Raw genomic sequence first — 57,550 nt, 5'->3', positions numbered from 1 at the left:
CCATGGCGCTCAAGGCACGCCAGTCGCTCCTGGGCCGGGTGGAGGAGCTGTATGCCGGGCAGCGGTCCCGCTTCGACGCGGCGCTGCAGGAGGTCGCCGTCCCGGAGGACGCCCTGGCCGAGCTGGAGTCGGCGGCCGCAGCCGTGGAGGGCGCCCGGTGAGCCGCCGTCGCGGGGAGCCTGCACTGGACATCCCGCAGCGCTCGGCGCGGCTGGCCACCGCGCTGGACGTGGGCGGGGAGCAGCTGGAGCCGGGGAGCGCCGGTGCCGCCCGGGAGGTGCTGGGCCGGGTCGACGAGCGGTGGGCCATCGCCGGGGGCCGGACCGTGGTCGCGCTGGCGGGCGCGACCGGTTCGGGCAAGTCGAGCCTGTTCAACGCCCTCGTAGGGGAGGACGTCTCAGCCATCAGCCCGCGGCGGCCGACGACCGCGGAGTCCGCTGCGGCCGTCTGGGGCGAGGAGGATGCCGGCGAGCTGCTGGACTGGCTCGGCATCTCCCACCGGCACCACGTGGCCCCTGGTGAGGCCACCGAGGGGCTCGACGGGCTCGTGCTCGTGGACCTGCCCGACGTCGACTCCCGCGAGCTGCGGCACCGGGTCGAGGCCGACCGCATCCTGGAGCGCGCCGACGTCTTCGTCTGGGTCGCCGACCCGCAGAAGTATGCCGATGCCCGCTTGCACGACGACTACCTGCGACCCCTGCGCCACCACGACGCCGTCATGCTCGTGGTGCTCAACCAGGTGGACCGGATCCGCGAGCAGGGCGGGGTCGAGCAGGTCGCCGCCGACCTGCGGCGGCTGGTGCAGGCCGACGGCGCCGGCGACCACGAGGTCATCACGACGTCCGCGCGCACCCAGCACGGAGTGGGGGAGCTGGCCTCGCGCATCGGCGCCGTGGTCGGGGCCCGCAACGCCGCGGAGGCCCGCCTCGCCGCCGACCTGCGCGCCTCGGCGTCCCGGGTGCTCTCCGACGGCGTGGGGGAGCGGACCCCGGAGTTCGGGGAGCAGGCGGACCGGCAGCTGCACGAGGCCCTCACGGTCGCCGCGGGCGTGCCGGTGGTGCTGGACGCCGTCCACCGCGACTACCGACGGCGCGCGCACGCACGGACGGGCTGGCCCTTCACCCGGTGGGTGTCCGGTCTGCGTCCCGACCCCCTGCGCCGGCTGCGGCTGGGCGACGACACCGCCGGGCGGGCCGGCATCGCCCCTTCAGACGTGCGGGCGGTGCTCGGCCGCTCCTCGTTGCCGGGCCCGACCCCCGCCGCCCGCGCCACCGTGCAGCTCGCCACGCAGCAGCTGGGGGAGCGCACCGGCGGGGCCCTCCCGCCGCGCTGGGCCGATGCGGTGCTGGAGGCCGCCAGCCCCGAGGAGGACACCCTCTCGGACGCCCTCGACCAGGCCGTCGTCGGCGTGCCCCTGCGCACCCGCGCCCCGCTGTGGTGGGCGGTGCTGGGGAGCCTGCAGCTGCTGCTCGCCGCCACCGCCGTCGCGGGGGCGCTGTGGCTGGCCACGCTCGCGGTGCTGGGCTGGTTGCAGCTGCCGGTCGAGGCGCCGTTCTGGGGCCCGGTGCCGATCCCGCTCGCCCTGCTCGCCGGCGGGGCGGGGGGCGGTCTGCTGCTCTCCCTGGCGGGCCGAGGTGCGGCCCGGATGGGGGCGGCGCGGCGACGGCGGCAGGTCCAGCACGCGCTCGACGAGGCGGTGGACGAGGTGTCCTTCCGGCACGTGCGCAAGCCGGTCATGACCGTCCTGGACCGGCACGAGAAGACGCGGTCGCTGCTGGAGCAGGCCGTGGCCTGAGGGCGGGGCGTCCTCACCCCGCCACGCCACCTGCGTCGTCCACACCCTCGCCGCGGCACCTGCGTCGTCCACAGGTCCGCCCGGGGCCCTGGCCCGGTCCCGGCCGGGGCGTCCATCCTGGTGGCACGTCCACGAACCGTGGACGCCCAGACGTCCAGGAGGGGGACGCACCATGATGAACGAACCCACGATCACGCTGTCGGGCAACCTGACGCGCGACCCGGAGCGCAAGACGAGCACCGCCAACGGCAAGGACTTCGCGGTCGTGCCGATCGCGGTCAACCGCCGCCGGTTCGACCCGGCCCAGGACTCCTGGGTCACCGCGGACACGATGTTCATCGACCTGCTGTGCTTCCGGCACATCGGGGCGCTGGCACTGGCGAGCTTCCGTAAGGGCGACCCGGTCATCGCGCACGGCCGCCTGTCGCTGCGTGACTGGAAGACGGAGACCTCGGCCGGCACGACGGCGGTGGTCGACGTGGACACCATCGGGCACGACGTGTCGCGCGGGGTGAGCCGCTTCACCAAGGGGAGGGTCGGCTACGACGGGGACCGCCTCGACGAGCACGACCCGACGCCGCCCGCCGCGCTCACCGGCGGGCTGGTCGGTGCCGCCGAGCAGCGCACCGGGGCCGGTCGTGAGGACGGCCACGCGGGCGACCACCAGGGCGGCGGTGGCGAGGCGCTGGTCGGCGCGAGTGCCGGGCCGGATCTCGAGATCGAGGTCGACGACGACGGGGTGGTGGCCGACGACGCGCAGGCCGACGAGGTGCTCGCCCGCAGCGCGTGAGCCGAGGGCGGGACGGGCCGGAGATTCGGAGTCGGCCCGCCCGCCCCGATACCCTGGCGGCATGGCCGAATTCATCTACACCATGACCCGTGCGCGCAAGGCGCACGGCGACAAGGTGATCCTCGACGACGTGACGATGTCCTTCTACCCGGGCGCCAAGATCGGCGTCGTCGGGCCCAACGGCGCCGGCAAGTCGACGATCCTCAAGATCATGGCCGGGATGGACCAGCCGTCCAACGGCGAGGCCCGCCTGACCCCGGGCTACTCCGTGGGCATCCTGGAGCAGGAGCCCCCGCTCAGCGAGGACAAGACCGTGCTCGGCAATGTCGAGGAGGGACTCGGCGAGATCAAGCGCAAGGTCGACCGGTTCAACGAGATCTCCGAGGAGATGTCCGCCCCCGACGCCGACTTCGACGCGCTCATGGCCGAGATGGGCACGCTCCAGGAGGAGATCGACCACGCCGACGCGTGGGACCTGGACGCCCAGCTGGACCAGGCGATGGACGCCCTGCGGTGCCCCCCGCCCGACAGCGACGTGACCGTGCTCTCCGGTGGTGAGCGGCGCCGCGTGGCCCTGTGCAAGCTGCTGCTGTCCAAGCCGGACCTGCTGCTGCTCGACGAGCCCACCAACCACCTGGACGCCGAGTCGGTGCAGTGGCTCGAGCAGCACCTGGCCTCCTACCCCGGCGCCGTCCTGGCCGTGACTCACGACCGGTACTTCCTCGACAACGTGGCCCAGTGGATCGCCGAGGTGGACCGCGGGCGGCTCTACCCCTACGAGGGCAACTACTCCACCTACCTGGAGAAGAAGCGTGAGCGCCTGGCGGTTCAGGGCAAGAAGGACGCCAAGCTCGCCAAGCGGCTCGAGAACGAGCTGGAATGGGTGCGCTCCAACCCCAAGGCCAAGCAGACCAAGAACAAGGCCCGGCTGGCGCGCTATGAGGAGATGGCCACCGAGGCAGAGCGGACCCGCAAGCTGGACTTCGAGGAGATCCAGATCCCGCCGGGCCCGCGCCTCGGCAGCCAGGTGATCGAGGTCAAGGACCTGACGAAGGGCTTCGGCGACCGCACGCTCATCGACGGCCTGTCGTTCACGCTGCCGCGCAACGGCATCGTCGGTGTCATCGGCCCCAACGGTGTCGGCAAGACCACGCTGTTCAAGACCATCGTCGGGATGGAGGAGCCGGACGGCGGCGAGGTGAAGGTCGGGGACACGGTCGAGATCTCCTACGTCGACCAGTCCCGCGGCGGCATCGCGGCGGACAAGTCGCTCTGGGAGGTCGTCTCCGACGGGCTGGACTTCATCCAGGTCGGTCAGGTCGAGATCCCCAGCCGCGCCTACGTCAGCCAGTTCGGCTTCAAGGGCCCGGACCAGCAGAAGAAGGCCGGCGTCCTGTCCGGTGGGGAGCGCAACCGGCTCAACCTGGCGCTGACCCTCAAGGAGGGCGGCAACCTGCTCCTGCTCGACGAGCCGACCAACGACCTCGACGTCGAGACCCTCGGCAGCCTCGAGAACGCCCTGCTCAACTTCCCCGGCTGCGCCGTGGTCATCAGCCACGACCGGTGGTTCCTCGACCGCGTGGCGACCCACATCCTCGCCTACGAGGGCACCGAGTCCGAGCCGGCGAACTGGTACTGGTTCGAGGGCAACTTCGGTGCCTACGAGGAGAACAAGGTGGAGCGGCTCGGCGCCGAGGCGGCCCGCCCGCACCGGGTGACCTACCGCCGGCTCACCCGCGACTGAGGGGTATGCCGCGTCGTCCCCGGCCCGGGGCGCCCCTCCCGCCGCGGGACGGCCTGGGGCCGGCGCGGGTGCGGATGCCCGTCGGGGCGCTCGACCCCGAGGGTCAGCCCTGGGGCCGGGTCGTCGACTTCCTCGTCCACGTGACCGGCGACCCCGTGGCGATCGACCGGCGCCTCACCGAGGGTGAGATCGTCCTGGGCGACGGCAGCACGGTGACGGCAGCGACGGCATACCGTCCGGGGAGCGCGGTGTACCTCTACCGTGACCTGCCGGCCGAGGTGCCGGTGCCGTTCGAGGTGGAGGTCCTGCTGCACGACGAGGACACCAGCCTCCTCGTCGTGGACAAGCCGCCGTTCCTCGCGACCGCACCGCGCGGCGGGCACGTGGCGCAGACGGTGCTCGTCCGGCTGCGTCGCGCCCTGGACCTGCCCGAGCTCGCCCCGGCCCACCGTCTGGACCGGCTGACGAGCGGGGTGCTCCTGCTCACCACCCGGCGGGCCGCGCGCGGCCCCTACCAGCGGATGGTCCAGGAGGGCGGGCTGGCCAAGACCTACGAGGCGATCGCGCCCGTCCGCCCGGACCTGGCGCTGCCCACCACGGTCGTCGACCGGATCGTCAAGGAGCGCGGTGACCTGAGGGCCCGGGTGGTGCCCGGGACGCCCAACGCGCGCACCCACGTCGAGCTCGTCGAGGAGCGGGACGGGCACGGCCGCTACCGGCTCACCCCCACCACCGGGCGCACCCACCAGCTGCGCGTGCACCTGTGCGGCCTGGGGATCCCCGTGGTGGGCGACCCCCTCTACCCGGTGGTGCGCGAGGTCGACCCCACCGACTTCGGCTCGCCGCTGCAGCTGCTCGCCCGGGAGGTCCGCTTCCTCGACCCCGTCAGCGGCGAGGAGCGGAGCATCACCTCACGGCGCACGCTGCCCGTACCCGGGGCGCCCGCCACCGCGGTCCCGTCCCCCCGGGCGGAGAGGGACACCCGGGCCTGAGGGCCCGGTCAGCCGCGTCGACCGAGCAGGCCGAGCAGGGGCGAGCCCGCGCCGAGCAGGAAGCCCAGGTCGTACCAGTTGCCCGCGCGGTCCACGTCGTAGAAGGGGAACTGCTCCCAGGCCCCGAAGACGTGGGCGATGAGCACCACCCAGGCGGTGAGCCCGTTCCACATCCCCCACAGCAGGTCGTTCCACCACATACCGGTGATCCTCTCGTCCGTCGTCTGCGGGCGGCGTCACGGGGCCGCCCCTACCCCCCATGGTGCACCGCGGACCTGTGCCCGCCGTGTGCGTGCCGGTCGGCGCCGGCCGGGGCGGCCGGTGCCCCACCTGACAGACTTCGGGTATGACTGCTGGCACCGACCCGACCGCGGACGTCCCCATCGGCCACTACGCGGTCGTCGGCGACATGCGCACGGCCGCGCTCATCTCGCCGGAGGGCAGCGTCGACTGGCTGTGCCTGCCGCGCTTCGACTCGCCCTCCGTCTTCGCCTCCCTGCTCGGCACCGAGCAGGACGGCCGGTGGCTGGTCCGGGTCGTCGAGGGCGAGGTGGAGGCACGCGACTACGTGGAGGGCACCTTCGTCTTCCGCACCCTCTGGCGTGGCCCGGAGGGCACCGCCGAGGTGCTCACCTTCATGCCGCCGGGGGACGGCCGCTCCGACATCGTCCGACAGGTGCGGTGCACCTCGGGCAGCGTCGAGGTGGAGCACGAGCTCATCATGCGCTTCGACTACGCGACCCTGCGCCCGTGGGTGCACCGGACGCGCGTCGAGGAGGACGGCGGCGAGGAGGTCCTCACCGCCGTCGGCGGCCCGTCCCGGCTGATCCTGCACGGTCCGCTGCCCGAGCCGGTGCCCGAGGAGGACGCCCACCGGGGGCGGCACCGGCTCAGCGAGGGCGACGAGCTGTGCTGGGTCCTCACCGGGCAGGAGTCCTGGCGACCCCTCCCGACCCTCATCGACCCCCAGACGCTGCTGCAGGAGACCGTCGACGACTGGCGGGCCTGGAGCGAGCGCATCCAGGCGGAGGGGCCGTGGGCCCGCCAGATCACCCGGTCGCTCACCGTGCTGCGCGCGCTCACCCATGCCGACACCGGCGGCATCGTCGCCGCCGCGACGACGTCGCTGCCGGAGGACCCCGGCGGGGAGCGCAACTGGGACTACCGCTACACCTGGCTGCGGGACTCGGCGCTCACCCTCCAGGCGATGCTGAGCCACGGCCTCGACGGCGGCGCGGAGGCCTGGCGGGAGTGGCTGCTGCGCGCGATCGCCGGCCACTCCAACCAGCTGCGCATCATGTACGGCCTCGGCGGCGAGCGCGACCTCACCGAGCGCGAGCTGCCGCACCTGAGCGGGTATGCCGGGTCCCGACCGGTCCGCATCGGCAACGGTGCGGCGGACCAGTACCAGGCCGACGTCATCGGCGAGGTCATGCTCGCGCTGGCGGACCTGCGCGACGGTGGCATCGCGGAGGACCGGTACAGCTGGGGCGTCCAGCGGGTGATGCTCCAGACGCAGGCCGAGCGGCTCTCGGAGCCGGACCACGGCATCTGGGAGATGCGGGGGGACAAGCACTTCTTCACCCACGGCCGGGTGATGATCTGGGCGGCCTTCGACCAGGGGGTCCGCGCGGTCGAGGAGTGCGGGCTGCCCGGCGACGTGGACCACTGGCGCGAGCTGCGCGACCGTGTTCGGGCCGAGATCGAGGAGCGTGGCGTCGGGCCGGACGGCGCCTTCCGCCAGACCTACGCCAACGACGAGGTGGACGCCTCGTTGCTGCAGATCCCGCACACCGGCTTCTGCGGCTACGACGACCCTCGGATGCTGGCGACCGTCCGACGGCTCGAGGAGGACCTCGTCGACGACGCCGGTTTCCTGCACCGCTACCGCATGCACGAGTCGGACAACATGGACGGCCTGGAGGGCGGGGAGGCGACCTTCTTCATCTGCACCTTCTGGCTGGTGGAGCAGTATGCCCGCAGCGGCCGGCTGGAGGAGGCGGAGGCGCTCATGCAGGCCTGCGTCGACGCGGGCCAGCCCCTGGACCTGCTCGCCGAGGAGTACGACCCCGCCTCGCGCCGCATGCTCGGCAACTACCCGCAGGCGTTCAGCCACCTGGGCCTGGTGCGGGCCGCCGACGCCATCGCGCAGGTGCGCGCCCAGTCCTCCTGACCCCTGCACCGGACGTCGCGTGCGCGTTCGCGGCCCCCGAACGGCCACCAGCGCACACGGACTCGGGATCCCGCAGGACGTCGTTCGCGTCGATGACCGGCCGCCGGGTCCGGTGAAGGGGTATGCGTCGGGCCCGCCCCCTCCGAAGAGGGGACGGGCCCGGTGCTCTGGGTCGGTCGGGCCTCAGCCCGCCCGCCCAGGGGTCACGGCGTGTTGACCGAGACCAGGGTGTAGGCGACCTCCTCGGTGCCGTTGCTGTAGCCGATCGCACCCATGTAGCGGGTGGCGGCCTCCAGCCCGGTCCAGGCGGCGGTCAGGTCCAGCGGCGTGCCGGCGACCACCGTGGTCGGGGACGGCGTGACCGACATGTTGCCCTCGTCCGCGGACGGCATGAAGACGTGCAGCGGACCGTTGGCGGTGTCACCCGCGGCGCCGTCCCAGTAGTCGATCGCGACGAGGTAGTCGCCCGGGGCGGGCGCCACCACGGTGACCGACTCGTCCGAGCCGCCGGCGGCGGACTGGCCGATGACGGTGCCGTCGGCGGTCGCGAGGTAGAGGTCGAGGTCGAGCCCTGCGGGGGCCCACTCCGACTCCACGACCTCGACCCGGATGGCCGTGGTGCCCTCGGGCACCGTGACCGGCACGACCTCGTCCGCGATACCCGCGCCACCGCTGGGGCCGTCCGAGGTGACCGCGACGTCGGTGACGTCCGAGGCCACGAGGCCGTGCGGCACCGAGGTGAGCTCACCGGAGAAGCCCGGGGTGACCTCGAAGGTCGCCGAGCCCTCGGTGGTGTCGCCGCGGATCTCCTCCGGCGCGCCCATCGCCACCGGCTGGATCGCCAGCGGGCTGGTCACGTCGGCGCCAGGCCCGGTCCAGGTGAGCGACCCGAAGGTCCACTCGTCCAGGGTCGCACCCGCGGTGGTGAAGGAGACCGTGAAGGTCGCCGTGCCACCGGGCTCCACGGTGACCGTGGAGGGCTCGACGACCACGTCGACGCCCGGGGGCGCCTCGACCTCGGCGGTGAACGTGCCACCGGCCCCGGTCGCGTCGGTCACGGTGCGGGTGACGGTCTGCGCGCCGCCCAGGTCACCGATCGCGATGCTCGGGTAGTTGAGGTCGCTCGCGTCGCTCTCGTCGATGCTGGCACAGTATGCCGAGCCGCCGACCAGCTGGAGCTGCCCGATGGCGCACGCGTAGGCCAGCCAGTCCTCGGCGCCCGAGTCGTAGACCAGCGGCGTGTCGTAGGCAGCACCCGGCTCGACCTCACCGGACCCGTAGTGGAGCGGGCTCGCCGGCGCGCCGGCGTAGGTGATGAGCTCACCCTCGGAGTTGGTCGGGTCGGCCGTCGTCATCATCGCGGACTTGACGCCCATCGGGCCCCAGTCCGGGTTGTCCTGCATCATCAGCGCGGCCAGGCCGGCGATGTGCGGGGCGGACATGGAGGTGCCGGAGAGGCTGTTGAAGTTGGCGCCACCGGAACCGGCCGGGGAGACCGCGGCGATGACGTCGACGCCCGGGGCGGTGATGTCGGGCTTGAGCAGGTCCCCGCCACCGGCGGTCGCCGGGCCGTAGGAGCTGAAGCCGGCCATCTCCGGGTAGGTGATCTCCGGGCCTTCGCCGGAGGCCGAGATGGTGGCCATCGGGTCGGGGTCGGAGGCCTCGTACTCCTTGATCGCGTCACCGGCGGTGCCGTTGACGTGGATCGAGGGAACCGCGTGGAAGTCGCCGTTGAGCGACTCGCCGTCGTTGTTGTTGGCCAGGATCATGCCGACACCGCCGGCGGCCTCGACCGTCTCGCTCTTCTCCGTCCGGGCGTTGGTGCCCCGGGTGCAGATGACGATGTGGTCGGCGGCCTCGGCCGCGTCCAGCGAACCGGGCAGGCACAGCAGCGCCTGGTCGGCGGTCGCACCGGCCGCGGGGATGTCGACCGAGTTGACCAGCGGGGCCGGGCCCACGCCGTCGCCGGCGCTGATGCCGGCAAAGGTCTCGTCCTCGCCGAAGAGCGCCTCGATCTGCATCTGGACGTCCTCGTTGAGGGCGCCCTCACCGCCGAGGATGAAGGCGGACTCGGGGGCCAGGGCCACCATGCCGTCGAGCACGACGCCGGGCACCTCGTCGGGGCGGCTCAGCATGACTGGAACGCCCTGGTAGCCGGCCAGCGCCGACCCCGCGAGGGCGTCCGGGTAGTCGCGACCGGTGGCGGTGTGCACCACGGGGGCCGGGTTGTCCTCACCGAAGCCGAACTCCTCGGCGATGGCGACGGACGTGCCGTAGCGGTCGGTGCCGGAGAGGCGGGCGCTGGCGCCCAGGTCCTCGTAGACGTCCTCGCTCACCGCGACCTCGCCACCGATGACGTGGATCTCCGGGTCGCCCATGGCGGCCAGCGCGTCGTTCACGGCGCTCGGGACCATGTCGGTCTTGGTGAGCAGGACGGGCACGCCCTCGCTGCCGGCGAGCGCGGAGCCGGACAGCGCGTCCGGGAAGGCCTCGTCCTGACCGGTGGCGACGTAGACGTGGTCCACCTCGCCGTACTGCTGGGCGACGAGGGCGGCGGTCTCGTAGCGGTCGGCACCCGAGACGCGGGTCACCGTGCCGTAGGACTCCAGCGTCTCCTCGACGGACTCGGAGACGGCGACCTCACCGCCGAGCACGACGATGTTGTCGGGGTCGATCGACTCGAGGGCGTCCATCGTGGCGCCCGGGATCTCGTCGACCTTGGTGAGCAGCACCGGGGCGGGCGAGCCGTCGGGGGCGACGGCGGGCTGGTCGAGACCGGCCGCGGGGACCAGGCCCTGCGAGGCGGCCGCGGCGCCGGACAGCGCGTCCGCGAACTGGTTGCCGGTGGCGATGTAGACGGTGTCGACGCCCTCCGGGTACGCCGCCGCGATCTGGGCCGCGGTGTCGTACCGGTTGGTGCCGGACACCCGGGTGACGGGGGGGCCGTCGCCCAGCTCGACCTCGGCGGAGTTGGTGCGGTCGTGCGTGGAGGCGGCGACCGTCATGGTCCACGGCGAGTTGTGCGCCACGGAGCTCTCGCCGACCGTGTCGCCGCTGTTGCCCGCGGAGGTCGACACGAAGACGCCGGCTTCCGCGGCGTCGAAGAAGGCGAGCTCGTCGGGGGTCACCACGAACTGCGAGGAGCCGGAGACCGAGTAGTTGATGACGTCGACACCGTCGGCGACGGCGTCGTCGATGGCGGCCACGAGGCCGGACGTCGTGCCGGAGCCGCCGCCGTCCTCGGTCGCCCAGAGCGCCTTGTAGAAGGAGAGGTGGGCGGCCGGCGCCATACCGCTGCCGACGCCCAGGTCGTCGCCCATGAAGTCCATGGGGACGTCCACGTTGCCGGCCGAGGTGCCGCCGACGTGGCTGCCGTGCCCGTCGGTGTCGCGCGGCGACAGGAAGTCGAAGGCGGTGTTGTTGCCCTCGGGGTAGTAGCGGGCGCCGATGACCTTGCTGTTGCAGGTCACGTTGTCGGCGTCGTCGGCCGCGTCACCCTCGACGCACTCGCCCTGCCAGCCCTCGGGCGCGGCGGGGTCACCCGGCAGCGCGGCGAAGCTGGGGTTCTCCGGCCAGAAGCCGGTGTCGATGATGCCGACGACCATGCCCGCACCCGCGTCGGCGTCACCACCGAACTGGGTGTTCCAGACGCCGTCCTCGCCGGTCAGGCCCAGGTAGTCCGGGGTGGTGACGGTGTCGGAGGTCCGGATCTCGTCCTCCCACACCGCGGCGACGTTGGGGTCCTTGCGCAGGGCGGACACCTGGGAGCCGGTCAGCTCGGCGGTGAAGCCGTTGAACGACGTCGAGTAGGTGTAGACGGCGTCCGCCCGGTCCAGGCCGACGGAGTCGAGCACGGCGTTCTGCTGCCGGTCGAGGTATGCGGTGTACTCGTCCGCGGCGGCGCTCGTGGTGCTGAGCTTCTCCCCCTCGGCGGGCTTGGTCGCGGGGATGCCGCTGACGCCGCCCTCGTAGGCGGCCAGCGAGCTGTCCGCGAGCATGACGATGTAGGTGCCGTCCTCGTTGACCGTGATCTCCGGGTTCGCCCATGCTGCGGGGGCTACCAGGGCCAGCGGTGCGACGACGGCCCCTGCGCCGGCGAGCGCCAGCAGGCGCGTCCTCCGGCGAGCAGATGGCTGGTGCACAGTGTGTCCTTTGCTTGGAACGGTGGGACGTCGCCGCTGGACAGCCTGTCTCCGTCGACGAGCCGCGTGATCCCCAGGGGTGACCCTTGGCAGTATTGTCCGGGGTTCCCAGGGTGTCTACAGCGAGATGGTGCACAGGTCCCGTCGTGACCGGATCGTTACCCGGACGTGGCGTCAGGGTCAGTGGTCCGCGGACCCCTTGAGCCGTACCATGCCCTCCTGCCCGACGGTCGCCAGCAGGCGCCCGTCGGCGGCGAACATGTGCCCGGTGCCCAGCCCGCGGCCGGACTGGGCCGACGGTGAGCTCTGGGTGTAGAGCACCCAGTCATCGACCCGGGCGGGCCGGTGGAACCACATGGAGTGGTCGAGACTGGCCGGTCGCAGCCGGGGGTCGCCCCAGCCGATGCCGTGCCGCCGCAGGATCGGCTCCAGCAGCGTGTAGTCCGAGGCGTAGGCGAGGATGGCGGCGTGCAGCAGCGGGTCCTCCGGCAGCTCGCGCGCGATCCGCAGCCACACCGACTGCTCGCTGGCCCCGGGTTCCCCCGGGCCGAGGAGCAGCGGGTCCACGTGCCGCAGCTCGACGGGCCTGCGGCGGGCCGTCTCCTGCGCCACCGGGTGCGGCACGTGCTCGAGGATCTCCCGGTCCGAGCGCAGGGTGTCGGGGGCGGGCGCCGCCGGCATGGGGATCTGGTGCTCGAGCCCCTCGGAGGCCTCCTGGAAGGACATGATGATCGACATGAGGATGCGGCCGTCCTGCACGGCGTGCACCCGACGGGCGCTGAAGCTGCGCCCGTCACGCATCCGCTCCACGAGGAAGCGCAGCGGTCGGTTCGCGTCGCCCGCCCGCAGGAAGTAGCCGTGCATCGAGTGGATCGGCCGGGGCAGGGGCTCGGCGTCCGACCCGTCCTCGACCGGCTCCACCGTCCGCCCGGCCGCGACCAGGCACTGCGCGAGCACCTGTCCGCCGAAGACCCGGCCGTGCGGCATGGGCTGGCTGCGGCCGGCGAAGACGTCTCCCTGGGAGTCGGCCAGGTCCTCGCCGGTGCCCTCGGGGGAGGCCACCCGGATGGTGGTGGACCCCTCACGGCGCAGGTCGAGCACGTCGAGCAGGTCGTCGATCGGGTAGTCCAGCGGCGCGTCGGTCACGACCACGCAGCCTAGTGACTCACTCGATCTGCGCGGACGGCGCCCAGATGTCCACACCCTCGGTGCTGCCGGAGAGCCGGTCGATCTCGGCGAGCTCGTCGTCGGTGAAGTCGGTGCGGTGGGCGGCGGCGAGGTTGTCCTCGAGCTGCTCGATGCTGGAGACCCCGATGAGGGTGGAGGTGACCCCGCCGGGGCGGATCGCCCACGACAGCGCCATCTGCGCCAGGGTCTGTCCGCGGCCCTCGGCGACCTTCGCCAGCCCGCGCAGCCGCTCCCGGTTGGCGTCGGTGAGCACGCTGGAGTCGAACGAGGGGCGCGCGGTGGCGCGCTCGGCGTCGTCGCGGTCGAGATACTTGTCGGTGAGCAGGCCCTGGGCGAGGGCGGTGAAGCCGATCGAGCCCATGCCGTGCCCCGGCAGGGCCTCCAGCAGGCCGTCCTCGACCCAGCGGTTGAGCATGTTGTAGGCCGGCTGGTGGATGACCAGGGGGGTGCCCAGCTCCCGGGCGACGGCGACCGCCTCGGCGGTGCGCTCGGGGGAGTAGCTGGAGATGCCGGCATACAGCGCCTTGCCCTGGCGGACCGCGGTGTCGAGGGCCCCCACGGTCTCGGCGACCGGGGTGTCCTCGTCCGCGCGGTGGGAGTAGAAGATGTCGACGTGGTCGACGCTCATCCGGCCCAGCGACTCGTCCAGGCTCGCCAGGAGGTACTTGCGCGAGCCGAGCATGCCGTAGGGGCCGGGCCACATGTCCCAGCCCGCCTTGGTGGAGAGCACCATCTCGTGGCGGTAGGGAGCGAAGTCGGTGCGCATCATCCGCCCGAAGTTCTCCTCGGCGGAGCCGTAGGGCGGGCCGTAGTTGTTGGCCAGGTCGAAGTGGGTGATGCCCTCGTCGAAGGAGCGCCGCAGGATGGCCCGCTGGGTGTCGAAGGGGCGGTTGTCGCCGAAGTTGTACCAGAGGCCGAGCGAGAGCGGCGGCAGCAGCAGCCCACTGTCCCCGACGCGGCGGTAGTCCAGCTTCTGGTGCCGGTCGGGGGCCGCGACGTAGGGCCGGTGGGTGTCGGGGACGTCCTGGGCGTAGTAGGCATCGGTCATGGGTCTCACGCTACGCGCGGGCGCGCGGTCCGTCGCCGCCGCCCGCGCCCAGGTCGGGGTCAGCCGGCCTTGGGACCATGAGGTATGCCGCAGCGCCCGTCCCCCGCGTCCGCTCCTGGTGGGTCGCGGCGCGGGAGCGTCGTCCTGCTCGTCCTCCTCGCCGCACTGGTGGGCGCGGTCCTGGTTGCGCCGTTCATGCGGCCGGTCGGCGCCTGGGTGGCGGCGGTCGGCGCGCCGTGCGGGGTGGTGGTCGACGGGCAGCGGGTGCCGCTGGACCGTGACCAGGCGCGGGCGGCCACCGCGGAGGCGGCCCGCTCGCTGGGTGGGCCGGATGCGGGCGACGGGGCCGCGGTGTCGGAGCTGCCCGACGGGGTGGTCGAGGCCGTGCGCACCGCCCGGGCCGGCACGGCGCTGACCTGCCGGGTGCCGGTGGCCGAGCCGGCCGTCGAGGCGGAGACGGGGTCCGGCCTCACCCCGAGGGCGCAGGCGGTGCTCGACGCGGTGCGCACCGAGGTGGGTGACCTGCCCATCGGGGGGTTCGCCCCCGGCGGCGTGGACTCCGGGCACGGCGAGGAGTCCACGCACTACGAGGGCCGGGCGGTGGACTACTTCTTCCGGCCGGTGACCGAGGACCACCTCGACGACGGGTGGGTGCTGAGCCAGTGGCTGGTGGCCCATGCCGACGAGCTCACCGTGCAGTACGTCATCTTCGACGACCACTACTGGGGTGTGCGCGGGTCCGCGCGGGGCTGGCAGGACTACCGGGCGCCGGGCGGCTCGGACGACCCGGTCCTGCGCCACCGCGACCACGTGCACGTCGACGTGCTGCGCGGGGAGTGACCTGGGCGGGGCAGGCCTACCCGGTGGTCCCGCGACCTGAGCAGAGAAAGACGCCCGAAGCAGGCCCTGTACCCCCTGCCTGGGGAGCGCTTCTCTGCTCAGGTTCCGTCCGGGCGTGGGGTGTGGGGCGTGCGTGAGGGCGTGCGGGGCGTGGGGTGGCTCAGCCGACGACGACGACGTCGAGGGTGCGCGGGCCGTGGACGCCCTCGACGCGGTCCAGCTCGATGTCGCTGGTGGCGCTCGGACCGCTGACCCAGGTCAGGGGACGCGTCGGGTCGAGCAGCGCCACCGCGTCGGGCACGTCGAGCACGACCTGGTCGGCACGGACGACGCAGACGTGCTGGTCCGGGACGAGGGTGAGCGCGCGTCGGCCCTGGTCGGGGGCGTGGTCCAGGACGATGGTGCCGGTCGTGGCGACGGCGACCCGGGCCGCGGTGACCACGGCGTCGATCCCGTCCAGCTCCTGCGCGGTGAGCGGTCCGCCGTCCTCGCCCTCGTCGGCCCGCAGCCGCAGGCCGGCGTCCCGCGCCCGCGCCACCCAGGAGGTGTCGAGGCCGGGCGGGACCAGGACGGTGTGCGCCCGCGCCCGCACCAGCGCTGCCGCCACCTCGGCCCCGACCTGCTCCGGCGTGCACCGCACGACGCTGGCGCGGTAGTCGGTGACGGTCGTGACGAACAGCTCCAGGGTGTCCGGCGCTGCCCCGGCGGTCTCGGCGACGACCGGCACCGGGTCGCGCTCCCCGGGCTGCGACGTGACATCGCCCGTCGCGACGCGCAGGCGCGCCAGGATCTCCTCGCGGCTGCTCACGGACCCTCCTCGGAGGTATGCGGCACCGCACCGCCGATGTCCTGCTCCGGCTCGACCGGCTGGTCGCCGGGGTCGTGCCGGTCACCCTCGGCGTCGCCGGCGTCGTCCCGGTCACCCTCGGCGTCGCCGTGGGTGCGCGCCCACCACTGCCGGAAGGTCTCGGTCGGCGGGGTGGGGACGTCGCGGGCCTGGGTCCAGGCGCCGAGCCCGGGCAGCGAGCGGATCGTGCGGTCGCCGAGCAGCCGGCCGCCGAGGGTGGCCGCCCGCTGGGCCGCCTCCAGGCGCCGGTGGTCGCCGAACATCCAGGCTGCCGCCTTCATCGACGCCGCCTCGGCCGACCGGCCGGAGGCCTCGTCGACGACCTGGGTGCGCAGCCGCACGAGGAGCGCGGGGATGTCGATGCGCACCGGGCAGGCGTCGAAGCAGGCCCCGCACAGGCTGCTGGCGTAGGGCAGGCTCCGGTCCACCTCGGTGGCGGTGCCGCGCAGCAGCGGGTTGAGCACGGCGCCGATGGGGCCGGGGTAGACCGAGCCGTAGGCGTGCCCTCCCGTCCGCTCGTAGACCGGGCACACGTTGAGGCAGGCCGAGCAGCGGATGCACCGCAGCGCCTCCCGCCCGGCCTCGTCGGCCAGCACCCGGCTGCGGCCGTTGTCCAGCAGCACGACGTGGACCTCCTGCGGCCCGTCCCCGGGGGTCACGCCGGTCCACATGGAGGTGTAGGGGTTCATCCGCTCGCCGGTGCTGGAGCGGGGCAGCAGCTGCAGCATGGTGGCGAGGTCGGCGAAGGTCGGCAGCACCTTCTCGATCCCGACCACGGTGATGAGCGTCTCGGGCAGGGTGAGGCACATGCGCCCGTTGCCCTCGGACTCCACGACCACCAGCGTCCCGGTGTCGGCGACGGCGAAGTTGGCACCGGAGACCGCGACCCTCGCCCGCAGGAACTTCTCCCTCAGGTGCAGCCGAGCCGCCTCGGCCAGGCGTGCCGGCTCGTCGGTGAGGTCGGCCGGTGCGGCCCGCCCGACCGCGCCCATGCGCCGCGCGAAGATCTCCCGGATCTCGGCCCGGTTGCGGTGGATGGCCGGCACCAGGATGTGGCTCGGACGGTCCTCGCCGAGCTGCACGATGAGCTCGGCGAGGTCGGTCTCCCAGGCCGCGATGCCGGCCTCCTCGAGCGCCTCGTTGAGCTCGATCTCCTGGGTGGCCATCGACTTGACCTTGACCACCTCGTCGGTGCCCTTCGCCCGGGCCAGGTCGACGACGACCCGGTTGGCCTCGGCGGCGTCCCGCGCCCAGTGCACCGTCGCGCCACGGGCGGTGAGGGCGGCCTCCAGCTGCTCGAGGTAGTCGGGCAGGTGGTGCAGGGCCTCGTCCTTGGCGCCCGCCCCGGCCAGCCGCAGCTCCTCCCACCCTTCGACCTCGGCGACGGCGGCAGCCCGCTTGGCGCGGATCGTCGCCGTCGCGTGGGCCAGGTTGCGCCGCTGCTGGGTGTCGGCGAGGGCGACCTTCGCCGCGCGCTGGAACGACGGCATACCGAGGAAGGTGGGGGAGGTGTCCTGCACCGGGGGGTCGCTCATGCCGGCACCTCCTGCGTGGAGGCGAGCACCTGCGCCAGGTGCACCGTGCGGACCCCGGAGCGCTGCCGGCCCAGCACCCCGCCGATGTGCGCGAGGCAGGAGTTGTCACCGGCCACCACGACCTCCGCCCCGGTCTCCCGCACGTGCCGCGCCTTGTCCGCGCCCATGGCGATCGAGGTGTCGGCGTTCTTCATCGCGAAGGTGCCGCCGAAGCCGCAGCACTCCTCCGCGGCGGGCAGGTCCACGAGGTCGATGCCGCGCACCGCGCGCAGCAGCCGCACCGGCCGGTCCCCGACCCGGAGCATCCGCAGGCTGTGGCAGGTGGGGTGGTAGGTCACCCGGTGCGGGTAGTAGGCGCCGACGTCGGTCACGCCGAGGACGTCCACGAGCAGCTCGGACAGCTCCAGCACCCGGGGCGCGAGCGAGCGCACCTCGCGCTCCAGCCCGGCGTCGCCGGCCCGGCGGGCCAGCATCGCGTGCTGCTCGCGGACCGACCCGACGCACGACCCGCTCGGCGAGACCACGTGGTCCGCACCGGCGAACACGTCGACGAAGCGGCGCACCAGGGGGGTGGCCTCGTCGGCATACCCGGTGTTGGTGAACATCTGCCCGCAGCACGTCTGCTCGCGCGGGAACACCACCCGGCAGCCCAGCCGCTCCAGCAGGGTGACGACCGCCCTCGGGGCCTGCGGCCACAGGGTGTCGTTGAAGCAGGTCGCGAAGAGCGCCACCGTGGGGCGCGCCGCCCGCGGCTGGGCCGACCCGGTCACGGTGCCTCCTCCCGCTCGGCGGTGCTGATGCTGCTCCCAACCTATCGCTGCGGCCGCCCGTCGCGTCGGCGGCGCGGCGGCAGACACAATGGCGGCATGAGCTCCTCCCTGCCCGACGTCCCCGAGGTCGCCTCGACCTTCGACATCACCGTCCGCTGGTCCGACCTGGACGCCTACGCGCATGTCAACAACGTCCAGTACCTCCGGCTCTTCGAGGAGGCGCGCGTCTACGCGTTCAAGGCGTGGTTCGGGCAGGGCCGCGACCTCATCGACGAGGGCATGCTCGTGGTGTCCCAGGCCATCGACTACCTCCTGCCGATGTCCTTCGCGTACGCCCCGGCGCGCGTGGCGGTGTGGTGCGGCGGGGTCGGTGGCGCCTCCTTCGAGCTGGGGTATGCCGTCGCGGGGGCGGCCGGCGACGACACCGTGTATGCCCGTGGTCGGGTCAGCCTCGTCGCCTACGACCTGCGCGAGGAGCGGCCGCGGCGGCTGGGCGCGGAGGAGCGCGAGGCGCTCGCCGCGGTCAGCGGGCCGGCGCCGGTGCTGCGCGGGGACGCCGGGCGGGGCCGGGTGGGTCGGTGACCGGGCCGCAGAGCCTGTCGCTGGCGGACGGCGAGTCGGTGGCGGACCTGGCCACCCTGGTGCGCCGGGCGGCACGGCTCGACGAGGACGGGGCGATCCGGCTGCAGGCGGCCGGCGGCGTCCTCGCGGCGTGGGTCTGCGTCCTGCCCGGTGCCGGGCTCCTGCGCAGCGGGCTGACCCTCGGGCTGCGGACCATGGCGCTGGCGCCGGGCGGCGAGCCGCTGGACGTCACCGTGCCGCTGGCCGGGCTGACCGACCGTTTCGCGCGGCGCGCCGCCACCGGCGACAGCTCGACGACCCTGCCGGTCCCCCCGACCACCCTCGCCCCGCCGTGGGCCGCGCAGTCCCCGCCGCGCGGCGGCTGGGAGCCGCGCGGCGGCATACCGTCCGAGCAGCTGGTCGCGGCCGCGCGCTCGGGGATCGCGGAGGTCGCCACCGGCGCCCCGGAGGGGTCCGGCGCCGCGGCGGTCGAGGCGCTGCGGGCGCGGGTCTGGGAGCGGCCCGTCGAGGGCACCGAGGTGCCGGCCGGGGCGGGCCTCGCCGTGCACGCCCTGGGCTTCCTGCGGCCGGGGGACACGCAGGTCGCCGTGCACCGCAACGGCCCGTGGTTGCGGGTCTCCACCGCCGTCGGTCACGTGGTGCTGCGCACCTGACGCAGGGTGTCGGAACGCTGGTGCAGCACGTCGTGCGCCGACTCGTGACGCGCACGTGCTCGCCGCCCCACGGGTCGTCACCCGCCGTCGCTGCGGCCGTCCGGCTCGGCACCGCCCTCTCCCGGGGCCGCCCGGTGGTGTGCGCTGGTGTCCGGGTGCAGGGCGAGGAAGAGCGACCACGGCTCGGCGGAGGGGTCGCGGGCCCGGCCGTGGAACTCCTCGACCAGCTCGGTCAGCCGGGTGCGGAACTCCTCCAGCTCCGCCGGCGGCAGCCGCAGCCCGAGCCGGGTCATCGTCACGTCGGCGCGGTCCGCAGGGACCTGGGCCATCTCGGCGACGAAGGCCTCGAGCATGCCCTGGGACGTGACGGGGGTGCGGGCGTACCAGGAGCGGCCGGTGGCGCGGTAGGGGATCTCGCGGGCGCCGCGACGCCCCCGTCGCGGCTCCAGCGCCTCGAGGAAACCGGTGTCGACCAGCGTGCGCACGTGGTGCAGGGCCGTCGCCGGGTTGAGGTCCAGGGCGGCGGCCAGCTCCCGGTTGGTCAGCGGCTCGTCGAGGGCCAGGCGCAGGATGCGCAGCCGCACCCCCGAGGCCAGCGCCCTCGCCTCGGCGTCGCTGGCCTCGAACCCGCCGACGTGCGCATCGGGCGCGGCGACGGGACCGCGAGGCGCCAGGGGCTGGTGGGTCGGTGCGCGACCGCCAGGGGTGGCACGCACGTCGGGGCGGAACGCGGCAGGGGAGGGGTCGCTCGGCACACCGCGTCCCGGCGAGCCGCCCGTCTCGGGGCGGGATGCGGACGGATCGTGCTGCATACCCTCCATCCTGACAAAGTGATTGACAGAACTCAATCACCTGGCGCAGGATCGTCCCCGTGACCACCCCGCGACCGGCCAGTCTCTGGCGCCACCACGACTTCCGGCAGCTCTGGATGGGCGACACGGTGTCGGTCTTCGGCGCGCAGTTCGTCGGGTTCGCCATGCCGCTCATGGCCGTGCAGCTGCTGGGGGCCAACGCCTTCCAGATGGGTCTGCTGGCGACCCTGGAGTCGCTGGCCTTCCTGCTCATCGGGCTGCCCGCGGGCGCCTGGGTGGACCGCTGGCGCAAGCGGACCGTGCTGGTCCTCGGCGACCTCGGGCGCGCGCTGCTCCTGCTCACCCTGCCGGCCGCCTGGCTGCTCGACGTCCTGACGATGGGCCAGCTCTACGTCGTCGCCGTGGGGGTCGGGGTCATCACCGTCTTCTTCGACGTGGCCAACCAGTCCTACCTGCCCGAGCTCGTCGAGGGCGAGCAGATCTCCGACGGCAACGGCAAGCTGCAGGCCAGCCAGCAGACCGCCATGGTGGCCGGGCCCGCGGCGGCCGCCGCCATGGTGCGGCTGCTCGGTTCCCCGCTGACCATCGCGGTGACCAGCGTCTGCATGGGGCTCAGCTCGCTCTTCGTCAGCCGCATCCGGCACCGGGAGCAGGCGCCCGACCCCGCGGCCCGCCGTCCGCTGGTCACCGAGATCCGCGAGGGCCTGTCCTTCGTGCTGTCCCACCCGCTGCTGCGCCGCATCGTGGCCTGCACCGGCCTGAGCAACCTCGCCTCCTCGGGGGTCTTCGCCCTCTTCGTGCTGTATGCCCTGACCACCCTCGACCTCGCCGAGACCACGCTGGGGCTGGTTCTGTCGCTGGGGGCCGTCGGGGGGTTGCTCGGGGCGGTCTCCTCCGGGTGGTTCGGCCGCTGGGTGGGCGAGGGCCGGGCGATCCCCCTCGCGGCGGTGCTGTCCGGGACGGCGATGCTCACCGTGCCGCTGGCCTCGGTCCTGCCGGCGGTGCCGACGCTGCTGGTCGGCAACCTGCTCATCTCCTGGGGGGTCGTGGTCTACAACATCGCCCAGGTGAGCTTCCGCCAGCGGCTGTGCCCCAAGCCGCTGCTGGGCCGGATGAACGCCTCCATCCGGTTCCTCGTCTGGGGGCCCATGCCGATCGGGGCCTTCCTCGGTGGTGTGGCCGGCCAGCGCTTCGGTCTGGTCCCGACCCTGTGGGGCCTGGTGGCGCTCTCCCTGATCTCCGCGCTGCCGGTGCTGCTGTCCCCGCTGGTGCGGATGCGCGAGCTGCCGCGCGAGCTGGACGCCCTCGCCGGGGACGCCGGCGCGAGGTGACGACCTCGGCGCGGGGGAGCACCGGCATACCCTGACCGCATGGACGCCGCCCTCCTGACCAACATCGCGCTGGTCCTGCTCTTCGTCCTCGTCGGCGGCGTCTTCGCCGCGACCGAGATGGCGATCGTCTCGCTGCGGCCCTCGCAGGTCGACGAGATCGCGCGCTCCGGCGCTCGAGGTGCCCGGACCGCCGCGCTCGTCCGCGACCCCAACACCTTCCTCTCCGCGGTGCAGGTCGGTGTCACCGTGGCCGGCTTCTTCTCCTCCGCGTTCGGCGGCGCGACCATCGCGCCCTCGGTGTCGGGCTGGCTGCAGGGCCTCGGTATGCCGCCCTCCGTCGCCGACCCGGTGGCGCTGGTCGCCATGACCCTGGTCATCGCCTACCTGTCCCTGGTCCTGGGCGAGCTCACCCCCAAACGCCTGGCGATGCAGCGCTCGGCCGGCTTCACCCGGGTGCTGGCGCCCCCGCTGGGCATCTTCGCGACCCTGCTGCGGCCGGTCATCGCCTTCCTGTCCGCCTCCACCAACCTCATGGTCCGGCTGCTCGGCGGCGACCCGGGCGCGGCCAGGGAGGAGATGACCATCGAGGAGCTGCGGCGCACCGTCGAGGACAACCGCGACCTGCGGCCCTACAGCCGGGAGATCCTCTCCGACGTCTTCCGGGCCAGCGAGCGGACCCTGGGTGACGTGCTGCGGCCCCGGCCGGACGTGGAGTTCCTCGCCGCCGACGCCCGCGTCGGGGACGTCCTCGAGGAGGTCCGCACCAGCAGCCACAGCCGCTACCCGGTGACCGGTCGTGGGGTGGACGACGTCCTCGGCTTCGTGCACATCCGCGACCTCCTCACCCTGCCGGACGCCGAGCGCGGGCGGCGGCGCGTGGGCGACCTGACCCGCGAGGTCGTCGCGCTGCCGGTGACCAAGCCGGTGCTCGCGACCCTGGCCCTGCTGCGGGCCGAGCAGCAGCACCTCGCCCTCGTGGTGGACGAGCACGGCGGCACCGAGGGGATCGTCACCATCGAGGACCTCGTCGAGGAGGTGGTGGGGGAGATCTACGACGAGTACGACACCGAGCGTGACCCCGAGGACTCGCTGGTCGTGGCCGGTGGCCGCACCGTCGTCTCCGGCAGCCTCATCGTCGAGGAGCTCGAGGACGTCCTCGGCACGACCCTGCCGCACGGGTCCTACGAGACGGTCGCCGGCCTCGTGCTGGACCGCCTCGGCCGGGTCGCCGAGGAGGGTGACACCGTCGAGGTCGAGGACGTCCGGCTCACGGTGCTCGCCCTGGAGGGGCTGCGGATCACCGAGGTCGAGGTGGCCCGGGAGACGGGCGCCGACCAGGCGGGCTGAGGGTCCTCAGGTCGCTGCCGGCAGCGCCGCCTCCAGGGCGGCCTCGACGTGCAGCCGGGTGGTCGGGAAGGTGGGGACGTCGACGTCGTCCGGCGCCAGGAGCAGCTCGATCTCCGTGCAGCCGAGGACGACGCCCTGCGCGCCTCGCCGCACCAGGTCGTCGACGACGCGCCGGTATGCCTCCCGGGACTCCTCGCGCACCACGCCGCGGCACAGCTCGTCGTAGATGACCCGGTGCACCAGCTCGCGGTCGGCCGCCCCGGGGACCAGGACCTCGAGGCCGTGGTCGGCGAGCCGGCCGGTGTAGAACGACTGCTCCGTGGTGAAGGCCGTGCCGAGCAGCCCGACCCGGCTCAGCCCGGCCGCCCGCACCGCCGCCGCGGTGGCGTCGGCCAGGTGCAGCAGGGGTATGCCGATCGCCGCCTCGACCTCGTCCGCCACCCGGTGCATCGTGTTGGTGCAGAGGAGGACGAGGTCGGCGCCTGCGGCCTCCAGCCCGCTCGCGTGCCGGGCGAGCAGCCGCCCGGCGGCCTCCCAGTCGCCGGCGACCTGCAGGGCCTCCACCTCGGCGAAGTCCAGGGAGGCGAGGACGACGCGCGCGGAGTGCAGGCCGCCGAGCCGCTCGCGGACCCCCTCGTTGAGGAGTCGGTAGTACTCCGCGCTGGACTCCCAGCTCATCCCGCCGAGCAGGCCGATGGTGCGCATGGCCCGACCCTAGCCGCGGGTCAGCCCAGCCAGACCGTGCAGTCCTGGTGCAGCGTGGGGCGACCGTCGCCGTCGCGGTGCAGGCGGCCGCTGGCGACGAGCACCTCGCGCCCCTCGGGCAGCACCACCGGCTCCTCGCCGAAGTTCGTCAGCACCGTGACCACCGGCCCGTCCTCGCGGGCGTTGGTGAACGCGACGACGCCCTCGGGCAGCGGCATACCCTCCAGCGCGGTGAGCCACTCCAGCCCGCCGACGCCGAGGTCGTGCTCGCGGCGCAGCCGCAGCAGCGTGCGGTAGAGCTCCAGCGTCGAGCCGGCCACCCCCTCCTGCCGGTCGGCGGACAGGGACCCGTAGAGCAGCGGCTGCGGCAGCCAGGTGTCGACGTCGTCCGGAGCGCCGAACCCGAAGGACGGCTCACCGGCGACCCACGGCATCGGGACCCGACAGCCGTCGCGCCCGGTCTCCTCGCCCTGCGTGCGGTGGAAGGCCGGGTCGGCCCGGACGTGGGCGGGCAGGGCCGTGTGGTCGGGCAGCCCGAGCTCCTCGCCGTTGTAGAGGTAGGCGGACCCGGGCAGCGCCAGCATCATCGCGGTGGCCGCCCGTGCCCGCCGCACGCCGAGGACGGCGTTGGGCTGCGGGTCGCCGGCAGCGATCCCGTTGGGCCGGGGCTTCCCTACCGGCAGCCCGAGCCGTGAGGCGTGGCGGACCACGTCGTGGTTGGACAGGACCCACGTCGTGGGAGCGCCCACCGCCTCCGCCGCCCCGAGCGAGGTCTCGACGATGCGCTGCTGGTCCGCGGCGCGCCACGGTGCCTGCAGGTAGTGGAAGTTGAACGCCTGGTGCATCTCGTCCGGGCGGACGTAGGCCATGGTCCGCTCCTGCGTCGGCAACCACGCCTCGGCGCACAGGATCCGGTCGCGCTGCGGGTCGCCCTCGGGGTTGTAGGAGTCCAGGACCTCCCGCCAGCCGCGGTAGATCTCGTGCACCTCCGCCTGGTCCCACATCGGGCCGAGGTCGCCGTGCACGACCGGCTCGTCGTCGGCCCCGGCCATGACGGCCCGCGCCTCCCAGTCGGGCAGCGCGGCGTCCTTGACCAGGGAGTGGGCGACGTCGACCCGGAAGCCGTCCACCCCGCGGTCGAGCCAGAAGCGCAGGATGTCGTGGAACTCCTCGACGACCTCGGGGTTGCGCCAGTTGAGGTCCGGCTGCTTGCTGTCGAAGAGGTGGAGGTACCACTGGCCCGGGGTCCCGTCCGGCTCGGTCACCCGGGTCCAGGCGATGCCGCCGAAGATGCTCTTCCAGTTGTTCGGCGGCTCGCTGCCGTCCCCTCGCCCGTCCCGGAAGACGTAGCGCTCGCGCTCGGGGCTGCTCGGAGCGGCGGCGAGCGCCTGCTCGAACCACGCGTGCTCGTCGCTGGTGTGGTTGGGCACGAGGTCGACGATCACCCGGATGCCGAGCTCGTGGGCGCGCTGCAGCAGCGCGTCGGCGTCGTCCAGGGTGCCGAAGACCGGGTCGACGTCGCGGTAGTCCGCCACGTCATACCCCGCGTCGGCCATGGGGGAGCGGTAGAACGGGCTGATCCAGACCGCGTCCACCCCCAGCCCGGCGAGGTAGGGCAGCCGGGAGGTGATGCCGGGCAGGTCACCCACCCCGTCGCCGTTCGCGTCGGCGAAGCTGCGGGGGTAGACCTGGTAGATGACGGCGTGGCGCCACCAGGGCGCGTCGTGCGCGGAAGGGGGGTGAGTCACGAGGGACCACGGTATGTCGCGCCTCCCTGGTGCGCGCAAATCGCGCCCCTTCTCAGTCCTCCTCGAGGGTGTTGACCATGGCCTGCGCGGCGTGCGCCATGTAGGCCCGCATCTGCTGCTCGTCCAGCGTGCTCATCCGGTCGGCCACGGTGTCCAGGGCGGCGTTCATGTGGTGCAGCCACCGGTCCCGCTGCGCGGGGGTGACCCGGAACGGGTGGTGACGCATGCGCAGCCGGGGGTGACCGCGTTGGTCGGAGTAGGTCGTGGGGCCGCCCCAGTACTGCTCGAGGAACATCCGCAGCCGCACCTCGGCCGGCCCCAGGTCCTCCTCGGGGTAGAGGTCGCGCAGCGGCGGGTCCTGCCGCACGCCCTGGTAGAAGGCGTGGACGAGGTCGACGAAGGTCTGGTGCCCGCCGACGCGCTCGTAGACGGTGGTGGGGGTGTCGGGGGAGGGCTGGGTCACCTCTCCATGGTGCCAAACCCGCGCGGCGGTCCGGGACGTGCCGCCCCACCTCGACGATTGGGGCGGGGCCCGTCCCCGCACCTACGCTCGGGGCCGTGTCAGCCAGGTCCTCGTCCCACCCCGGTATGGGTGCGGTGCCCCACGACGGCGGCGTGACCTTCCGGGTCTGGGCGCCGCAGGCCCGGCAGGTCGCGGTGGTGGGCGACTTCTGCGGCTGGGACGCGCGGCGCCGCACCGTCCTGGCGAAGGACCACCACCGCTCCGGCACCTGGTCGATCTTCGTGCCGGACGCCGGGCCCGGCACGCACTACCGCTTCCTGGTGCGCCGCGGCGGGCCCTACCTCTCCCGGCAGGACCCGTGCGCCCGACAGGTCACCGGCGCCCGGGGTGCCTCCGTGGTCTTCGACCCCCGCCACCTCGACTGGGGCGAGGAGCACTTCCGCGCCCCGGGGTGGGACGACCTCGTCGTCTACGAGATGCACGTGCCCACCTTCGCGGCGACCTGGGAGGGGCCGGGCACCTTCGACACCGCCGTCGGACGCCTGGACCACCTGGCGTGGCTCGGGGTGAGCGCCGTCGAGGTGATGCCGCCCTTCGAGTTCGCCTCCGCGACGAGCTGGGGCTACAACCCCTCCCAGCTGTACGCCGTCGAGTCCAGCTACGGCGGGCCGCACGCCTTCGCGCGGTTCGTGCGGGAGGCGCACGCCCGGGGTATCGCGGTGATCCTCGACGTGGTGCACAACCACCTGGGACCGGACGGACCGCACCTGTGGCGCTTCGACGGGGCGGCCGGACGGCGCCGCTACGGCGGGGCCTACTTCTACAACGACCGCCGCGCGCTCACCCCGTGGGGGGCGACGAGGCCGAACTACGACCGCAAGGCCGTCCGCAACTTCCTGCGCGACTCCGCCGTCATGTGGCTGGAGGACTTCCGGGTCGACGGGCTGCGCTTCGACGGCACCAACTTCGTCCGCTCGCGCTGGGGCGACGTGCGCGACCCCGCCCACCACATCTCGGCCGGCGACCGCTACCTCGCGTCCCTCACCACCGACCTGCGCTCGCGGCAGCCGTGGAAGCTGCTGGTCGCCGAGGACATGCAGCGCGACCCCGCGGTGACCCGGTCCCCGCAGGAGGGTGGCCTGGGCTTCCACAGCCAGTGGGACGCCGGCTTCGTCCACGGGGTCCGGGCCGCGCTGGAGGCTCCCGACGACACGCACCGGGACGTGCGGGCGGTGGCGGCCGCGGTGCTCGGCGGAGGGGGAGCGGTCCACGAGCGGGTCGTGTACACCGAGTCCCACGACGAGGTGGCCAACGGCCGGGCCCGGGTGCCGGAGCAGATCACCCCCGGTCACGCCGACTCCTGGCACGCCCGGACCCGGTCCGCCCTCGGGCTGGTGCTGACGCTGACCACCCCCGGCATCCCCATGCTCTTCCAGGGCCAGGACGTGCTGGAGGACGGCTGGTTCACCGACACCCGCCCGGTCGACTGGTCCAAGGCCCACCACCGCGCCGGTTTCCTGCACCTGGTCCGCCAGCTCGTCCTGCTGCGCCGCAACGCCTCCGGCACGACCCGGGGACTCCAGGGCAGGCATACCGCGATCCTGCGCGCCGACGACGGTGTGCTCGCCTACCACCGGTGGGACCGGGGCGGGGCCGGCGACGACGTCGTGGTCGTCGTCAACCTCACGACCCACCCGCGGCACAACCTGCGGCTGGGTCTGCCGAGGGCCGGCCGCTGGCGGGTGCGCTGCAACACCGACGCGCCGTCCTACGGGCCGGGGCTGGGGACGGTGCACGCCCACGACACGGACACCGAGCCGCGACCCTGGGACGGCCGGGCGGACAGCGCGCTGGTCACCGTCGGCCCGTACGCCGCCCTGGTCCTGTCCCAGGACGGCTGAGCGGCGCCGGGTCAGCTGCGGAGCAGCTCGATCCGCACGTCGTCGTAGTCCTCCACGGTGATGGTGAGCTCCAGGTCGCCGGTGATGCTGTAGGCCCCGTAGCTCAGCGGGGTCTGGGAGACGACGCTGCGGTCGGTCCAGCTGGACCACCAGCCGTCGGTCCCGCCCAGCAGCTCGACCGGCTCGTCGTCGACCTGGAAGCGGATGCGACCCCTGCCCTCGGTCTCGATGCGCGCCCCGAGCACGCCGGTCGGCACCTCGACGGTGGTCCGGCCGTCCTCGTCGAGATCGTCCTCGGTCACCGTGGCGAGCGGCGGCGCGGACCCGAACTGGGACCGTGGTGGCTCCTCGCCGACGGACCAGCTGGTCGCCGGCGCTGTTGCCGCCGCGAAGTCGAACTCCTCGTAGGGGACCGGCTCGTAGGCCAGGAGCACACCCGGCGGACGACCCGGGGCCGCCGGCGCGGTCGCCTGCAGGCCGTCCGGCTCCCAGGGCTCTCCTCCCGGACCGGCGAGGTCCGGTTGCTGTGTCCACCGGTCGTCCCAGAGCTGGGACTCGGCGATGATGCGGGAGACGTCGGAGGGGTCCGTGGCGGACCGCAGGGGGAGACTCTGTCCGTCGAACTGCAGCGTGCCGCCCTGGCCGAAGAGTGCCAGACGGCCGGTCAGCGTCGAGGGGTCGGTCGGCAGCAGCGCCCAGGAGAGGTCCGAGTCCTCCGGGGGGTCCAGGAGCTCGCGCTGCAGACCGTCCATCGGCAGCTCCCAGGCGGCGGCCAGGCGGTGGCCCGCGACCAGCTCGGGTGCCTCGCCACCGTCCGACTGCGGCACCGGCTCGCGGTCGGCGTCACCCGGGACGGCCTGGGTCGCCACGACCTGGACGTGCTCGGTGCTCTCCGTGACGACCTCGACGACGGCGGGCCGCCGCCCGTTCGGCGGGACCACGTCGTCGGGGATGGTGAACTCCCGGGCCGACCCGGGGACGTAGACCATCCACCGGCCGTCGCGGACGTCCAGCTGCTGGTCACGCCAGTCCGCACGGCCACCGGCCCACCTCGCGAGATCACCGTCGTCGGTCACCGGTATGCCGTCGACGAGCACCGACACCGCACCCGTCCGCCCGGCCCACACCCGCACGGTGCTGCCGGGGGAGAGCTCGACGGGCTGCGCGAGGCGCTGTCCCGGGCCGTAGGGCAGCGGCGAGCCAGGCTGATCGACGACGACGGCGTCCTCCGGGACCGGCGGTCCGGCGGTCAGGTCCCCGTCAGGGAGCGGCTCCACCGCCATGTCGTCGGTCTGGGCGTAGACCCCCAGGACGGCACCGCCGTCCGGCGGCAGGTCCCCGGTCACGCGGACCTGCGCCTCAGCGCTCGCGGGCAGGGCGACGACGTGGTCCAGACCGACGGCCGGCTCTCCCGCGGTGCCGGCACAGGGCAGCGTGAGCGTCGACCCCTCCACCGAGATCTCCCCGACCGGGCGCTCCAGGGCGGGGTCGTCGGTCGGTGGCATGTCGCACCACAGGACCGCGAAGGAGGCCACCTGACCGCCGAACCGTGCGTCGACGGTGTTCAGGGTGAGGTCGGCGCTGCGGCCCGGGGTCAGCTCGAGGGTCTCCATCCGGGTCAGGCCCGCCGCACCGCGCGGCGGCTCGCCGTCCTCGTCCAGCTCGAACCCGGCCTCGTCGAGGTCCACCGACCTGACGTCGACGGACTCCGCGCCCGTCGGCCCCTCCTCGTCGAGCCCGGAGGACGCCTCGCGGTCCGGGCTGAACGCATACCCCACCAGCACGGCCACCAGCACGGCTGCGGCGGCCACCCACCACCACCGGCGGTCTCGGCCGGTCGGCTCCGGAGGGGCCTGGGCGAGGGCGGGCTCGAGGGCCGCGGCCAGGGCGGAGCCCTGCAGGGCGTAGCGGTCCCCGACCGCCTGGAGCGCGGTGCCCAGCCCCGGCGTGGTGGGCAGCAGACGCTCGACCTTCTCCGCCGGCAGCCGCAGCGCCTCGGCCGTGTCGGCCGTGCTGGCCCCCTCCACGAGACGCAGCGCGGCGACCGCCCGCTCGCGCGGACGCAGCCGGTCCAGCACGTCGCCGGCGTCCTGTGCCCCACCCGGAGGCATGCGCTCGGGGCGCCGGGGTGCGGTGCGCAGGTAGGCGCGGACCAGTGCGCCCCGCAGCTCGCGCCACCCGGCACCCGGGCCGGCAGCGGCCAGGGTCTGCGCCGTCAGCCGCGTCGCGCCGTCGGTGGCTCCGGTGAGCATGGCCGCCAGATGGTGCAGCCGGGCACCGTGCTGGGCGACCAGGTCACCCTGGTCGCCGCGTCCCTCCGGCGCCCCTGCCATCGACCCATCGTGCCAAACCCGCGCCTGCCTTCCTCGGCGGGCCGCCGGGCCACGTCTCCCGCGCACGCCATCCGGCCGGACCGGCTCAGGCGTTCAGGTGAACGGTAGGGCCGACGACACGCCCGGCCGGACCGGCTCAGGCGTTCAGGTGAACGCTGGGGCCGACGACACGCCCGGCCGGACCGGCTCAGGCGTTCAGGTGAACGGTAGGGCCGACGTCACGGTGTCAGGCCGGGGCGTCCCCGAAGGGGGTGATCCGGGGGCCGCGGACACCCTCGGTGTCGAAGCGCTCCTTGGCGCGCTCGCGGATGACGCGGGGCACGCCCCACTGCTCGCCGGGCCGGCACTTGGCGAAGATCCGCAACGTCATGGTGCCGCCGGAGACCGACTCGACGCCGGCCACGGTGGGCTCCTCCAGGAGCTTCGTCGACCACTCGGGGTCGGCATACACCTGGGCGGTGACCTCGCGGAGCATGGGGATGACCTGCGCCGGGTCCTCGTCGTAGGCGACCGGGATGTCGATCGTCGCGACCGCCCAGCCCTGGCTCTTGTTGCCGATGCGGATGATCTCGCCGTTGCGGATGAACCACACGACGCCGCTCGCGTCGCGCAGCCGGGTGACCCGCAGGCTGACCTCCTCGACGGTGCCGACGGCCTCGCCGGTGTCGATGAAGTCGCCCACGCCGTACTGGTCCTCGATGATCATGAAGACACCGGACAGGAAGTCCTTGACCAGCGACTGGGCGCCGAAGCCCAGCGCGACACCACCGATCCCGGCGCTGGTCAGCAGCGGGGCGAGCGGCATCCCCAGCTCGGCCATGATGGTCAGGAGCGCGACGGTGGCGATGGTGAAGGTCGCGATGCTGCGCAGCAGCGACCCCATGGTCAGCGCGCGCTGGCGCCGACGCTCGCGCCGCACCCCCGCCGCCGAGTCGAAGACCCGCTCCAGGGACGAGCGCTCGTGGTCGTCGGCCCGCGTCGCGGCCCGCTCGACCACCCCCTTGATGGCGCGGTGCGCCGCCCAGCGGGCGACGACCGCGAAGAGCAGGATGAGGACGATCCGCAGCGGTGCGCCGAGCAACCAGTCCACGGTCGCCTCCCAGGAGTCGAAGGCCACGTCGAGATTCGGCATGCCGTCCATTGTCGTGGTCCCAGGGCGTGGCGCGTGCATCCGCCCGTCGTGCACGACGCCCCGTCGCGGCGCTAGGGCAGGGGGCTCCTCTCCTGAGAGACTGGGGGCGACCGTCCACTCGCGAAAGGTTCCACCCCCGTGACGCAGCGCACCCCCGCCCTCGCCCAGCTGGCGGATGCCTACGGCATCGCGACCGAGTTCTGGGACTGGCAGGGGCGGCACGCCCAGGTCCCGGAGGAGACGGTCATGGCCGTGCTGGAGGCCCTGGGGGTGGACGTCGACGGCGACTTCGTCGACCGCGAGCTGGCCCGGGTGCAGGAGCGGGAGTGGCGCCGGCTGCTGCCCCCGGTCGTCGTGGTCGCCCAGGGGGTCGCCCCGGTCGTCCCCGTGCACCACGAGGTGCAGACGACGCCGGAGGCGACGCTGCGGACCGAGGACGGCAACGAGCGGTCCCTGGGTATGCAGTCGGGCGAGCAGGAGCGCGAGGTCGGCGGCCGCCGGTTGCGCCGGGTGCTGCTCGACGTGCCCACGGACCTGCCGCTCGGCTGGCACGAGGTGGCCGTCTCGGCCGACGGCGAGCAGGCCCGGATGTCGCTCGTCGTGACGCCACCCACCCTCGGGCTGCCCGCCGGGCTGGGGGAGGACGGGGCCCGCGCCTGGGGGCTGATGACCCAGCTGTACGCCATGCGCTCGGCCGGCTCCTGGGGGATCGGTGACCTCGCGGACCTCGGGGACGCGGGGGCGTGGGCCGCCGGCCTGGGCGCCGACTTCGTCCTGGTCAACCCGCTGCACGCAGCGGAGCCGGTCGGGGAGATGGAGCCCTCGCCCTATCTCCCGACCAGCCGGCGCTTCGTCAACCCCCTCTACATCCGGGTGGAGGACGTGCCCGAGGTGGCCTACCTGTCCGCCGCGGAGCGCCAGCTCGTCGAGTGGCACGCCGACGACGCCCAGCGGTACCTCGCCCTGGACGTGCTCGAGCGGGACCCGGTGTGGGCGGCCAAGGAGGCGGCGCTGCGGCTCGTCTTCCGGCAGCCGCGCTCGCTGCGTCGCTCCCGGGCCTTCGAGGCCTACGTCGAGCGCGAGGGCCAGGGGCTCGTGGACTTCGCCACGTGGTGCGCCGTCAGCCAGGAGCACGGCACCTTCTGGCGGCAGTGGCCGACCGAGCTCCAGGACGCCCGGGGAGAGGCGGTCGAGGCATACCGGCAGCAGCACGCCGGCGAGGTCGAGTTCCACTGCTGGCTGCAGTGGGTGCTCGACGAGCAGCTGGCGCGGGTGCAGCGCGACCTGCTGGACACCGGCATGTCGCTGGGCGTCATCTCCGACCTCGCCGTCGGGGTGCACCCGGACGGCGCCGACGCCTGGGGTCTGGGGGACGCCCTCGCGCGGGGGGTGACGGTCGGGGCGCCCGCCGACCAGTACAACCAGCTGGGGCAGGACTGGTCGCAGCCGCCGTGGCGCCCGGACAAGCTCGCCGAGCTGGGTTACGCCCCCTACCGCGAGATGGTGCACGCCGCGCTGCGCGACAGCGGCGGCCTGCGGGTGGACCACGTCATCGGGTTGTTCCGGCTGTGGTGGATCCCGCAGGGTGCCGAGCCCTTCCAGGGGACCTACGTGCGCTACGACCACGAGGCGATGATCGGCATCCTGCTGCTGGAGGCGCACCGCGCCGGGGCCGTCGTCGTGGGCGAGGACCTCGGCACGGTCGAGCCGTGGGTGCGCGACTACCTGCGCGAGCGCGGGGTGATGGGGACCTCGATCCTGTGGTTCGAGCGTGACTGGGACGGCGACGGGAGCCTGCTGGACCCGGAGGCCTACCGCGAGCTGTGCCTCGCGACGGTCACCACGCACGACCTGCCGCCGACAGCCGGCTACCTCGAGGGCGTGCACATCGACCTGCGCTCGCGGCTGGGCCTGCTGGACCGGCCGCTGGAGGTCGAGCAGGAGGAGGAGGCGCGCTCGCGGGACGAGGTGCTCACCGACCTGCGGCGGCGCGGGCTGCTCCGCGAGGGCGCCGAGGTGCCCGAGCAGGTGGAGGCGCTGCACGCCTTCCTCGCGCGCACCCCGGCCAAGCTGCTCGGGGTGAGCATCAGCGACCTGGCCGGCGACAAGCGGGTCATCAACCAGCCCGGCACCGACGAGGAGTACCCCAACTGGCGGGTGCCGCTCGCCGGCCCGGAGGGCCAGCCGGTGCTGCTCGACGAGCTCGTCACCTGGCGCAGCGCCCGCCGCATCGCCCGCGCCGTCGCACCGGACGCGCGGTAGGGCCCTACTGGACGCGCGCCGTGCCTACCGCGCGTCCGGCGCTGTGCCTAGCTCTGGGTCCGGGCGTCGGCGTCAGTGGCTTGGGCGCGCAGGGCGCGGGCGACGGCGTCACGGTTCTCGGCCACCGTCCGCCGCAGGCTGTTGGAGGCGTGGGGGTGGGCCTCCAGCCAGGTCTCGCTGGCGTCGAGCAGCTCGGGCGAGGCGACGGCGAGCGGGTAGAACCCGACGGCCAGCGACTCGGCGATGTGGTGCGTGCGCTCGTCCCACACGCGGGAGACCACGTCGTGGTAGCGCTCGACGTAGGGCGCCAGCAGCGCCTCGTCGTGCACCCGCCCGAAACCCAGCGCCATGGCCGCCAGCACGGAGTTCGACAGGCCGGCCGTCTCGACGGCGTCGACCCACGCGGCCTCCTTCGCCTCCGCGGTCGGCACCGCGGCCCGCGCCCGCGCGGCCTTCTCGTTGCCGGTCGCGGTGTTGTCGCGCTCCCGCTCGGCGGCGATCTCCTCCTCGCCGGCGGCGCCGGCTGTCGCCAGGGCGGTGAGCAGCGTCCAGCGCATGTCCTGGTCGACGCTCAGCCCGGCCAGCTTCTCCTCCCCGGACAGCAGACCCCGCACCAGGGCGAGGTCGGCCTCGGACCGGGCGAAGGAGGCCCACGCCGTCACCAGCTGCAGCTGGGCGTCGCTGTCGGCTGCGGCGGCCAGGGTGCTCTCGCGCAGGCCCGCGGTGAGCTCGGCGACGACGGCCTCGCGGTGCTCCGGCGCGGTGTAGGTCAGCGCGGCGGCGCTCACCTGCTGGATGAGCACCCGCAGCAGGGTGGAGTCGGTCTCGCCCGGGAGCGCGGTGAGGACCAGCCGCACGTAGTCGCTCGCGGCCATCTCGCCGTCCCGCGTCATGTCCCACGCGGCCCCCAGCACCAGCGCCCGCGGCAGCGACTCGGTGAAGGCGCGCAGGTGCTCCAGCGCCGTCGCGAGCGAGCGCTCGTCGAGGCGGATCTTGGCGTAGGCGAGGTCGTCGTCGTTGACGAGCAGCAGGCCGGGCATCGGCCGTCCGACGAGCTCGGGCACCTCGGTGCGCTCCCCGTCGACGTCGAGCTCGACCCGGTGGGTGCGGCGCAGGGCACCGTCCACGAGGTCGTAGCACCCGACGGCCAGCCGGTGCGGACGCTGGGTGGGGTGCTCGGCGGGCGTGGTCTGCACGATGGCCAGCGAGGCGATGGTGCCGTCCTGCGCCACCTCCACCTCGGGCGCGAGCGTGTTGACCCCGGCCGTCTCCAGCCAGACCTCGCTCCACGAGCTGAGGTCGCGTCCGCTGGTCGCCTCCAGCTCGACGAGCAGGTCGCGCAGGGTGGTGTTGCCCCAGGCGTGCTTGGCGAAGTAGGCGCGCAGCCCGTCCCGGAACGGCTCCCGGCCCACGTAGGCGACGAGCTGCTTGAGCACCGAGGCGCCCTTGGCGTAGGTGATGCCGTCGAAGTTCACCTCGACCGCGGCGAGGTCGACCATGTCCGCGGCGACGGGGTGGGTGGAGGAGAGCTGGTCCTGCCGGTAGGCCCAGGCCTTCTCGGCGGTGCCGAAGGTGGTCCACGCGTCGGTCCAGTCGGTGGCCTCGGCCTGCGCGGTCGTCGAGGCCCACTCGGCGAAGCTCTCGTTGAGCCACAGGTCGTCCCACCACGTCATCGTCACGAGGTCGCCGAACCACATGTGCGCCAGCTCGTGCAGGATGGTCAGCGCGCGCCGCTCGACGATCGCCTCGGTCACCTTGGACCGGAAGACGTAGTTCTCCACGATGGTCACGCACCCGGCGTTCTCCATCGCGCCCATGTTGTACTCCGGCGTGAAGATCTGGTCGTACTTCGTGAACGGGTAGGCGTAGTCGAACTCCTCCTCGAAGAACGCGAAACCCTTCTTCGTCACGTCGAGGATGTTGTCGGCGTCCAGGTGGGGGGTGAGGCTGCGTCGGCAGTAGACCGCCAGCGGCACCTCGCCGGCGCGCGTGCTCACCGCGTCGCGGACGACGTCATACGGTCCAGCGACCAGCGCCGTGATGTAGGGCGAGATCCGCGCGGTCGCGGGGAACGCCCAGGTGGCCGTGCCGGCACCGTCGGCGTCGCCCGCCCGGTCCGCGGGCGTGGGCTCCGGCGTCGGCTCGTTGGAGATGACCTGCCAGTGCGCGGGCGCGGTGACGGTGAAGGCGAAGGTCGCCTTGAGGTCGGGCTGCTCGAAGACGGGGAACATCCGCCGGCTGTCCGGGACCTCGAACTGCGTGTAGAGGTAGACCTCGCCGTCGGCCGGGTCGACGAACCGGTGCAGGCCCTCGCCGGTGTTCATGTAGGCCCCGGTCGCCTCGACGACGAGCTCGTTGGTCTCCGCGAGGTCCGGCAGGGCGATCCGCGAGTCGGCCAGGGCCGCGGCAGGGTCGAGCTCGGTCCCGTTGAGCGCGATCCGCTCCACGGACGGGCCCACGAAGTCGATCCAGGTGGACTCGCCCGGCCGCGAGCAGGTGAACCGCACCGTGCTGCGCGTCGAGAAGGTCTCCGCCCCGCGGGTGAGGTCCAGGACCACGTCGTAGGACTCGGTCCGGATGAGCGCCGAGCGGGCGGCGGCCTCGTCGCGGGTCAGGTTGGTGCCGGGCATGCAGAGTCTCCTCGTCGAGCGTCGGGTGCGGCTGAAGGTCAGGGTATGACGTGACACGATGGTCGCATGACGCATCACGAATCTTCCGCCGAGTCCGGCGGCACCACCCATGCCGAGATGTTCTTCGACCCGGCGTGCCCGTGGGCCTGGATGACCTCCCGCTGGCTGCTCGAGGCAGCGGAGGTGCGCGACCTCGAGATCACCTTCTCGGTCATGAGCCTGTCGGTGCTCAACGAGGGCCGCGACCTGGACGAGGGCTACCGCGCGATGCTCGACCGCGCGTGGGGCCCGGTCCGGACCATCGTCGCCGCCACGGCCGACCTGCCCGACGAGGAGGCCAACGCCCTGCGCCGGAAGATGTACGACGCCTACGGCCAGCGGATCCACCTGGAGGGCCGCGGCAGCGAGGACCTCGACACCATCACCACCGAGGTGCTGGACGAGCTCGGCCTGGACCCGGCGCTGGCGCAGGCCGGCGCGAGCGAGGAGCACGACGAGGCTCTGCGCGCCAGCCACCAGCGGGCGATCGACCTCGTCGGCGACGACGTGGGCACGCCGGTCGTGCGGGTCGAGGACGTCGCCTTCTTCGGGCCCGTCGTCACCCCGGCCCCCAAGGGCGAGGCCGCCGGCCGCCTCTGGGACGGCTGCCTGCTCGTCGCGGGCACCCCCGGTTTCTACGAGATGAAGCGGACCCGCAGCGTGGGCCCCGACTTCAGCTGAGGAGGAGTCGAGATGAGGGTGCACCTCGGTGGTGACCACGCCGCCTACGAGCTGCAGCGCGACCTGGTGACCTGGCTGGCCGAGCAGGGGCACGACGTGGTCGACCACGGGCCCCTCGACCACGACCCCCAGGACGACTACCCGGTCTTCGTGCTGCGCGCGGCCCGGGCGGTCGCGCGGGAGGAGGGGTCCCTCGGGATCGTGCTCGGCGGGTCCGGCAACGGCGAGCAGATGGCGGCCAACAAGGTCGCCGGCATCCGGGCCGGGCTGGCCTACAACCCGGACCTGGCCCGGCTCATGCGCGAGCACAACGACGCCCAGGTCCTGTCGATCGGCGCGCGCATGCACAGCATCGAGGAGGCCCGGGCCATGGTCGAGGTCTTCCTCACCACCGACTTCTCCGGCGACCCGCGTCACCAGCGGCGCATCGACATGGTGCGGGCCTACGAGGCGGACGGCAGCCTGCCCCCACTGCCCTGACACCGGCACGACGAAGCCCCCGACCGGACGGACCGGTCGGGGGCTTCGTCGTGCCGGTGCGGCTCAGGCCTGGTCGTCCTCGCCCTCGACGCTACCGAACTGGTCGGCCCGGTCGTTGGCGAAGTTCTGCGCCTTGTCGACCTGCTCGGAGTGCTGGCCACCCGTCTTGTCGTCGACGAAGTCACCGCCCTTCTCGACCCCCTGGTCGACCTTCTCGTCGTGCTGCCCGGCCATGTCCTTCGCCTTGTCCATGAAACCCATGTTCGTCGCTCCTTTCGTCCGGTCGGGCACCCCGGTCGGGGCGCCTGTCCTGCCCCGCCAGGCAAACACACGACAGCCGGCCTGTCGACGTGGGGATCCCCCCAGGGAGCGACGAGGCCGGCCGTCCTACTGGTAGCTGATGAAGTCGGGGGTCGGCTCGACCTGCATCGTCTCGGCCGGCGACAGCGGACCGGGGACGTCCTCGTCGTAGAAGTTCTTCCACCCCCAGTGGGTCACCGAGGGGGCGTGGTCGTGCAGCGCCCGCCACGTGCCCATCTTGCTCTCCTGGGGCCCCTGCCCGTCGGCGTGGATCAGCACGGCGACCTCGGGACGCGACTGGTCGACCCGGTCCACCCCGGGGATCATCCGGGTCTGGAACTGGTGCAGGACGAGCATCTTCTGCGGCAGGTCGTGGTCCCGGGTGAGCTCGGCCAGCCAGTCCACGACGGCATCCACCTCCGCGACGTCGACCTGGCCGATCTGCCGCAGGTGCACCTCGTCGGGGCCGAGCCGCCACTCCGGGTCCAGGGCCAGGCCGACGTGCGGCTGCACCAGCAGCTCCTCGTAGAGCTCGGCCTGGGTGACGAAGTCCGTGCGCCCCGGCTGCAGGTCGAGCACCACATACATCCCGTGCTCGGCCGCCAGGTCGACGAGGGGTCGCAGGGTCTCGACGTCCATCTCGTTGGAGTAGTTGCCGTCCGGCCCCGCCTCGGCGCTGGCGACGGTGGCGATGATCTCCAGGGCCGGCACGACCGGCTCGTCGACGAGGTCCGTGTAGGTACCGGCGATCTCCTCGGCGCGCTCGATCGTCTCGTCCGGACCCTGCTCCCCGAGGACACCGAGGGCGGACGTCGTCGGGTTGCCGTAGAGCGCGACGTAGGTCTTTCCGGGCAGCACCAGCTGGCCCCCGCCGGGCAGCTCGACGCCGGTCGCAGCCGCCCGGGCGGTCGAGGCCAGCGTCTCGGTGCTGCCGAACTCGGGGCCGAGACCCACCACCGCGCCGGGCTCCGCTGCGGCCACCGCCTGCACCACCTCCGAGGAGGCCCGCGGGTCGCCCTCCGGCACGACCAGCACCTGGGCGCCGGCCGCCAGGGCCGTGGCGACCGCGGCGGCGTCGCGGTCGGCGCCCGTGCTGAGCACGGTGCTGCCCCCGGCCGGCTCGGGCCGGGCGGTCTCGGGCAGCTCCTCGACGTCGGACTCCAACGGCTCGGCGGGCGCCGCCGTCTGCCCCGCCGAGTCGCCCGAGGTCTGTGCCGCGGCGTCGGTCCCGTCCCCGGGCGAGGACTCGTCCCGGCCCTGCACCTGCAGGACGGTCCGCGCGGCCGGCTCGAGCCCGAGCAGGGCGCCCACCTGCTCGCCGTCGGGCACCGGCTCGGCCGCCGCGTCGGCCCCGAGGGCCTCGGCCAGCGCCTGCCCGTCCTCGACGGCCAGCACCTCGACGCCCGGGTCCTCGACGGGCCCGACGGTGAGCGCCGTCCCTGCCCCGAGCCGCTCGACCTCCTCGAGGACCCCCGGGCCGTCCACCAGCACGGGCGCCCCGAGGGTGACGCCGGCGGAGGCCGCCGCCAGCTGCTCGTCCTGCGCCGCGACGACGACCACGGGCGCGCTCTCGAAGAAGGTGCCGGAGGCCTGGATGGCGAGCTCGGCCGCGGTGGCGCCGCCGAGCACCGTCGTCTCCTGGCCGGTCGCCGGCACCGCGACCAGGGCTGCGGAGGAGTCGCTCCCCTCGGCGCCGGAGCCGCTCGACCCCGCCGTCGTGCCGCCGGTGCCTCCCGCGTCGTCCGGGGAGTCCGCACCCGGCGTGCAGGCGGCCAGCAGCACCACCGCCGCGGTCAGGGCCACCCACCGGCGACGGGCGGGTGGACGGGGGTGGTGGTCAGGCATACAACTCCTGCGATCGGCCGCGCGCCGACGTCCCGAAGCCACCTCCTCACGCTAACCCGGGCCGGAGGTCGGCCAGGGGCAACACGCCCCGTGGCGCCGGTGGCCGCGGTCGGCCACCATGGCCGGGTGAGCCGACGCTGGGTGCTGCACGTCGATCTGGACCAGTTCCTGGCCGCCGTGGAGGTGCTGCGCCGTCCCGAGCTGGCCGGCCAGCCCGTGGTCGTGGGCGGCCGGGGCGACCCGACCGAGCGGGCCGTGGTGTCGACCGCGTCCTACGAGGCGCGCGAGCACGGCGTCCGCTCCGGTATGCCGTTGCGCGTCGCCGCCCGACGGTGCCCCGGTGCGGTGTTCCTGCCACTCGACCTACCCGCCTACGAGGAGGCCTCGCAGCGCGTCCTGGCCGTCCTGCGCGGCTGGCCGGACGCGGTCGTGCAGGTGCTGGGGTGGGACGAGGCCTTCGTCGGGATCCGGGCCGACGACCCGCAGGAGGTGGCGCGAGGCCTGCAGGCCGCGGTGCTGCGCGAGACGGGGCTGCACTGCTCCGTCGGGATCGGCGACACCCTCGTGCGGGCCAAGACCGCCACCGATCTGGGCAAGCCGCGCGGCACCGCCGTCCTCACCCGCGACACCTGGCTGGAGGTGATGGGGCCACGCCCCACCGCGGCGCTGTGGGGCGTCGGCCGGCGGATCGCGACCCGGCTGGCGGGGCTCGGCATCGACACGGTCGCCGAGCTGGCCCACGCCGACGACGCGATCCTGCGGGCGGAGTTCGGCCCGACCCACGGACCGCGGCTGTCCGAGCTGGCCCGGGGGGAGGGCGCCGACCGCCCCGACGACACGCCCTGGGTGCCGCGCGCCCGGGGCCGGGAGACGACCTACCAGCAGGACCTGCTCACCCCCGAGCAGGTGCGCCAGGCGGTGGGCGCGCTCGCGGAGCGCGTCCTGGAGGACGTCGGCGAGGAGGGCCGGCCGGTCCGGCGGGTGCACCTCAAGGTCCGCTTCGCGCCCTTCTTCACCGTGCACCGCTCCCACGTGCTGGCCACGCCCACCACCGACCCCGAGGTGGTGGCGGAGGAGGCCTTCGCCCTCTACCAGCAGCTCGACGACGACCGCCCTGTCCGGCTGCTGGGCGTCCGGGGGGAGATGGTGCCCCCGGCCGGCGGCTCCTGAGCAAGCCGTGGTCGGATGGTCCCATGAAGATCGGCATCATCATCGGGTCCCTCCGCGAGGGCCGCAAGGGCGAGAGCGTCGGCCGCTGGGTGCACGAGCAGGCCCAGGCCCGCGAGGGGACGACCGAGTTCGAGCTCATCGACCTCAAGAGCTTCGGCGTGCCGCTGCTGGAGTGGGAGAAGGTCCCGGGCGGCGCGAAGAAGCAGTACCCCTACGACAGCGTGCTGGCCTGGAGCGCCGCGGTGGACGCCTGCGACGGCTTCGTGCTGGTCACCCCGGAGTACAACCACTCCGTGCCGGGCGGCCTGAAGAACGCCACCGACTGGCTCTACCCCGAGTGGCAGGGCAAGGCGGCGGGGCTGGTCGGCTACGGCTCCGAGGGCGGCGTCCGCGCCATCGAGCACTGGCGTCTCATCCTGGCCAACTACAGCACCGTGGTCGTGCGGCAGCAGGTGTCGCTGTCGACCATGGAGGAGTTCGACGGGGCGCAGGTGCGGCCCAACGAGCGGCGTCCGGGGGAGCTGGGGACGTTGCTGGACCAGGCCGAGCAGACCGTCCGCCAGCAGCAGTCCTGACGCGCCGGGGGGCGGGCTCGGCCCCCCGGGGTGGAGCGGGTGACGGGAATCGAACCCGCGTAGCCAGTTTGGAAGACTGGGGCTCTACCATTGAGCTACACCCGCGTGACCAGCGCGACGTCCTGCTCACCCTGGCCGAGCAGTTAGTCTAAACCTCCACCGCGGGCGGCCGTGACGCCGCCCCACCACGGGGTATGGCGCAGCTTGGTAGCGCGTCCGCTTTGGGAGCGGAAGGCCGCCGGTTCGAATCCGGCTACCCCGACCACCTAGCATGGTGATGATCCGCGTGCCCGCCCGCGGCCGAGCTGTGCCCGGCGGGCCACGACATACCCCCGACATGACAACGGAGCAACCAGCAGTGAAGAGCGCTGTCGAGACCCTGACCCCGACCCGGGTCAAGCTGACCGTCGAGGTCCCCGCCGCCGACCTCAAGCCGCGGCTGGACGCCGCCTACAAGAGCATCGGCGCCAACGTGCAGATCCCCGGCTTCCGCAAGGGCAAGGTCCCGAACCGGATCATCGACCAGCGCTTCGGGCGCGGCGCCGTGGTGCAGGAGGCCGTCAACGAGGCGCTCCCGGAGTACTACACGCAGGCGATGACCGAGAACGACCTCACCCCGCTGAGCCAGCCCGAGGTCAACCTCACCTCGCTGCCGATGGAGGAGGGCCAGGACCTCGCCTTCGAGGCCGAGGTCGACATCGTCCCGCAGTTCGAGCTGCCGGACTTCTCCGGCATCGAGGTCCAGGTCGACCCGGTCGAGGCCTCCGAGGAGGACATCCAGACCCGGATCGACAACCTGCGCGAGCGCTTCGGCACCCTCAAGCCGATCAAGCGCAAGGCCAAGACCGGCGACCACCTGACGATCGACCTCACCGCCACGATCGGTGACGAGGAGATCGACTCGGTGACCGGTGTGTCCTACGAGATCGGCTCGGGCACCATGCTCGACGGCCTCGACACCGCGCTGCGCGGCACCAAGGCCGGGGAGACGGTGGAGTTCCAGTCCCCGCTTGCCGGCGGCGACCGCAAGGGCGAGAAGGCCGACGTCACCGTGACCGTCCAGGCCGCCAAGGAGCGCGAGCTGCCCGCGCTGGACGACGAGTTCGCCCAGCTGGCGAGCCAGTTCGACACCATGGACGAGCTGCGCGCCGACCTCGCCCAGCAGGCCGAGCAGGGCGCCCGCTTCGAGCAGGGCGTCGCGGCCCGCGACAAGGTCCTCGAGGCCATGCTCGCGATGGTCGAGATCCCGGTGCCGGACAGCCTCGTCGAGGCCGAGGTGCACCGCCACCTCGAGGGCGAGGACCGCCTGGAGGACGACGAGCACCGCGCCGAGGTGACCGAGTCGACGAAGAAGGCCATGCAGACGCAGTTCCTGCTCGACGCGCTCGTCAAGCGCGACGAGGTCGAGGTCGACCAGGGCGAGCTCATCGAGTACATCATGATGACCGCGCAGCAGTACGGCATGAACGCCCAGCAGTTCGCGCAGCAGATCGACCAGCAGAACCAGGTGCCCGCCATGGTCGCCGAGGTCGGCCGCCGCAAGGCGCTGGCCCACGTGCTGGAGCAGGCGACGGTCACCGACACCGAGGGCAACGCGGTCGACCTGGACGCCATCGAGGGCGACGACGAGGACGACGTCGAGGTCGCTGCCGGTGACCAGGTCATGGAGGCCGGCGACGAGGTCGTCGAGGCCGACGAGGACACCGCCGAGCCGGGCGCCGAGGCCGACGAGGTCGACGAGGTCGACGAGGACAGCGCCGCCAAGGCCTGACCCGCCACACACGGTGCGCGACTGCACCGGGTATGCCGCCCAGCAGGGCGATGTCACGGCATACCCGGTGCAGTCGCGCTCGTGCAGGGTCGGGGTGGGCTGTCAATAAACCTCCGCGCCGGGACCACGTGTGTCTGTTGCGCAACGTGTATGTCGACCGTCGGGTGCGGGTGGACGGCTACGTGCGCGCCCGGGCCGTGCTGCTGGTCGCACCGGCCGACGCCTTCGTGTCCCACCACACCGCGGCCGAGCTCTGGGGTGGCGTCGTCCCGCACGCGGTGCGTCCGCACGTCAGCGTGCCGACCGGGCGGCCGCGGTCGGCCCGGGAGGACCTCGTCGTGCACGCCTCGTCGCGGGAGCCGGTGGTCTTCCGGGGTCAGCGGGTCACCACGCCGCTGGACACCTTCCTCGACTGCGCACGCGTGCTCGACCTCGTCGACCTGGTGGTGCTGGGCGACAGCCTCGTCGCCAGGCGCCGGATCACGCCTGAGCGGCTGAGGCAGGGGGCCGAGGAGTCGACGGGCCGGGGCTCTCGCCTCGCCCGGCGAGCGGCCGGCCTCGTCCGGGCGGGCGTCGACTCACCGATGGAGACCCGGTCGCGGATGCTTCGCGTGCTCGCCGGGCTTCCCGAGCTGGAGACCGACCTCCGCTTCCACGACGAACGCGGTGACCTGGTGCGTCGGCTCGACGCGGGGGATCGCGCGACGCGGACCGCGGTGGAGTACGACGGACGTCACCACATCGAGCGGGAGCGCACCTGGGAGGCGGACCTCGGGCGCAGGGAAGACGTCGAGGACGCCCGGTGGCGCATCGTCGTGCTCGTCGGCGCGGACATCTACCGCACGCCAGGGCGGACGGTGGAGCGTCTGCGGCGGATCTTCGCCCAGCGGGGCATCCCGCTCGGGCCGCCGAGCGACGAGTGGCGCCGCCACTTCCCGGGACGAGGCTGAGCTCCTGCGGGCGGTCGGGCGAGCTCGATCCGACGGTGGGTGCGCGACTGCAGTGGATATGTCGCCCACGAGGGCGATCTCACGACATACCCGGTGCAGTCGCGCGTTTCCGAGCGGGCAGCGGTCAGCGCAGAAGCGCCCCGGCGGGAGCGGGGGCGCGGACCGAGGGCCGCTGCGCCCGGTGCTCGTGCAGGGACAGGGCCACGACCGTGCTGACGACGACCGCCATGCCCAGCCACTGGGTGGGCTCCGGCCGGCTGCTGAAGGCCACGACGCCGATGAGGGCCGCGGTGAGCGGGAAGGTGAGCTCGGCGAGGGTCGCCCGCGCGGCGGGGGTATGCCGCAGCGCCCGGTAGTAGAGCGTCATCGCCGCCAGCCCGGGCAGCAGGGCGAGCGCCAGGATCGAGGGCGCCGCGGACATCGGCACCGCGAGCGGGGTCCCGGTGAAGCCGGCGATGACCGCGAGCGTGACCAGGCCGAAGGCGAAGCGCAGGGCGGTGAGGTCGACGAAGCGCAGCTCGGCGCTGGCCGCCCGGCCGAGCACGGTCCCCGCCGCCCACAGGGCGGCGGCACCCAGGGCCAGCGCGGCCGCCTGGGCCGAGCTCACGCTCACCGCGAGAGGGTCGGCGAAGGTCATCAGCCACGCCCCGACCACCGCGGGCACGAGGAAGAGGAGGTAGGAGCGGCGCAGGCGCTCGCCCAGCAGCACGGCGGCCAGCGCCAGGGCGATGAACGGCTGCAGCTTCTGCAGGACCTGCGGGGTGATGGGGTCGCCCAGCGCGAACGCGGCGGTGAACAGCGTCGTCGCGAGCGCCGAGCTGCCGGCACCGATGACGAGGACGCTCACCTGCGTGCGCGTCGTCGCGGCCCGCCACCGGCGCAGCGCCGGCACCAGCCAGGGCAGCAGGGCGAGCGTGAGCAGCACGTGCTCCCAGAAGACGATGGCCAGCGACGGCAGCTCCTGGGCGAGCGGGCCGCGCCAGAGGGCGGAGAGCCCCCAGAGCGAGGCGGCCAGGGCCACCAGCCAGGTGCGGTCGGTGCGGGGGGAGGGGGTCACCGGTCAAGCCTAGAACGACGGGGGCCACCCGCCCACGCACGGGCGCCGGGGGTCGTGGTCCGGTGGTCGGGCCGGTAGTGCGCTCACGGCGAACATCACCCCGGTGCGGGAGTGTCGTGACCGGGCCGGGCGTTAGGGTCACTGACAAGCACACGTGCCGCACGGCATACCCCGGACGAAGCGAGGGAAAGCAGCACATGACTGAGGACACCACCATGGCCGAGCGGCCGGCACAGGTCGGCCTGGACGACCAGATCTACAACCGGCTGCTCAAGGAACGCATCATCTTCCTGGGCTCGGACGTGCGCGACGACAACGCCAACGCGATCTGCGCGCAGCTGCTCCTCCTGGCCGCGGAGGACCCGGAGAAGGACATCTGGCTCTACATCAACTCCCCCGGCGGCTCGGTGACCGCGGGCATGGCGATCTTCGACACCATGCAGTGGATCCCCAACGACGTGGCCACCGTCGCGATGGGCCTGGCCGCCTCGATGGGGCAGTTCCTGCTCTCCGCGGGCGCCCCTGGCAAGCGCTACGCCACCCCGCACTCCCGGGTCATGATGCACCAGCCGTCCGGCGGCATCGGCGGCACCGCCTCCGACATCAAGATCCAGGCCGAGCAGATGCTGCACATCAAGCAGCAGATGGCCGAGCTCATCGCCGAGCACACCGGTCAGAGCGTGGAGCAGATCACCCGCGACTCCGACCGCGACCGCTGGTTCACCGCGGCCGAGGCCAAGGAGTACGGCTTCGTCGACCACGTCTACGAGCGCGCCGGCGACGCGCCGTCGTCGCCCACCTCCTGACCGGCCACCCGCACGCGAGAAGAGAGCTGATCTCCCCCATGACCTACCCCCAGCAGCAGAGCCCGTATGCCGGTGGTGCCTGGATGGGCGCCCCGGCGCAGCAGCAGCCTGGTGGAGGTGTGCCGGCGCCGCTCGCGCCGAGCAGCCGCTACATCCTGCCGCAGTTCGAGGAGCGCACCTCCTACGGCACCAAGCGCCAGGACCCCTACACCAAGCTCTTCGAGGACCGGATCATCTTCCTCGGCGTCCAGGTCGACGACGCCTCGGCCGACGACATCATCGCCCAGCTCATCGTGCTGGAGAGCCAGGACCCGGACCGCGACATCCTCATGTACATCAACTCACCCGGTGGCTCGTTCACCGCGCTGACCGCGATCTACGACACCATGCAGTACATCAAGCCGGACGTGCAGACCTTCGTCATCGGCCAGGCCGCCTCCGCGGCCGCCGTGCTGCTGGCGGCCGGGGCGCCGGGCAAGCGGTTCGCGCTGCCCAACGCCCGGGTGCTCATCCACCAGCCGGCCCTGGCCGGTGGCGACTACGGGCAGGCCTCCGACATCGAGATCCAGGCCAACGAGGTGCTGCGGATGCGCACCTGGCTGGAGGAGACCTGGGCCAAGCACTCCGGCCGCAGCGCCGAGCAGGTCCAGAAGGACATCGAGCGCGACAAGATCCTCACCGCCGCCGAGGCCAAGGAGTACGGCCTCGTCGACGAGGTCCTCGCCTCGCGCAAGGCCTCGCTGGACGACTGAGGCCCCGCGGTATGCCGACGGCCGGGTCCGCGCGGACCCGGCCGTCGGCATACCCCGGCCCGGGCGCCACGTCGCGCGAGCCGTTGCGCTGACAGCGGACAGTGGGCATCAACACGCGGGCGGGGCCCGGAAAACCCTGCCCAAACCCCTCCCGGCAAGGTAGCGTCGGGCGGACAGGACGAGCCTGGCTCGTCCGACGGACCGTAGGCCCGAGCTGAGGAAGGACCGACCACGTGGCACGTATGGGCGAGAGCAGCGAGCTGCTGAAGTGCTCTTTCTGCGGGAAGAGCCAGAAGCAGGTCAAGAAGCTGATCGCCGGCCCCGGGGTCTACATCTGCGACGAGTGCATCGACCTGTGCAACGAGATCATCGAGGAGGAGCTGGCCGAGTCCAGCGACCTGGGTCTGGGCCAGCTGCCCAAGCCGCGCGAGATCTTCGACTTCCTGCAGAACTACGTCGTCGGCCAGGACCCCGCCAAGCGGGCGCTGGCCGTCGCGGTCTACAACCACTACAAGCGGATCCAGGCCGGTGAGGGCAAGAGCGGCGGCGAGGACAACGTCGACATCGCCAAGTCCAACATCCTGCTCATCGGCCCGACCGGGTGCGGCAAGACCTATCTCGCCCAGACCCTCGCGCGGATGCTCAACGTGCCCTTCGCCATCGCCGACGCGACGGCGCTCACCGAGGCCGGCTACGTCGGCGAGGACGTCGAGAACATCCTGCTCAAGCTCATCCAGGCCGCCGACTTCGACGTGAAGAAGGCCGAGACCGGGATCATCTACATCGACGAGATCGACAAGATCGCGCGTAAGAGCGAGAACCCCTCGATCACCCGGGACGTCTCCGGGGAGGGCGTGCAGCAGGCGCTCCTGAAGATCCTCGAGGGCACGGTCGCCAGCGTCCCGCCGCAGGGTGGGCGCAAGCACCCGCACCAGGAGTTCATCCAGATCGACACCGGCAACGTGCTCTTCATCGTCGGCGGGGCCTTCGCCGGCATGGAGAAGATCATCGAGTCGCGCACCGGCAAGCAGGGGCTCGGCTTCGGCGCCGAGCTGAAGTCGGCCAAGGACGTGGGAGAGCACTTCGGGGACGTGCTGCCGGAGGACCTCATGAAGTTCGGGCTGATCCCCGAGTTCATCGGGCGTCTGCCCGTCATCACCACGGTGTCGCCGCTGGACCGCGACGCCCTGGTCAACATCCTCACCGAGCCACGCAACGCGCTGGTCAAGCAGTACCAGAAGATGTTCGAGATCGACGGCGTGGAGCTGGAGTTCGCCGACGACGCGCTCGAGGCCATCGCCGACCAGGCGCTGCTGCGCGGCACCGGCGCCCGCGGGCTGCGGGCCATCCTCGAGGAGGTGCTGCTGCCGGTGATGTTCGACGTCCCCTCCGACGACCAGATCGCCAAGGTGGTCATCACCCGCGAGGTCGTCCAGGAGAACGTCAACCCCACGATCGTCCGGCGCGACGTCGCCCCCCGCAAGCGTCAGCAGCGCAAGGAGAGCGCCTGACCTCTGCACCGGACGCGCGCTGGGACCGCACCGGCCGGCCCTGGTCCGGCGACCGCGTCAGCCGAGCCGCTCCAGCCCCACCTGGATGACGTAGACCGCCGCGGCGAGCGCGACGAGCCCGAGCGATGCGCTGGTGACGGCGAAAGCCAGGCCGTCGCCCGCCAGCGTGTCCTCCCGGTGCAGCCACAGATGGATCCGCCGGTAGCGCTGCGTCGCCCGGTGGTAGCCCCACGCCGCGCCGGCCACCCCGGCGGCACCCACGGCGGCGGCCGTCACGAGGCCGAGGCGGTCCCCGGCATACCGGGCGATCGCGGCCGACACCACGGCCAGCGCGAGCGCCGTGCGGCGCCACGCGAGCAGCGTCCGCTCCGGCTGCAGCCCGGGGTCGTAGGGGCGGTCGGGTGCGGTGCTCACGCGAGCAGACCGACGGCGACGAGCAGGGTGGCCAGGAGCACGCCGACCGCGATGACGGCACCGATGGTGAGCGGCGGGAGGGTCCGACCCTCGCGCATGGCCCGCTCCACCCGGAACCACCCCACCCACGCCTGCACCGCCGCCAGCATCCCCAGCACGACGAAGACGGCGGACGCGGCCAGGCGGTATCCCGGCGCGATCGGCACCGCGAGCGCCTCCAGCGCCACGCCCGCGGCGAGGAAGGCCAGGGCGGTGCGGATCCAGGCGAGGAAGGTGCGCTCGTTGGCCAGGCTGAAGCGCGGGTCCGGGTCGCTGCCCAGGGCGTAGACCGACTGCGGGAAACGACGCCGCGCCCGACCCTCGCTCATCGCCCGGCGGTCAGGTCGGCGAGCGCGTGCATGTGCGCCAGCATAGGCCGGGGTGCGCGGCACGGGGTATGCCGAGCGCGCGTCCGGTGCGGACGCACCAAGTCCGGTGTGGTCCTAGCGCGCGTCCGGTGCGGTGTGGCGGCGGCGGAGGCGGACGTAGCCGAGGAGCGCCGCTGCCAGGACGGCCAGACCGATGATGCTGGGCACCGGCCCGACGCCGGCGCTCCCGCTGCCCCCTGCGGCGGCGAGCGCCGCCAGCCCCCAGACGAGGGTCACGGCCGCGGCGACGACGCCGACACGGGCGGCATACCGGGTGAGGACGGAGCGGGGGACGGTCGCCTGGGGCGGCACCGAGGCCGCCAGGGCGGCGCTCGCGTGCACGAGCAGCAGGCTCCACGCCGCCGGCAGCAGGGCCCAGTGCCACGGGCCCGGGACGGCGGCCCACCAGGCCGCGATCGCCCACACGAGGAAGAACGCCGGCATGACGCCGGCGGGCTGGGCCACGACGAGAGCGCCCAGCACGACCGTGCCGATCCACACGGTCGGCCCCCCGCCCCCGGCCGCGACGAGGCACAGCGCGAAGACGACCGACGCCGCGAGAGCCACCAGCCGCACCCGCAGGTGGCTGGGGGAGGCGGTCCGCAGGTTCACCCAGTGCTCGCGCAGCTCGCCCATCAGGCACCCACCCGGCGTCGGCGGCGGGCCAGCTCCAGCAGCACGACGTCCAGGCTGCCCGGCCCCAGCCAGGGCACCACCGCGACGCCCTGCGCGCGGATCGCCCGGATCTCCCGGTCCCGCTCGAGCATCCGGATCCGCCAGGCGGTCCGCGCCAGTGCATCGCGCTCGCCGCTGGGCGCCACCCTGGCGACGGCCTCACCAAGGGCGTCCACCACGACGACCGAGGTGCCGCGCGCCGCCAGGGTCGCGGCCTGGGTGAGCGCGTCCGGGGAGACGAGGGAGGAGATCATCACCACGAGGGTCCCCGAGCCGATCCCGAGGTGGACCCGCCGCGGGTCGGTCTGCTCGTCCACCGAGGCCTGCACCCCGCTGAGGGTGTCGAGGATCCGGACCCCGTGCCGTCGGCCGGTGCCGGTCGGCACCACGAGCGGGGTGCGCGCCGAGAGCACCCGCAGGCTGACCCGGTCGCCCTGGTGCAGGAAGTGCTCGGCCACCGCGGCCGCGGCCCGCACCGACCGGTCCAGGGAGCTCACGTCGCCGTCCAGGCCGCCGGACCGGCCCAGGTCGTAGTGCGCGTCGACGAGCACGGCGACGTGTGTGTCCTGGTCGGCATAGCTGGAGGTCACGTGTAGCTCCCCGGTCCGGCTCGAGCGGGGCCAGTGGATGCGCCGCAGCCGGTCACCGACCTGGAAGGGGCGGATCGTCGCGAACTCGCTGCCCTCCCCGGGACGGCTCGAACGGTGCATCCCCACCAGGCCGCGCGGGTGCGGGGCCGGTGCGGAGGTGTCGAACGCCGCCGGCTGGGGGAGCACCCGTAGCGCCTGCGCGTCCATCGACAGCGGGCCCCACCGGTAGGAGCCCCAGGCCCCGGCCGCGGCGACCTGCAGCGGCCCGATCCGACGCACCCCCCACCGGGTCACCCGGACCCCGACGAGCAACCGCCGGTAGCCCTGCACCTGCGGTCCGTCGGCGTCGGCCACGGTGCAGGTCCGCTGCACCAGCTGGTCGTCGCTGTCCCGAGCCTGGCGCATCCGCTCGCGCAGCACCGCCCGGACGAAGGGGGCGGGGGTCAGGGCCGCCGAGAGGACCTCGGCCCCCTCCACCGGCTCCAGGTCGGCCACGGCGAGCGCCTGGTCGCCCTCGCGCACCTGCCCGTGCGACAGCCCGAAGCGGTGGTCGGGACGCTCCTGCGGACGGGTCGCGAGGCTCCAGGCCAGCACGAGGGCGAGCGGGCTGACCAGCACGAGCAGGTCCGGGCGACGGAACACCAGCGCCACCGGCGCGATGGTGAGCACGGCGACCAGGCAGCGCTGGAGGGCGTGGGTCGGCCGCCAGGCGTCGGCTCGCTCGAAGGCCGCCATCAGGACCGCGCCGCGGACCGCTCGGCAGGCGCGTCGTCCTCGTCCACCGTGGAGGCTCCCGTCCGCGAACCGGGCACGGGCACCTGGCCGAGGGCGGCCGTCACCACCGCGGCGCCGCCGGTGTCCGACATCCACAGCTCGGGCTTGATCGAGATGCGGTGGTCGAGGACGGCGTGCGCCACCGCCTTGACGTCCTCGGGGGTGACGTAGTCGCGACCGTGGATCACGGCATACGCGCGGGAGGTGAGCATGAGGGCGAGCGAGCCACGCGGGGAGGCGCCGACGAGCACGGCCCGGTGCCGGCGGGTCGCCGAGGCGAGCTCGACGCAGTAGCGGGAGATGTCGTCCTCGACGGGCACCCGCTCGACCGCGTCCTGCATCGCCGCCAGGCCGGCCGCGTCGGTGACCGGCTCGAGCCGCTGGTCCTCGGTCTGCCGGGTGACCCGGCGGCGCAGCACGTCCCACTCCTCCTCGGGGGAGGGGTACCCGAAGGACACCCGCGCCAGGAAGCGGTCCAGCTGGGCCTCGGGGAGGGGGTAGGTGCCCTCGTACTCCACCGGGTTGGCGGTGGCCAGCACGTGGAAGGGCTGGGGCAGCTGGTGGGTCTGGCCCTCGACGGTCACCTGGTGCTCCTGCATCGCCTCGAGCAGGGCCGACTGGGTCTTCGGCGGGGTGCGGTTGATCTCGTCGGCCAGCAGCAGCCCGGTGAAGAGCGGGCCGGGGCGGAAGACGAACTCGGTGCTCCTCTGGTCGAAGACGAAGGAGCCGGTGAGGTCCGAGGGCAGCAGATCGGGGGTGAACTGGGCGCGGGTGAAGTCCAGCCCCAGGGTCTGGGCGAAGGAGCGCGCGGCCAGGGTCTTGCCGAGCCCCGGGAAGTCCTCCAGGAGCACGTGGCCGCGGGAGAGGACCGCGGTCAGCACGAGCGTCAGCGCCTCGCGCTTGCCGACGACCGCCTGCTCGACCCGGTCCAGCACCTGCGCGGCGCGACGGGACACCTCGGGCACGTCCAGGTCGGGGGTGGGGGTGTCGTTCACAGCTTCTCGACTCCTTCGATGGCGGTATGCAGCGCGCTCGGGCTGCGTCTGCGGGTGTCCGTGGGTGGGTGGTCCAGGTAGGCGACCAGGTGCGGGTCGAGCAGCGCCCGGGCCTGCTCGGGCTGGGTCTCGAGGTCGACGTCGTGGTGGGCGAGCAGGCGCTCGGCGGCGAGCTCGCGGATGACGGGGTAGATCTCGTCCGCGCGGTCGTCGCGCTCCAGGGCGTCCCGCAGGTCGCGCCGCAGCCGCAGCAGGCGGTAGTCCATCGCGTCCGGGGGCGCGGCCTCCTGGCGCGGGGTCGAGACCCAGTAGGCCTGCTCGACGTCGCTGGCGGTCGTGGACAGCCCCCAGGTCAGCAACCCGCCCACCACGCCGGCGAGCACCACGACGAGCAGGGCCACGGGCCAGGGGTAGGGCAGCGCCCCGATGAAGAAGAGCAGCCCGCCGAGCAGGACCGCGATGACCAGGGCCGGCACCAGGTGGCGGCGCAGGTCGGTGGCGAGCGCCTGCTGCCGGTGGGGCAGCGGCGGGAGGGATCTGGTCATCTCGCCTCGCCCTCGCCCTGGGACGGGGCACGGGCTGCCGCGGCACGGTCCGCCCGCGCCTGCTCGGCGAGGGCCCGGCGGCGCAAGCCCTCGTGGATCCGGTCGAGGGCGGCGACGGCCTGCTCGCGCTGCTGCTCGGAGACCGGGTGCCGGGAGAAGCGGGCCTCGCGGTAGGCCTCGGACAGGGTGCGGATGGAGGTCTCGTCGACCTCCCAGCGGCTCAGCACCCGCCGGGTCAGCTCGCTGGCCGTCTCGGCCGGGTTGTCCGGAAGCCCGGACCGGCGGACGGCCTCCTCGAGCGCCACCCAGCAGGCGACGACCGCGTTGCGGGGGTCACCCTCGGCGAGCGCGCGGTAGCGCACGTCGTCACCGCTGGCCTCGAGCAGTGCGGCGAGCTGCTCGTCCTCCTCCATCCCCAGCGGCTCGTCGCCGTCCCGGTCCCGGGCCAGGAGCGCCCGGACGATGAGCAGGACCACCACGACGACCAGCAGCAGGGCGCCGACGAGCAACCAGTCGACCTGCCAGCCGTCCTGCGGGGGCGGTCGGGACTCCGTGGGCACGGCCGTCGCGGCGGTCTGCTCGGCCACCGGTGGGAGCGGGGGGAGGCCGATCTCCGGCTCCCACGTGCCGGTAGGCGGCCCCAGCAGCGGCCGGCCGCTGCTGGAGCTCCAGAGCAGCAGGCTCAGCCCGGCCAGCGCGGCGAGCACCGCGAGGACGACACCACTGGTCGACCCCGTGCCCCTGCGCATACCTCACCCTAAGCCGGGGCCTCCACGAGGGCGACGTCGCGCACGCCGAACTGCTCGGCCTCGGCGAAGGTCAGCTCACCGGTGACCTTCCCCGCGGCCCCCAGGTCGGTCAGCGCGGCACGGACCCGGTCCAGCTCCCCGGGCGGGCCGGCCACGGTCGCCGCCGCGATGGGCGTGCGCATCTTGACCTTGGCCTCCGACTTGGCCCGGCGCAGCCCGGCCAGGGCCTGCCCGACCGTGCCGAGCAGCGCGGCGTCGGCGGCCTGCGCGACGGCCAGCTCCTCGACCACGGGCCACGGCTGGGTGTGCACCGAGGTGCCCTCCTCGTGCCACCACGACCACACCTCCTCGGTCGCGAACGAGATCACCGGCGCCAGCAGGCGCAGCTGCACCGACAGGGCCAGCCGCAGCGCCGCTCGCGCGGACAGGGTCTGCGGCGTGGGATCGCCCGTGGGCCCGTCGGCGGAGAACTCCCCGCCGTAGGCGCGCTCCTTGACCAGCTCGAGGTAGTCGTCGCAGAAGGTCCAGAAGAACGACTCGGTGACGTCGAGCGCGGTGGAGTAGTCCCACGCCTCGTAGGCCTGGGTGGCCCGGCGCACGACCTCGGCCAGCCCGGCCAGCATGGCCCGGTCCAGCGGCTCGGTGACGAGGTCGGCCTCGGAGGAACCCTCCGGCAGCTCGCCGAAACCGAGGACGAAGGAGCTGGCGTTGAGCAGCTTGATCGCCAGCCGGCGCCCGACCTTGATCTGGTTGGGGTCGTCGACCGTGTCGACGCCGGGGCGCGCCGCGGCCGCCCAGTAGCGGACGGCGTCGGTCCCGCTGGCCTGCAGCATGTCCAGCGGGGTGACGGCGTTGCCCTTGGACTTGGACATCTTCTTGCGGTCCGGGTCGAGGATCCAGCCGTTGAGGTAGGCGTCGGTCCACGGCACGGTGCCGTGCTCGTGGTGCGCGCGGACCATGGTCGCGAACAGCCACGTGCGGATGATGTCGTGTCCCTGGGGACGCATGTCGAACGGGAAGATCGCCTCGAAGAGCTCGGCGTCCGAGCCCTCGCCGGCGCCGCCTCGCGTCGGCCACCCGGCTGCGATCTGCGGGGACAGCGAGGACGTCGCCCAGGTGTCCATGACGTCGGTGTCGGCGGTGAAGCCGCCGGGCTGGTCGCGCTGGTCCGCGCTGTAGCCCTCCGGCACGTCGCTCACCGGGTCGATGGGCAGCCGCGCCTCGTCGGGCACGAGGACGGTGTCGTGGTCGACCTCGCCGGCCGCGTCCACGGCATACCAGACCGGGAACGGGACGCCGAAGAAGCGCTGGCGGCTGATGAGCCAGTCGCCGTTGAGGCCCTCGACCCAGTTGCGGTAGCGGCTGCGCATGAAGTTGGGGTGGAAGTCGACCTCCTCGCCGCGGGCGATGAGCGCCTCGCGCAGCCCGGGGGCGCCCTCCTCGCGACCGCCGTTGCGGATGAACCACTGGCGGCTGGTGACGATCTCCAGCGGCTTCTCGCCGCGCTCGTAGAAGTTGGCCTTGCGCTGCGTCTTGGCGGGCTCGCCGTCCAGGTCTCCGCAGGCGCGCAGGGCCTCGACCACCGCCTCGCGGGCCGAGTGGACGGTCCTGCCGGCCAGCTGCTCGGCATACAACGACTCACCGGGCCCTCCGGCGATCCACGCGGGTGTCTCGGCCTGCAGCCGGCCGGCCCGGGTGATGACCGAGCGGGTCGGGAGCTGCAGCTCGCGCCACCACTGCACGTCGGTCATGTCGCCGAAGGTGCAGCACATGGCGATGCCGGCCCCCTTGTCCATCTCCGCGAGCGGGTGCGCGAGCACCGGCACCTCGACCCCGAAGAGCGGCGAGGTGACCGTGCTGCCGAAGAGGTCGGCATACCGCTGGTCGTCGGGGTGGGCGACGAGCGCGACGACCGACGGGATGAGCTCGGGGCGGGTCGTCTCGATGTGCACCGGGGCACCCTCGGCGCGGTGGTAGGCCACGCGGTGGTAGGCGCCGGGGTAGTCCCGCGCCTCGAGCTCGGCCTGGGCGACGGCGGTCTGGAAGGTGATGTCCCACAAGCCCGGCGCCTCCGCCTGATATGCCTCGCCGCGGGCGAGGTTGCGCAGGAACGCCTGCTGCGCGACGGCCCGGGAGCGGTCGCCGATGGTGCGGTACTGCACGTTCCAGTCGATGGCCAGGCCGAGGCGGCGGAAGACGTCCTCGAAGGCCTGCTCGTCGATGACCGTGAGCTCCTCGCAGAGCTCGATGAAGGTGGAGCGCCCCACGGGCACCTGGTCGGCGGCCCGCAGGCTCTTGCCGTCGCCGCCCCGCTGGGGCGGGGTGAAGTCGGGGTCGTAGGGGAGGGTGGCATCCCCGCGCACGCCGTAGTAGTTCTGCACCCGCTTCTCGGTCGGCAGCCCGTTGTCGTCCCACCCGATGGGGTAGAACACGTGCTTGCCGGTCATCCGGTGGTAGCGCGCCAGGCAGTCGGCCTGGGTGTAGCCGAAGACGTGACCGAGGTGCAGCGTGCCCGACGCGGTCGGCGGCGGGGTGTCCACGGCGAAGATCTGCTCGCGCGGGCCGGCCAGCGCGGCGTCCCGGTCGAAGGCGTAGACGTCGGTGTCCTTCCATACCGCGACCCACTTCTCCTCGAGGCCGTCGACGGACGGACGCTCGGGCAGCTGCGCCGGGCGCGAGGGAGCGATCTGGTGGTGGTGCGTCATACCCGTCATTGTCACAGACCGCGGCGCGGCGCCCGACGAGGCAGGAGGGGCCTCAACGAGAGACCTGTGCCTGGTGTTCCTGACCAGCATCACGTTTTGGTCACGATCAGGGTATGTCGTTGACCAATCACCTGATGTGGCAAACAGTGTGACGCATGTTGCGAACAATTCCCCTGTCCATGGCCGAGGCGGTCGATGACCCCCAGTGGGTCCAGAACCTCGAGTCCACCGTCGACTCCAGCTTCGAGACGATCACGAAGGTGTCCGGAGACATCATCTTCTTCGAGATCCCCGGCATCCCGATGCCTTTCGTCGTGATGTGGCTGCTCGCCGCCGCCATCATCATCTCGATCTACTTCGGGTTCATCCAGTTCCGCGGCATCAAGGTGGCGTGGGACACGCTGCGGGGCAAGTACTCCTCCCCGGACGACCCGGGTGAGATCCCGCACTACCAGGCGTTGACCTCCGCCGTCTCGGGCACCGTGGGCCTGGGCAACATCGCCGGTGTCGGCGTCGCCGTCACCCTGGGTGGCCCGGGGGCGACCTTCTGGATGATCCTGGCCGGCCTCTTCGGCATGGCGACGAAGTTCGCCGAGTGCACGCTCGGCGTGAAGTACCGCGAGATCCGCGCGGACGGCACCGTCTCCGGCGGCCCGTTCAAGTACCTCCCCGTGGCGTTCAGCAAGTTCCCCAAGTTCCTCTCCGTGGGCCTCACCGGCCTCTTCGCCCTCGCCATCCTCTTCTTCGGCGTCGGCGGCGGCAACATGTTCCAGGCCAACCAGACCTACTCGCAGGCCGTCGAGGTCACCGGTGGCGAGGACAGCTTCCTGGCCTCCACCTCCGCGGGGCTCATCTTCGGTCTCGTCCTCGCCGCCCTCATCGGCGCGGTCATCATCGGTGGGATGAAGTCCATCGGCCGGGTCACCTCGACGCTGGTCCCGCTCATGGGTGGCGTCTACGTGCTCGCCTGCTTCATCGTCATCCTGACGAACATCCCGCACATCCCCGGTGCCATCGGCGACATCCTCACCGGCGCCTTCACCGCCGAGGGGGTCACCGGTGGCTTCATCGGCGCCCTCGTCGTCGGCCTGACCCGCTCGGCCTTCTCCAACGAGGCCGGCCTGGGCTCGGCGCCGATCGCGCACTCGACCGTGAAGACCCGTCGGCCGGTGTCCGAGGGCTTCGTCGCGATGTTCGAGCCGTTCATCGACACGGTCCTCGTCTGCACCATGACCGCGCTGACGATCGTCATCGCGGACACCACGTTCTACAACGAGACCCGTGAGCAGGTCTTCGCGGACGACAGCTACGACTACGGCGGCGGTGTGGTCATCACCTCCGACGCCTTCGCCGAGAACATCTCGTGGTTCCCGACGATCCTGGCCGTCGCGGTCGCGCTGTTCGCGATCTCCACCCTCATCACCTGGTCCTACTACGGCCAGCGGGCGTGGAACTACCTCTTCGGCGACACCCGGACCTCCACGCTCATCTACCGGGTCGTCTTCCTCCTCTTCACGGTGGCGGGCTGCATCCTCAACTTCGGCCAGGTGCTGGCGTTCGCGGACAACTTCCTGTTCGTCTGCGCGTTCGTCAACCTGCTCGGCGTCTACTTCCTGCTGCCGGTCATCAAGAAGGAGATGAACGAGTACCTCGCCGACCGCAAGAGCGGCAAGCTCGCCGAGCTCGGCAAGCTGGACGCCGACAAGGAGATGTCCGTGCGCGACCTGGCCGAGGCCAACCAGGTGCGCGACGACTCCGGTCAGAACCGCCTGGCCGACCCGGACGACGACGGGTTCGGCGCGGGTGGGGCGACCACCCCGCGCGACCGTCGCTGACGGCATACCGCAGCATCACCGAGGGCCGGGAGCACACGCTCCCGGCCCTCGGTCGTGTCCGCGGCGTCGGGGGGAGCGGTTTGCGGTACGCGGTAGCCCGGGGCCACCCCGGGGGTAGCCGCGCCGGCGGTGTAGTGGACGCCCGTGGCCCGGGGGGCCAA

48 protein-coding genes and 2 tRNA genes (1 of these 50 cut by a window edge) are annotated in these 57,550 nt (G+C 73.2%); 24 read left to right on the top strand and 26 right to left on the bottom strand.

All coding sequences use genetic code 11. The features are described from left to right. The 5 genes from Q0795_RS08850 to Q0795_RS08830 form a co-directional block, all read left to right on the top strand. Positions 1-161: the final stretch of an ABC transporter gene (locus Q0795_RS08850; protein ID WP_298888933.1), read on the top strand. It extends 1,540 nt beyond the left edge of the window; 161 of the gene's 1,701 nt are visible here — the last part of the coding sequence; its start codon lies beyond the left edge, outside the window; the stop codon is at positions 159-161. Beyond that, positions 158-1,795, top strand: coding sequence for a YfjP family GTPase (locus Q0795_RS08845; protein WP_298888932.1), 1,638 nt, complete (start codon positions 158-160; stop codon positions 1,793-1,795). The genes Q0795_RS08850 and Q0795_RS08845 overlap by 4 nt, the downstream gene beginning before the upstream one ends. A 172-nt stretch (positions 1,796-1,967) precedes the next feature. Continuing rightward, a complete protein-coding gene (locus Q0795_RS08840) occupies positions 1,968-2,585 on the top strand; it encodes a single-stranded DNA-binding protein (protein WP_298888931.1) in 618 nt (205 codons plus the stop codon). Positions 2,586-2,646: 61 nt separating this feature from the next. After that, positions 2,647-4,329 carry an energy-dependent translational throttle protein EttA gene (gene ettA, locus Q0795_RS08835; RefSeq protein WP_298888929.1) on the top strand — a complete coding sequence of 561 codons (1,683 nt, stop codon included), beginning with the start codon at positions 2,647-2,649 and terminating at the stop codon, positions 4,327-4,329. A gap of 5 nt (positions 4,330-4,334) precedes the next feature. Further along, positions 4,335-5,321 carry a pseudouridine synthase gene (locus tag Q0795_RS08830; RefSeq protein ID WP_298888927.1) on the top strand — a complete coding sequence of 329 codons (987 nt, stop codon included), beginning with the start codon at positions 4,335-4,337 and terminating at the stop codon, positions 5,319-5,321. Between the two features lie 8 nt (positions 5,322-5,329). On the opposite strand, the gene Q0795_RS08825 is transcribed toward Q0795_RS08830, so the two are convergent. Continuing rightward, positions 5,330-5,521: a hypothetical protein gene (locus Q0795_RS08825; protein ID WP_139720181.1), complete on the bottom strand. Its 192-nt coding sequence runs from the start codon at positions 5,519-5,521 to the stop codon at positions 5,330-5,332. Positions 5,522-5,667: 146 nt separating this feature from the next. Between Q0795_RS08825 and Q0795_RS08820 the strand changes: the two genes are divergently transcribed. Continuing rightward, the gene (locus tag Q0795_RS08820; RefSeq protein ID WP_298888922.1) at positions 5,668-7,494 is read left to right on the top strand and encodes a glycoside hydrolase family 15 protein; all 1,827 of its coding nucleotides are present in this window, start codon (positions 5,668-5,670) and stop codon (positions 7,492-7,494) included. 203 nt (positions 7,495-7,697) lie between these two features. Here the strand turns inward: Q0795_RS08820 and Q0795_RS08815 are convergent, their stop codons facing one another. The 3 genes from Q0795_RS08815 to Q0795_RS08805 form a co-directional block, all read right to left on the bottom strand. Beyond that, positions 7,698-11,636: a cell wall-binding repeat-containing protein gene (locus tag Q0795_RS08815; RefSeq protein WP_298888920.1), complete on the bottom strand. Its 3,939-nt coding sequence runs from the start codon at positions 11,634-11,636 to the stop codon at positions 7,698-7,700. Between the two features lie 180 nt (positions 11,637-11,816). Next, entirely contained in the window at positions 11,817-12,782 is a 966-nt protein-coding gene (locus Q0795_RS08810; RefSeq protein ID WP_298888918.1) for an acyl-CoA thioesterase II, read from the bottom strand. A gap of 19 nt (positions 12,783-12,801) precedes the next feature. Beyond that, positions 12,802-13,872: an aldo/keto reductase gene (locus Q0795_RS08805; RefSeq protein WP_298888916.1), complete on the bottom strand. Its 1,071-nt coding sequence runs from the start codon at positions 13,870-13,872 to the stop codon at positions 12,802-12,804. A gap of 84 nt (positions 13,873-13,956) precedes the next feature. Between Q0795_RS08805 and Q0795_RS08800 the strand changes: the two genes are divergently transcribed. After that, positions 13,957-14,712, top strand: a complete 756-nt coding sequence (locus Q0795_RS08800) for a hypothetical protein (RefSeq protein WP_298888914.1) — start codon at positions 13,957-13,959, stop codon at positions 14,710-14,712. A 160-nt stretch (positions 14,713-14,872) separates the two neighbouring features. Here Q0795_RS08800 and Q0795_RS08795 read toward each other — a convergent pair whose 3' ends face one another. From Q0795_RS08795 to Q0795_RS08785, 3 genes are read right to left on the bottom strand one after another with little or no spacing between them, the layout of a single operon-like run. Continuing rightward, positions 14,873-15,520 (bottom strand): LUD domain-containing protein, encoded by a 648-nt coding sequence (locus Q0795_RS08795; RefSeq protein ID WP_298888912.1) that lies wholly within the window; start codon positions 15,518-15,520, stop codon positions 14,873-14,875. Next, positions 15,517-17,094 (bottom strand): LutB/LldF family L-lactate oxidation iron-sulfur protein, encoded by a 1,578-nt coding sequence (locus tag Q0795_RS08790; protein WP_298888910.1) that lies wholly within the window; start codon positions 17,092-17,094, stop codon positions 15,517-15,519. The genes Q0795_RS08795 and Q0795_RS08790 overlap by 4 nt, the downstream gene beginning before the upstream one ends. Then, positions 17,091-17,864, bottom strand: a complete 774-nt coding sequence (locus Q0795_RS08785) for a (Fe-S)-binding protein (protein WP_298888908.1) — start codon at positions 17,862-17,864, stop codon at positions 17,091-17,093. The genes Q0795_RS08790 and Q0795_RS08785 overlap by 4 nt, the downstream gene beginning before the upstream one ends. 96 nt (positions 17,865-17,960) lie before the next feature. Here Q0795_RS08785 and Q0795_RS08780 point away from each other — a divergent pair, with 96 nt between their 5' ends. Continuing rightward, positions 17,961-18,446 (top strand): thioesterase family protein, encoded by a 486-nt coding sequence (locus tag Q0795_RS08780; RefSeq protein ID WP_298888906.1) that lies wholly within the window; start codon positions 17,961-17,963, stop codon positions 18,444-18,446. After that, the gene (locus Q0795_RS08775) at positions 18,443-19,099 is read left to right on the top strand and encodes a hypothetical protein (protein ID WP_298888904.1); all 657 of its coding nucleotides are present in this window, start codon (positions 18,443-18,445) and stop codon (positions 19,097-19,099) included. Before Q0795_RS08780 ends, Q0795_RS08775 begins: the two co-directional genes overlap by 4 nt. A gap of 77 nt (positions 19,100-19,176) precedes the next feature. Here the strand turns inward: Q0795_RS08775 and Q0795_RS08770 are convergent, their stop codons facing one another. Continuing rightward, positions 19,177-19,911 carry a winged helix-turn-helix domain-containing protein gene (locus tag Q0795_RS08770; protein ID WP_366942458.1) on the bottom strand — a complete coding sequence of 245 codons (735 nt, stop codon included), beginning with the start codon at positions 19,909-19,911 and terminating at the stop codon, positions 19,177-19,179. 59 nt (positions 19,912-19,970) lie between these two features. Between Q0795_RS08770 and Q0795_RS08765 the strand changes: the two genes are divergently transcribed. Next, positions 19,971-21,242, top strand: coding sequence for an MFS transporter (locus Q0795_RS08765; protein WP_298888903.1), 1,272 nt, complete (start codon positions 19,971-19,973; stop codon positions 21,240-21,242). A gap of 39 nt (positions 21,243-21,281) precedes the next feature. Next, positions 21,282-22,589 carry a hemolysin family protein gene (locus Q0795_RS08760; RefSeq protein ID WP_298888901.1) on the top strand — a complete coding sequence of 436 codons (1,308 nt, stop codon included), beginning with the start codon at positions 21,282-21,284 and terminating at the stop codon, positions 22,587-22,589. Between the two features lie 6 nt (positions 22,590-22,595). On the opposite strand, the gene Q0795_RS08755 is transcribed toward Q0795_RS08760, so the two are convergent. From Q0795_RS08755 to Q0795_RS08745, 3 genes are read right to left on the bottom strand one after another with little or no spacing between them, the layout of a single operon-like run. Continuing rightward, a complete protein-coding gene (locus Q0795_RS08755; protein WP_298888899.1) occupies positions 22,596-23,294 on the bottom strand; it encodes an aspartate/glutamate racemase family protein in 699 nt (232 codons plus the stop codon). 20 nt (positions 23,295-23,314) lie between these two features. Beyond that, positions 23,315-25,042 (bottom strand): glycoside hydrolase family 13 protein, encoded by a 1,728-nt coding sequence (locus Q0795_RS08750; protein WP_298888898.1) that lies wholly within the window; start codon positions 25,040-25,042, stop codon positions 23,315-23,317. A gap of 52 nt (positions 25,043-25,094) precedes the next feature. Further along, entirely contained in the window at positions 25,095-25,505 is a 411-nt protein-coding gene (locus tag Q0795_RS08745; protein WP_298888896.1) for a globin, read from the bottom strand. Between the two features lie 95 nt (positions 25,506-25,600). Here Q0795_RS08745 and Q0795_RS08740 point away from each other — a divergent pair, with 95 nt between their 5' ends. Next, positions 25,601-27,406 (top strand): alpha-amylase family glycosyl hydrolase, encoded by a 1,806-nt coding sequence (locus Q0795_RS08740; protein WP_298888894.1) that lies wholly within the window; start codon positions 25,601-25,603, stop codon positions 27,404-27,406. A gap of 11 nt (positions 27,407-27,417) precedes the next feature. On the opposite strand, the gene Q0795_RS08735 is transcribed toward Q0795_RS08740, so the two are convergent. Both Q0795_RS08735 and Q0795_RS08730 read right to left on the bottom strand, forming a co-directional pair. Further along, entirely contained in the window at positions 27,418-29,739 is a 2,322-nt protein-coding gene (locus Q0795_RS08735) for a hypothetical protein (protein ID WP_298888893.1), read from the bottom strand. 226 nt (positions 29,740-29,965) lie between these two features. Beyond that, positions 29,966-30,871, bottom strand: coding sequence for a mechanosensitive ion channel family protein (locus Q0795_RS08730; RefSeq protein WP_298888891.1), 906 nt, complete (start codon positions 30,869-30,871; stop codon positions 29,966-29,968). A 138-nt stretch (positions 30,872-31,009) separates the two neighbouring features. Here Q0795_RS08730 and malQ point away from each other — a divergent pair, with 138 nt between their 5' ends. After that, a complete protein-coding gene (gene malQ, locus Q0795_RS08725; protein WP_298888889.1) occupies positions 31,010-33,133 on the top strand; it encodes a 4-alpha-glucanotransferase in 2,124 nt (707 codons plus the stop codon). Between the two features lie 47 nt (positions 33,134-33,180). Here malQ and pepN read toward each other — a convergent pair whose 3' ends face one another. Continuing rightward, positions 33,181-35,763 carry an aminopeptidase N gene (gene pepN, locus Q0795_RS08720; protein WP_298888887.1) on the bottom strand — a complete coding sequence of 861 codons (2,583 nt, stop codon included), beginning with the start codon at positions 35,761-35,763 and terminating at the stop codon, positions 33,181-33,183. 66 nt (positions 35,764-35,829) lie between these two features. On the opposite strand from pepN, the gene Q0795_RS08715 reads away from it, so the two are divergent. Beyond that, complete coding sequence (locus Q0795_RS08715; protein WP_298888886.1) at positions 35,830-36,483, top strand: disulfide bond formation protein DsbA; 654 nt, start codon at positions 35,830-35,832, stop codon at positions 36,481-36,483. Positions 36,484-36,495: 12 nt separating this feature from the next. Then, positions 36,496-36,963, top strand: a complete 468-nt coding sequence (locus Q0795_RS08710; RefSeq protein ID WP_298888884.1) for a ribose-5-phosphate isomerase — start codon at positions 36,496-36,498, stop codon at positions 36,961-36,963. A gap of 63 nt (positions 36,964-37,026) precedes the next feature. On the opposite strand, the gene Q0795_RS08705 is transcribed toward Q0795_RS08710, so the two are convergent. Then, positions 37,027-37,224, bottom strand: a complete 198-nt coding sequence (locus Q0795_RS08705) for an antitoxin (protein WP_298888882.1) — start codon at positions 37,222-37,224, stop codon at positions 37,027-37,029. A gap of 126 nt (positions 37,225-37,350) precedes the next feature. After that, positions 37,351-39,108: a hypothetical protein gene (locus Q0795_RS08700; protein ID WP_298888881.1), complete on the bottom strand. Its 1,758-nt coding sequence runs from the start codon at positions 39,106-39,108 to the stop codon at positions 37,351-37,353. A 126-nt stretch (positions 39,109-39,234) separates the two neighbouring features. Between Q0795_RS08700 and Q0795_RS08695 the strand changes: the two genes are divergently transcribed. Then, a complete protein-coding gene (locus tag Q0795_RS08695; protein ID WP_298888879.1) occupies positions 39,235-40,278 on the top strand; it encodes a DNA polymerase IV in 1,044 nt (347 codons plus the stop codon). A 23-nt stretch (positions 40,279-40,301) separates the two neighbouring features. Further along, positions 40,302-40,853 (top strand): NAD(P)H-dependent oxidoreductase, encoded by a 552-nt coding sequence (locus Q0795_RS08690; protein WP_298888877.1) that lies wholly within the window; start codon positions 40,302-40,304, stop codon positions 40,851-40,853. Between the two features lie 31 nt (positions 40,854-40,884). Here Q0795_RS08690 and Q0795_RS08685 read toward each other — a convergent pair. Beyond that, positions 40,885-40,958: transfer RNA gene (locus Q0795_RS08685), tRNA-Gly, on the bottom strand. Between the two features lie 83 nt (positions 40,959-41,041). Between Q0795_RS08685 and Q0795_RS08680 the strand changes: the two genes are divergently transcribed. From Q0795_RS08680 to Q0795_RS08670, 3 genes are all read left to right on the top strand, one after another. Further along, positions 41,042-41,118, top strand: a tRNA-Pro gene (locus tag Q0795_RS08680). Between the two features lie 93 nt (positions 41,119-41,211). Next, entirely contained in the window at positions 41,212-42,624 is a 1,413-nt protein-coding gene (gene tig, locus Q0795_RS08675; protein ID WP_298888875.1) for a trigger factor, read from the top strand. A gap of 137 nt (positions 42,625-42,761) precedes the next feature. Further along, positions 42,762-43,574, top strand: coding sequence for a hypothetical protein (locus Q0795_RS08670; RefSeq protein WP_298888873.1), 813 nt, complete (start codon positions 42,762-42,764; stop codon positions 43,572-43,574). 124 nt (positions 43,575-43,698) lie between these two features. On the opposite strand, the gene Q0795_RS08665 is transcribed toward Q0795_RS08670, so the two are convergent. Beyond that, positions 43,699-44,631 (bottom strand): DMT family transporter, encoded by a 933-nt coding sequence (locus Q0795_RS08665; RefSeq protein WP_298888871.1) that lies wholly within the window; start codon positions 44,629-44,631, stop codon positions 43,699-43,701. 197 nt (positions 44,632-44,828) lie between these two features. On the opposite strand from Q0795_RS08665, the gene Q0795_RS08660 reads away from it, so the two are divergent. The 3 genes from Q0795_RS08660 to clpX all read left to right on the top strand — a co-directional run bounded on the left by Q0795_RS08660 (position 44,829) and on the right by clpX (position 47,700). Continuing rightward, a complete protein-coding gene (locus tag Q0795_RS08660; RefSeq protein WP_298888869.1) occupies positions 44,829-45,437 on the top strand; it encodes an ATP-dependent Clp protease proteolytic subunit in 609 nt (202 codons plus the stop codon). 83 nt (positions 45,438-45,520) lie between these two features. Continuing rightward, positions 45,521-46,189, top strand: coding sequence for an ATP-dependent Clp protease proteolytic subunit (locus Q0795_RS08655; protein ID WP_298889296.1), 669 nt, complete (start codon positions 45,521-45,523; stop codon positions 46,187-46,189). A 233-nt stretch (positions 46,190-46,422) separates the two neighbouring features. After that, positions 46,423-47,700, top strand: coding sequence for an ATP-dependent Clp protease ATP-binding subunit ClpX (gene clpX, locus Q0795_RS08650; RefSeq protein WP_298888867.1), 1,278 nt, complete (start codon positions 46,423-46,425; stop codon positions 47,698-47,700). A 57-nt stretch (positions 47,701-47,757) separates the two neighbouring features. Here clpX and Q0795_RS08645 read toward each other — a convergent pair whose 3' ends face one another. The 8 genes from Q0795_RS08645 to valS all read right to left on the bottom strand — a co-directional run bounded on the left by Q0795_RS08645 (position 47,758) and on the right by valS (position 55,554). After that, entirely contained in the window at positions 47,758-48,114 is a 357-nt protein-coding gene (locus Q0795_RS08645) for a DUF202 domain-containing protein (RefSeq protein WP_298888865.1), read from the bottom strand. Then, a complete protein-coding gene (locus Q0795_RS08640) occupies positions 48,111-48,482 on the bottom strand; it encodes a DUF202 domain-containing protein (RefSeq protein ID WP_298888863.1) in 372 nt (123 codons plus the stop codon). Before Q0795_RS08640 ends, Q0795_RS08645 begins: the two co-directional genes overlap by 4 nt. Positions 48,483-48,596: 114 nt before the next feature. Continuing rightward, a complete protein-coding gene (locus Q0795_RS08635; RefSeq protein ID WP_298888862.1) occupies positions 48,597-49,157 on the bottom strand; it encodes a hypothetical protein in 561 nt (186 codons plus the stop codon). Further along, on the bottom strand, positions 49,157-50,521 hold the full coding sequence (locus Q0795_RS08630) for a DUF58 domain-containing protein (protein WP_298888860.1): 1,365 nt from the start codon (positions 50,519-50,521) through the stop codon (positions 49,157-49,159). Before Q0795_RS08630 ends, Q0795_RS08635 begins: the two co-directional genes overlap by 1 nt. After that, positions 50,521-51,555: a MoxR family ATPase gene (locus Q0795_RS08625; protein WP_298888858.1), complete on the bottom strand. Its 1,035-nt coding sequence runs from the start codon at positions 51,553-51,555 to the stop codon at positions 50,521-50,523. Before Q0795_RS08625 ends, Q0795_RS08630 begins: the two co-directional genes overlap by 1 nt. After that, positions 51,552-52,100: a hypothetical protein gene (locus Q0795_RS08620; protein WP_298888857.1), complete on the bottom strand. Its 549-nt coding sequence runs from the start codon at positions 52,098-52,100 to the stop codon at positions 51,552-51,554. Before Q0795_RS08620 ends, Q0795_RS08625 begins: the two co-directional genes overlap by 4 nt. After that, complete coding sequence (locus Q0795_RS08615) at positions 52,097-52,849, bottom strand: DUF4129 domain-containing protein (RefSeq protein ID WP_298888855.1); 753 nt, start codon at positions 52,847-52,849, stop codon at positions 52,097-52,099. The genes Q0795_RS08620 and Q0795_RS08615 overlap by 4 nt, the downstream gene beginning before the upstream one ends. 8 nt (positions 52,850-52,857) lie before the next feature. Continuing rightward, positions 52,858-55,554, bottom strand: coding sequence for a valine--tRNA ligase (gene valS / locus Q0795_RS08610; RefSeq protein ID WP_298888853.1), 2,697 nt, complete (start codon positions 55,552-55,554; stop codon positions 52,858-52,860). Between the two features lie 179 nt (positions 55,555-55,733). Between valS and Q0795_RS08605 the strand changes: the two genes are divergently transcribed. Further along, complete coding sequence (locus Q0795_RS08605) at positions 55,734-57,389, top strand: sodium:alanine symporter family protein (RefSeq protein WP_298888850.1); 1,656 nt, start codon at positions 55,734-55,736, stop codon at positions 57,387-57,389. Positions 57,390-57,550 lie beyond the last annotated feature (161 nt).

The organism is uncultured Serinicoccus sp. (genome assembly GCF_947487915.1).
Taxonomy (GTDB): domain Bacteria; phylum Actinomycetota; class Actinomycetes; order Actinomycetales; family Dermatophilaceae; genus Ornithinicoccus.
Note: the sequence above shows the minus strand (reverse complement) of the source record. Positions and strands in the feature narration are given on the sequence as shown.

What these genes read in the sequence shown, in the direction of transcription:
- Q0795_RS08840 (WP_298888931.1), top strand. Translation starts at nt 1,968, where the DNA reads ATGATGAACGAACCCACGATCACGCTGTCGGGCAACCTGACGCGCGAC.
- ettA (WP_298888929.1), top strand. Translation starts at nt 2,647, where the DNA reads ATGGCCGAATTCATCTACACCATGACCCGTGCGCGCAAGGCGCACGGC.
- Q0795_RS08830 (WP_298888927.1), top strand. Translation starts at nt 4,335, where the DNA reads ATGCCGCGTCGTCCCCGGCCCGGGGCGCCCCTCCCGCCGCGGGACGGC.
- Q0795_RS08825 (WP_139720181.1), bottom strand. Translation starts at nt 5,521, where the DNA reads ATGTGGTGGAACGACCTGCTGTGGGGGATGTGGAACGGGCTCACCGCC.
- Q0795_RS08820 (WP_298888922.1), top strand. Translation starts at nt 5,668, where the DNA reads ATGACTGCTGGCACCGACCCGACCGCGGACGTCCCCATCGGCCACTAC.
- Q0795_RS08805 (WP_298888916.1), bottom strand. Translation starts at nt 13,872, where the DNA reads ATGACCGATGCCTACTACGCCCAGGACGTCCCCGACACCCACCGGCCC.
- Q0795_RS08800 (WP_298888914.1), top strand. Translation starts at nt 13,957, where the DNA reads ATGCCGCAGCGCCCGTCCCCCGCGTCCGCTCCTGGTGGGTCGCGGCGC.
- Q0795_RS08790 (WP_298888910.1), bottom strand. Translation starts at nt 17,094, where the DNA reads ATGAGCGACCCCCCGGTGCAGGACACCTCCCCCACCTTCCTCGGTATG.
- Q0795_RS08780 (WP_298888906.1), top strand. Translation starts at nt 17,961, where the DNA reads ATGAGCTCCTCCCTGCCCGACGTCCCCGAGGTCGCCTCGACCTTCGAC.
- Q0795_RS08770 (WP_366942458.1), bottom strand. Translation starts at nt 19,911, where the DNA reads ATGCAGCACGATCCGTCCGCATCCCGCCCCGAGACGGGCGGCTCGCCG.
- Q0795_RS08760 (WP_298888901.1), top strand. Translation starts at nt 21,282, where the DNA reads ATGGACGCCGCCCTCCTGACCAACATCGCGCTGGTCCTGCTCTTCGTC.
- Q0795_RS08755 (WP_298888899.1), bottom strand. Translation starts at nt 23,294, where the DNA reads ATGCGCACCATCGGCCTGCTCGGCGGGATGAGCTGGGAGTCCAGCGCG.
- Q0795_RS08735 (WP_298888893.1), bottom strand. Translation starts at nt 29,739, where the DNA reads ATGGCAGGGGCGCCGGAGGGACGCGGCGACCAGGGTGACCTGGTCGCC.
- Q0795_RS08730 (WP_298888891.1), bottom strand. Translation starts at nt 30,871, where the DNA reads ATGCCGAATCTCGACGTGGCCTTCGACTCCTGGGAGGCGACCGTGGAC.
- pepN (WP_298888887.1), bottom strand. Translation starts at nt 35,763, where the DNA reads ATGCCCGGCACCAACCTGACCCGCGACGAGGCCGCCGCCCGCTCGGCG.
- Q0795_RS08715 (WP_298888886.1), top strand. Translation starts at nt 35,830, where the DNA reads ATGACGCATCACGAATCTTCCGCCGAGTCCGGCGGCACCACCCATGCC.
- Q0795_RS08710 (WP_298888884.1), top strand. Translation starts at nt 36,496, where the DNA reads ATGAGGGTGCACCTCGGTGGTGACCACGCCGCCTACGAGCTGCAGCGC.
- Q0795_RS08705 (WP_298888882.1), bottom strand. Translation starts at nt 37,224, where the DNA reads ATGGGTTTCATGGACAAGGCGAAGGACATGGCCGGGCAGCACGACGAG.
- Q0795_RS08700 (WP_298888881.1), bottom strand. Translation starts at nt 39,108, where the DNA reads ATGCCTGACCACCACCCCCGTCCACCCGCCCGTCGCCGGTGGGTGGCC.
- Q0795_RS08690 (WP_298888877.1), top strand. Translation starts at nt 40,302, where the DNA reads ATGAAGATCGGCATCATCATCGGGTCCCTCCGCGAGGGCCGCAAGGGC.
- Q0795_RS08660 (WP_298888869.1), top strand. Translation starts at nt 44,829, where the DNA reads ATGACTGAGGACACCACCATGGCCGAGCGGCCGGCACAGGTCGGCCTG.
- Q0795_RS08655 (WP_298889296.1), top strand. Translation starts at nt 45,521, where the DNA reads ATGGGCGCCCCGGCGCAGCAGCAGCCTGGTGGAGGTGTGCCGGCGCCG.
- Q0795_RS08640 (WP_298888863.1), bottom strand. Translation starts at nt 48,482, where the DNA reads ATGAGCGAGGGTCGGGCGCGGCGTCGTTTCCCGCAGTCGGTCTACGCC.
- Q0795_RS08635 (WP_298888862.1), bottom strand. Translation starts at nt 49,157, where the DNA reads ATGGGCGAGCTGCGCGAGCACTGGGTGAACCTGCGGACCGCCTCCCCC.
- Q0795_RS08630 (WP_298888860.1), bottom strand. Translation starts at nt 50,521, where the DNA reads ATGGCGGCCTTCGAGCGAGCCGACGCCTGGCGGCCGACCCACGCCCTC.
- Q0795_RS08620 (WP_298888857.1), bottom strand. Translation starts at nt 52,100, where the DNA reads ATGACCAGATCCCTCCCGCCGCTGCCCCACCGGCAGCAGGCGCTCGCC.
- Q0795_RS08615 (WP_298888855.1), bottom strand. Translation starts at nt 52,849, where the DNA reads ATGCGCAGGGGCACGGGGTCGACCAGTGGTGTCGTCCTCGCGGTGCTC.
- valS (WP_298888853.1), bottom strand. Translation starts at nt 55,554, where the DNA reads ATGACGCACCACCACCAGATCGCTCCCTCGCGCCCGGCGCAGCTGCCC.
- Q0795_RS08605 (WP_298888850.1), top strand. Translation starts at nt 55,734, where the DNA reads ATGGCCGAGGCGGTCGATGACCCCCAGTGGGTCCAGAACCTCGAGTCC.